This window comes from Bradyrhizobium sp. Ses1 (assembly GCF_059512365.1).
Genome location: NZ_JCAMOQ010000052.1, coordinates 1 through 57035 on the forward strand (window position 1 = coordinate 1; position 57035 = coordinate 57035).

The window sequence follows — 57035 nt, forward strand, 5'->3', positions numbered from 1 at the left end:
GACGCCCTGTTACGCTATCGTCTGGACACCGCTGCCAGCCGGTTCCCTACCGCGCGAGCGGTTTAGTCCTTTGGCCCTTCTGAGACATCCGGGTTTGGCCGAATGTCCGGTTTGCTCCGGAAGCTACCCTCTACGTGAGATGTCGTTTTCACCCGCCCCAGACATCAGGCGATTTTCCGTCTTGTGCCGCTATAGGAGGGGTATTGTTGTAAGAGTCGAAAATCGAATAACCCTCTCGCGATAGGTGATCTCTGGACTTCTCTGCTTCTGCGTAGCTTTTCATGGCCACTACGGACGTCCGTGATGAAACGTCCCTCGCGTCGCCCCGCGTAAAATGCATCAGCGATTTCTAAGACATCCGTTGAAAATTGCGCCGCGATCTAACTTCGGTGGTTCACTCGAAGGAAAACGACCGCGGGTGGAACTTTCGGTTTCGCTCCGAGTCATATTTGTGACGGGGTGCGGCCCGCCCGCGGAGGAGGGAAGCCAAGGGAGTGATCATGCCAACGTCCCGCCTTGGAATGGCTGCGGCTGGCCTTGCCCTGGTCGTTCTGGGAGCGCTGCCGAATGCGGCGGAGGCGGGCTTGCGCCTGCGCGTTGGCGGCCCCGTCGGTGTCGCGCGCTTCGCGATGGCCGGCATGCTGTCGGTCGCAGGTCTCCGTCATGCACGTATGGCGGCACGCCACAGCCGCATCCGAATGGCTGCCTTAAGACCGCAAGATCTTCGCCCCGCCACCGAGTCGACCCGCCCGAGCGAGCGCGCGCAGCTCACCGCCATCGCGGCGCTGGCCGGCTGGCAGGGCGGCCGAGCTGCGCAAGGCTGGTGGCAGCACGCCGACGGTTCATACGGCTGGGTCGGTCCGCTGTTCTGGCCGTTCGCCTATAGCGATCTCTATGACTACGCGCTTCTCAGTGATGGCAGCGGCTTCTGGGGCTATGGCTACGGCGATCTCTACGCCGCGATCTTCTCGCCTTACGCTGCGAGCGATCTTTCAGCGTTTGCGGCCGAGCGCCCCGCCGGGAGGCGGCATCGCAAAGCGCCCTCCGTGCAGGAGGAGCTCTGTGGCGGCGACACCGCCGAGACGACCGGCCTTCCCCTCGAACGGATCGGCCGGGTGCTCGCGGCGAACGAGGCGCAACGCACAGCCTTCGACGAGCTCGCAAGCGCCTGGACTTCCGCCGGCGACACCATCCGCGCCTCTTGTCCAGCACAGGCCGCAACTACCGCGCTGGAACGGCTCGCGGCCATGCAGAGCCGCGTCAACGCGATGCTGAGCGCAGTTGCGGTCGTTCAGCCGCCATTCCAAAAATTCTACGATCTCCTGAGCGATGAGCAGAAGGCGCGGCTCAACGCGCCCCAACGCGACCGCCGCGCTAACGCTGAGGTCGCGAAGCTGAAGGAGATGCAGGACGCCGCCTGCCAGGCGAGCCGCGAACCGCAGGACGAGCAACAGGCCGAAAAGCAATACCACCAGCTCGTCGCCCAGCAATGGCCCATCGACGACATCGCTACCACCTTAAAATTGAACGATACCGAGCGCGCCGCGCTCGAATTGGTGCAGGACACCACGATGTCCACGATGGAAGCCTTAAGCGCATGCCCGCCAAAGGACGCGCTCACCCCGCCGGCCCGTCTTAAGGCCGCAAAGGCGCGGTTGGAAGCGATGCGAGAGGCGATCGGAAGCGTGAACGACGCGGTCGACGATTTCTATTGGTACCTGAGTGACGAGCAGAAGACGCAATTCGAGGGGCTCGGGCCGAAGAAGCGGGGGATGTGATTCTTCCATCCCCAAGCGGCGCTGATCGGCTAAGGCAGCACTTCGCATCCCCTGTCGCACTTGCGAGCAATTCGCTGGCACTTTCTGCTGGTGAAGAAGCTTGGTGGGTTGGTCGCGGTTATCATCAGATGCCTGCTGACGGCAGTTGGCGTGACGTTCGAATCCACCAGCACGACGACTGTCGGCGTTCTGTTTCTTGTGCTTGGCGCCGTCCTGCTCACGCTCAAGATCATCAGACGAAATCAAGGAAGCTCGCTCGGATAGCTGGCTTGCGGTTGGCGTTGACAATGAGGATGTGCCCGCTGCGATAGCAGTGCACTTCGTTCGCCAATTCGAACAATGGGCGGTTGTTGACGATCAACAGTCCGCGTCACCAGGCGCTTGCCTCCGCACACGCGCCCGTGACCGCTGCGCAATCGCGTCGATGACCGCAATGCCTCCGTATGGAATGGAAGACACTCCGACGACTGTTCTCGCAGGGCGGGGCTGTACGAAGCGCTTTTCGAATTGCGCATTGGCAATGGAGCGCAGTCGCATGTCCGAAAGGAAATAGGTTACCTTGGTCACGGCAGCGAGGTCGAGCCCGATGGTCCCGAGGCGGCGCTCGACCTCGTTCAGCGCTGTGTCCAGGGCCGCCTCGTCACCCTCGACCGGCAGATGGGTAGCGTAATCGATGGTGGTAGCGCCTGAGACATAGGCGACACCATCCTTTTCGTAAACGAGACTGTAGGGATGCTCGGCGTCGGTCACTGATCTCTCCCGTCCTTCCAATCGGCGGCCGCGCCCCTGTGCGACACCCTGTCACCAAGGGACGGCCACCACACTACACCTTCGTGAACGAGCCGTCGAAGACGTCGGCGATGACGAATGGCGTGTTCAAGAACCCGTTCATCTTGAGCAATGCCTGTGTCGTGTCGAACTCGGCTGACGTGATCTTCCCGGTTTCAGACACGGCGGGATGGATCCGCTTCACGGAGTCCAGCAGTACGGCCTCGCCGAGACTTCCCAGCGCGGGCATCAAAGCCGCGACCACTGCTTCGGGAGCCGAGGTGCGAATGAAGTCCGAGGCCTTCTGGTAGGCGGTCACAGCTGCCTTTATCGTCGGGCGATTGGTCGCCAGATAATCCGGCGTCGTCCACAATCCTTCCATCATGAAGTTGGCGAGCTTTGGGTCTTCGCCGCGCGCATTGTTGATGAAGGAAATTGCTTTGCCTTCCTGGATCAGTTTTTCGCCGATCGGCATCGAGATGTAGATGACATCGACAGCGCCGTTCTCGAGCGCCGCTGCCAGTGCCGGCGGCCCGCCGACTGCAACGATCTGCGCATCCTTGTCCGGATTGAGCCCCACAGACACAAGGTTGAACCGGGCAAGCTGCCAGGTCAGCGCACCGGGCCGCGTCACGCCGATCTTCATGCCTTTCATCCGGCCAAGCTTGTCCGCCAGCGGCATGGCCTCCGTAACGCCATATTTGGCCGCTGCCGTCTTGCTGATCGTCGCATTGACGATCGAGCGATTGAGCAGGCTGAGCACACAGGTCAGCTTCTGTCCCTGCTGGAGCGCAGGAAGGATCTGAGCGCCGTCATTTACGGTCATCTCGGCGCGCCCGCCGAGCACGAGCTGAACGTCAGGGCCGCCGCCGCCGGTGTCGATGATCTGGGCAGTCAGCCCGGCCTGATTAAAGTAACCGTTCTGATTGGCGATGTAGCTTTGCATATAGGCCAGCGACGTCACGGCGTGGGTGATGCGCAGCGGCTTGCCGCCTGCTTGCGCAAGAACGATGGAGGGCTGGAGAGCCGCGGTGGCCATAGCGCCGCCAAAACCGGAAACGAAGGCACGACGAGAGATCATGGAAGTCTCCTATGCGTTGGATATCGTTCTTACTGTGTCTGGGTCGTTGTGAAGCGTGAGCTCGGCTGCCAGCGCAGCAGGCGGCGCTCCATGACGGCGAGCAGCGCGTTCATCGCCACAACGATGAACATCATGACGATGAGGCCAGCCATGGTCCCGGTGGTGTTGTAGAGACTGGTCTCCATCTGTATCTTCCAGCCGAGGCCCGCCGAGGATGCCACGAACTCGCCGATGATGGCGCCGATCAGCGCGTAGGGGATCGATAGCTTGATGCCGAGGAAGATGTGCGGGAGCGATGCCGGCAGGATCACTTTCCGGAACAGTTCGCTGGAATTGGCGCCCATGACAAAAGCGAGGTCAGTGAAGCGCCGATCGACACTCTTAATGCCCGCATAGGTGTTGTAGAAGATCACGAAGAATACCAGTGTGAAGACCAGAATGATCTTCGGCAGCATGTCGATGCCGAACCAGACGACGAACAGCGGCGCGAGCGCGACGCGCGGAATGCCGTTGATGGCGACGAGAAAGGGATCGAGGACGTCGGACAGAAATTGCGAGCGGCTCAGCACGACGCCTGCCAGCAGGCCGAGCACTGTACCGAGCGTGAAGCCCGCGATCATCGAGCCGAAGGTAAAGGAGAGCTGATAGAAGAAGTCGCCGTGAACGACCCATTTGAAGATGTAGCCGGCGATCAGCGAGGGCTTCGAGATCCAGAATGGCGAGAATAGTGTTCCCGACGCATATTCCCAGAACCCGAACACAAGGCCGACCAGGCCGAGCCGGGTCAGGTTGATCCTGGACCGATAGGACAGGGCGGGCTTCTGGACTTTGTTGGTCATGGGAAGGTCGATCGCTTCGATGGACATTCAATGCACTCCCGCCTGAACCTGGATTTCTTCCGCCAGCTCGTCGCCGACCTTGCTCAGAAGCTCGCGATAGGCTGCGTTTTCATGCAGGTGACGGATATTGCGCGGGCGCCGAATATCGATCGGATGCGATGACTTGATGCGGCCCGGCCGCGCCGTCAGCACGATCAGGCGGTCCCCGAGCGCGATGGCTTCGTGCAGATCGTGTGTGATGAAGATGACGGTCTTCTTTTCTTCGGCCCAGAGCTCAAGCAGCAGGTTCTGCAGCAACAGCCGGGTCTGGGCGTCGAGCGGGCCGAACGGCTCGTCCATCACCAGGATGCGCGGCGAGAAACACAGGGCGCGGACTATGTTGCCCCGCTGTCGCATGCCGCCCGACAACTCGTAGGGATACGCATTGGCGAAATCGGCGAGCTGAACCTTTTCCAGATAGCGCGTGCTGACTCGGCGCCGCTCCTCAGCAGGAATCTTGCGCAGTTCGAGCGGAAACTCGACATTTTCGCGCAGGGTGCGCCACGGATACAGATTGTCGTTCTGCATCACATAGCCCACGGTCTTGCGGTCTACGCCCCCGGCGCCATCGAGTGTAACGGCGCCGGCCGACGGCGTTTCCAGGCCGACCAGAATGTTCAGGAGGGTGGACTTGCCGCAGCCGCTTGGGCCGACGATGGTGAGAAATTCACCTTCCTTGACGTCGAGAGAGATTCCGTTGAGGGCAACGACCGAGCCGCGCTCACTGGAGTATTTTTTGATCACGTCCGTGAAGGTGAGAACCGAATGGCGATCGCGCCATTCACGCGTCGTCCGATCCAACTCGACGGACTGATTCATCGTCGGCATCCTCCTGAGCTCTCTGGTCGATCGGGGTTAGGATTGCAGTGCGATGGCTTCCATCTCTATGTCGAACTCCCACGGCCATGCGCCGACGGTGCAGAACGTACGCGCTGGCGGATCATTCGGGAAGTACTCGGCATAGATCTCGTTGATGTCTTTGAAATAGGCGCAGTTCACGGCGTAGATCGTGACCTTGAGCACCTGGTCCAGCGATGAGCCGGCGACTTCGAGAGCTGCTTTCACGTTTTCGAGGCACTGCCGGGTCTGGACGAGGATGTCGCCGCGCACGAGCTCGCCGGTGACATGGTCGACCGGCGGCAATCCGGAGACGAAGACGAAGCCGTTGCCGCTGGTGACAGCCGACAGCGGAATCTTGCGGTCGCCGGCAATAGCGCCCGAAAGCTTGCCCACGACGTATGTCTGCTTACCCTTCATCGAAGTCTCCTGTCTTGTTTTATGAACCAAATGTGAACCAATACGGGAAAACGTGGACCATATTGGTGTATGAGTCCGGCCAGCTGTCAAGGCATATTTTTGTAGCGAATGTTAGCATAAAATGCGCATTTTGTGACCAACAAAGTGATTGACGGCCGCACGATTGGTTCGCATTATCCCTCAGAATTGGGCTGGCCCTAGGCGTTATTGGTGCGCATAGCGCCCAAAAGAGAACCAATATGCAGACCACGACCGACGAGAATGTGCGCGAGCGTGCCCGAGAAGCGGCGCGTGAGATCCGCCGCTTCATCCAGGCGGGCATTGCGACGCAGACCTTGAAACCAGGCGACAAGCTGCCGACCGAGCGCGAGATTGCCGCGCGTTTCATGGCAGCACGCAATACGGTTCGAAAGACCTTGGATAGTCTCGAGCAGGAAGGCATCATCATCCGCGAGGTGGGGCGCGGGACCTTTGTCAGCGACAAGCTCGCGCTACATTTAGCGGCGAGCGCACCGCCGACCGCATCCGCCAACCTCGATCTGGACCTAGTGCGGAAGACGAGCCCGCGCGACCTGATGGAATTCCGGCTTTCGCTCGAGCCGGCGATCGCCGAGCTCGCGGTCGCACGCGCCGGCGGCGCCGATATCGAGCGGATGCAGGCCGCGATCGATCAATCCCGTGTGGCGAAGAGTCTGCAGCAGTTCGAAGATTGCGACGACGCGCTGCATTGCGCGATCGCAACCTCGACTCGTAACCCGCTGTTCTCCGCATTCGCAGTGATCGTGACCCAGATCCGCAATCAAGGCGATTGGGGAGCGCTGAAGAAGAAGACGCTTACTGACGAAATGCGCGACGTGCACACGGTTGAGCATGTGGAGATCGTCGATGCCATTCGCCGGAGAGATTCGGCTGCTGCGCGTGCGGCCATGACTATCCATCTGCAGAACGTGAAAACGATGATGTTCAGGGGAGAGTAAGCCTCCCGCCCCAACCCCGATTCCACGAACCTAATCACACGCCTACGGATATGCGATGAAACTGGTCAGCTTCAAAATCGACACTCAAGAGTGCAGGGTCGGAATCCTCGCCGGGGATTTGGTGATCGATGTTGTGGCCTCGGCGCGGCATCACGGCGTCTGCGGTGATATCGGGCGCGACATGCGTTCATTGATCCGCGCCTGCGTCGATGGCACGGTCGAGTTGGACCGGCTGGCGTCCTCGGCTCCCTCTGAAGCCTCTTATGAGCTTTCGACCGTCCGTCTTGATGCGCCGATCATGCCATCGACGATCCTCTGTGCTGGCAGCAACTATCGGGCCCACAACAGCGAGAAGGCTAATACGCCGCTGTCTGGGAAGGAGCCAGAATTCTTCGTGAAGACAGCTGACTCCGTGGTCGGACCTGATTCCGCGATCATTTTTGACGGCGCGCTAACCCAGAAACTGGACTGCGAAACCGAGCTGGCGGTTGTGATCGGTAAGCCAGGCCGGCACATCCCGGTCAAAGCCGCGCTCGATCATGTATTTGGCTACACTATCGTCAACGATGTCACGGCTAGGGATCGGCAGGTGCGGACGGCGCCGAACGGCACGGTCTGGTACGAATTGGGGCGTGGCAAGGCCTTCGACACCAGCGCTCCTCTCGGGCCCGTCATCGTTACTGCGGATGAGATCCTCGATCCGCAGAGTCTGCAGATCTCGACGCGCATCAACGGCGAATTGCGCCAGAATTGCGCGACCAGCGACATGATCTGGACCTGCGCGGAACTGATCCACTTTTTCTCGATCAACTTCACTCTCCGCCCCGGCATGGTGATTATTACCGGCTCTCCGGCGGGAACCGCATGGTCGGCCGATAGTGAACTCGGGGGCGTCTGGGCTGGCAAGGATGGATTAGTCCGCGCGACACGATACTGCCTACCCGGGGATATTATTGAGTGCCAGATTGATCGCATTGGCACGCTGAGAAACTCAGTGGTCTAGCGAACAAATACCTCATCACGAATCGAGTTTCTCTGTCCGCTTCTGTGAAGGGTTTCGGATGCCGGCCGCTTGAAGGACGGCGCCGCATGCTCGGCGCCATGGCTGCGGAAGATATCCGCAACCTCCAAAGCCGGGCGCGACACAGCCCGCGCGCCAGTTGGGCGGCCGGATCTCCTTGAGCTTGAGCGCGATGCGCTCCAGCGGGCTCATGACCTCGCTGATTGTCCGCGCGCGCGGCCGGCATCCAACCTCTCAATACCGATCAGCGTCTAGCAGGCGCCGTTTGGTATCCACGCACAGCACGGCCGCAACGTGTGCCGCTCGGTAAACCCACGAAGAATTTTATCGAATCCCTGCAGGGCGTGAAGGACTGTCCTGTCACCTGCACGAAGCGCACGCCCTCGATCGAGCCTGAGCGGCAGGTCAGCAACCCGCGCCGCTCAGGCGCCTTCTGCGTGAACGTTTAGTGACGTCCCAAAGGGGCCGAGTAGACAAGCGGCAGCGGGCGGTACGGCTGGGCCGAAATGCCGAAATTCTGCCCGTACTGCTGCCGAACCCCCGGTATGTTGATAACGCCAATACGGGTGTCCGGCGATCGCGCGTCGAGCGGCGGCTGATTCGTGATCGGAGGATTGACCTTGTTGACCTCGCCCATCAAGCGTTTGTTGAGATCGTCATAGCCGCCTTTGGCATTGCCGGCGTTTCCGGAATTGCCGCGGGCGGCGCTGTTGTTTCCTGAACCCTGCTGCGGCCCGAGGTCGAGAGCCGGCGGCAAATTATTCCGCTGCGGATCGACGCTTACGGGCGGAAGGGACATCGGCGGCTCCTCGGTCTGAGCCATAGCGACTCCCGCCACGGCAACAGCCGTCAAATTGATAAGCAATAGTAGGCGCATCCCAATCACCTGCTCGACAGTTACGATAGCGGCATCCATTGAATATAATGCGCAGATTGCAAAAGCGTATGTCTTGCGCAGGGACGTGATTCAAATTCTACGAGCTTCGGCCGTTCCCGGTAAACGGTTTGTTGAAACGATACCCAATCAGCATCTTCGGCAAGATCAACCCCAGGGTGATCGCAAGAGTGATCAGGAAGGCATTGATTCCATCCGCGAGCGTTGCCTGCAGCAAGCCTGAAACGTTACCTCCGCTCGCGACGAGTTCGAGGAGCCCATCCGCCATCCGGAATAGGAACACCCCCGGGATCAGCGAAACCACGGATGCAAAGGCAAGCCCCGCATAGGGCAACCTGAGACGTTCTGCCACAGGCGTGGTGATCGCTCCGACAATGAGGCAGGCGATGAAGGCGGCGCCCGACAGGCTGACGCCGGCCTTGGCCAAGAGGGCCCAACGCACGCCGTGGGCGAACATCCCGATCAGGATCGGGACTGGCAGCATCCGCCACGGCATGGAGAAAAAGGTACCATAGGCGGACACCGCCGCACCCGCAGCGATCACGTCATAGATCAACGGGACCGGCGGCGACGGCGCCGATGCCGGCAGGTTGGCCCCGCCGAACGACAGTCCGGCGAGCAGGCCGATGCAGATCGAAAAGATGATCAGGCTGGCATAGACCACCCGGCAAATCCCGAGCGCCAGGCGTCCACGCGCAAGGTCGATCGTGCCGTTGAGAATGTGCGGGCCCGGCACCAGCACCATGCAGGGACAGACGGCAACGAGCCGCTGCATGCTGGAGGACAACTGGAGATCGACGACCAGCGCACCGATCGCGCCGGCGAGCAGCGCGGCGGCGAGCGGCTGGGCGAACGGGTTATGGCTCCATACGGCAATCCAGCGGCGCAGGCAGGCGCCGAGGCCGGCGCTGACAGCGATGACGATCAGGCTTGCCACATGCGCGGCGCCGAAGATGATGCCGAGCGCAGCGGCGCCGATGGCAGCGAAGGATGCGAAGCGAATGAGCGAGACGGGCGGGCGGGCCTGCACCCTGGCAAGCGCGGAGCGCAGCAGCTCTGGCGTGGAGGGGTGATCGCAGAAGTCGTCAATCAACTTGGTTGCGACAGCGACCTTTCCCATCTCGATGCCGACCGGCCTCGCCTCGACGGTCGTGCTCGCCACTCCGCCGCCATTCTCGATCGCGATGGTCAGTCCGTCCCAGTGCAGAAAGACCCGCGCAGAAAAGCCGAGCGCTGTCGCCAGCCGCTCGACATACTCGGTCGTGCGCTCGCTCGTCTGGCCGTTCGTGAACAGCAATATCGCAGCCGTCACCAGCACGTCGAGCGCGCGCGCCGGATCGCAATCCGGGCTTCGGGCGGCGGCTGCCCTATCAAGCGGCTGGCTCATCGCATCAACAAAACCCAATCTCCGATCGAACGCGTATCAAAAGAGCGATACCGCCCGCCTCGCGGATGGTCTTTCCGATTTCCATAGCCGTTTTTCCGAATGGCCCGACGCCACGATTGTGGCGTTGATGGCACTGACTCCGCCCGACCTCGTCAAGGGACATCTCAACCTCGACGGCACCGCGATGAAGACGCTGAAGCGCGAGCGCTGCGCGGTCGTTCGCTGATCCCAGATCAGCTTTCGCCTGAGAGCGGGGCGTGACGTTCGCCGGCTGAATCGCGCCGGCCGGCCTCCACGGATCACACCTGAGCGAGGGCCTTTTCGCGGCTTGCAATCAGAGCCCGCAACGGCTCCGCGACGGCGACAGAGCTGTGGGTCCGCTGGTCCGTGCATACCCACACGATTTCGCCGGTGGAGCGCAGATCGTCGCTCCCCCTGGCGAAAATGGCGAGTGCCAGCGTGATCGAGGACCGGCCGATCTTCGCAACGCGCACGCACACATCGATCTCCTCGTCGAACCGGATCGGCGCCCTGTATTCGACGAACGACCTCACGAGGTGGAAATCGACAGAGGTTCTTGCGACCTCGCCGAGATAGTCATAGCCGAGCGCGCGAAAATACTCGGTGATCGCGGTATCGAAATAGGTCAGGTAGTGCGCGTTGAACACCACGGCCTGCGCATCGACCTCGGAATAGCGCACCCGAAACGGATGATGGAACCAGAAATCCTGCCGCATGCTTCTTCCTTCCACGAAGTATCGTCCATCCCCTGATATCACGATCGCGACGGATGCGAGCTGCCCGTGACCTTTTTCGCGATCACGGACAGGCAAGAGAGGCCGCAAGCCGTGCCACCGGGCAGCCGCGTGCCGGCGCTCCCCCTTTCTTGCTCCTGAGAATCTGCCATAGTAACGACAATGTACCTTGCCCTCACCATGATGACCCCGCCGCGGATTGCAACCGACGCGTTCACCGACGCCGCTGCAGCGGTCGCGCGGCTGGAAGAAATCTACGAGCGCAACACTGCCTTCCTGCGAGATCATTTCGAGGCCTATGCCAATGGCCGGCCGCTCACGGCCCGCGTGCGCGCCAACTATCCGTTCGTGCGCATTGCAACCTCGACCTATGTGCGGGTCGATTCGCGCCTCGCTTACGGCTTCGTCGCAAGGCCGGGGGTATATGAAACCACGGTGACGAGACCGGACCTGTTCCGCACCTACCTCACCGAGCAGATCGGGCGATTGATCGACAACCACGGCGTACCGGTGGAAATCGGCGAGTCGAACGAGCCGATCCCGATTCATTTCGCCTATCGTCGCGACATCAACATCGAAGCTGCACTCACGCCCGGCGACAAATCGAACGTAATGCGATCGCTGCGCGATCTCTTCGATGTGCCTGACCTGGCCACCATGGACGATGCCATCGCCAATGGCACGCTCGAGCTCGCGCCTGGCGCTCCCGAGCCGCTGGCCCTGTTCCGCGCGGCACGTGTCGATTATTCGTTGCGCCGGCTTTATCATTACACCGGCACGGATCCGGAGCACTTCCAGAACTTCGTGATCTTCACCAACTACCAGTTCTACATCGATGCGTTCGCCGAGTTGAGCCAGAAGCGTCTGGCTGCGGGCGCGATCGGCCCCGACGCCTTCGTCGGCCCGGGGAACGTGATCACGCGCAACGCGCGCCTTGGCGGCGGCACGACCGGGATCGCGCCGCAACGCATGCCGCAGATGCCGGCCTTTCACTCGGTCGAGGCCGGCTATCGGGGCATTACCCTGATCAACATCGGCACCGGTCCGTCCAATGCACGCAACATCACCGATCATGTCGCGGTGCTGCGGCCGCACGCCTGGTTGATGCTTGGACACTGCGCCGGTCTCAGGAATACACAGCGGCTCGGCGACTACGTGCTCGCGCATGGCTATGTGCGCGAGGATCATGTGCTCGACGATGAGCTGCCGCTCTGGGTGCCGATACCGGCGCTGGCCGAGATGCAGGTCGCGCTCGAGGAAGCCGTGGGTGAAGTGACCGGGCTCGAAGGCTTCGAGCTGAAACGGTTGATGCGCACGGGAACGGTCGCAAGCGTGGACAATCGCAACTGGGAGATCGGCGATCGCTCGGTCATTCGGCGTCTGTCGCAATCGCGCGCGATCGCCCTCGACATGGAATCGGCGGCGATCGCCGCCAACGGCTTTCGTTTCCGCGTTCCCTACGGCACGCTGCTGTGCGTCTCAGACAAGCCTCTCCATGGTGAGATCAAACTCGCGGGCATGGCGAGCGAGTTCTATCGGCAGCGCGTCGGCCAGCATCTCGAGATCGGCCTGAAGGCGCTCGAACGACTGCGGGAGCAACAATTGGAGCGCCTGCATTCGCGCAAGCTCCGGAGCTTCGCCGAAGTCGCATTCCAGTAACGCGTCAGATTTCGCGCCGCTTGTCCACGTCAGCAAGCTTCAACCCACCAGGAATGTCTCCAGCTTCTCGCAGAAGAAATCCGGAACCTCCTCGGCAACGAAATGACCGCTATCCTCCGCGACGACACTCGTGAGATCGGCGGCCTGATCACGCAAGGATTCGGCGAGCTTGTCGCCGGCGCTATGACGCCCGGTGATGGTCATCACAGGTGGCATCAGTTTGCGTCCGCGCAGCGTCTCGGCGAGCTTCGCATCCTGGCGCAGCGCTCGATAGTAGTTGAACCCGGCCGTCATTCCGCCAGGGCGGGCGTAATGATAGGCGAACTCTGAAATGGCATCCTCGGAAATGGCCATTTTGTTGTGCGACCAGGCCCGAATCTGCGCGCGGATGTAGTCGCGCTCTCGCCCCCTGGTCAGCATCTCCGGAAACTCCGACGCCACGTGAAATCCATAGTGCCACGCTCCGCCGCGCAAGGCGTCCAAATTCTCGGTTCCCGGAAGCAGGCAGTCGACGAGCACGAGCTTGGAAACGGCTTGCGGGTAAAGGTGGGCGAGGACATAGGCCGCCTTGCCGCCCATATCGTGGCCGACCACGTGGGCTGGACCGGGTCCCAGGTGGGCGATCAATGCGCGTATGTCCTCGGCAATCGTCTGCTTGTCGTATCCAGCCTCGGTGCGCTCCGATAGCCCGCACCCACGCAGGTCAGCCGCAACCACGGTGAACTTCCTGGCCAGTCGCGGCATGATGCCGCGCCAGGCAAACCACGTCTCGGGCCACCCGTGCAGCAGAACGACGACAGGGCCGGATCCCATGGCAACGTAGTGCATGCGGATGCCATTCACATCGACGAAACGACTAGACATCCCGGCCGGTATCTTAGTGGGCTCCGCGCTATCGGGCTTCTCTTGAGCAGAGACGGACTGAAGTCCGGCCGCTGTCGCAGCCGCGCCCGCGAGCAGTATCTGTGATCCTCCGAACAACAGTGATCGCCGGTCGAATTCCATCGTGCACCTCATGTTGGCCGAGTTCTTGCGCGGAATGTTCATCATGGACCGCACCGCGTCTATCCGCTATGAGCGAATGATCTGCATAACCAGGTGTTATGAATGGATCTGACCGCCGCCCTTCGTGCTTTCGTGCGCACTGTCGAGCGCGGCTCCATCACCGCCGCTGCCCGTGACCTGGGCGTCTCACAGCCCGCGGTGAGCAAGCTGTTGCGCAACCTCGAGCAGTATACCGGTGCGCGCCTGCTCGAGCGGACCGCGCGCGCGGTGCGCCCAACCCCGCAAGGCCTGATGCTCTACGAAGCAGGCGGGACCTCCCTGGCGGCCATCGATGCGACGGTAGAGATGGTGCGCCGTGATATGGGCGAAGTCGGTGGCAAGCTGCGCATTCACGGCCCCGTCTGCCTTGGTGAAAGCCATCTGCACCGCATCGTCATGGACTTCCAAAAGCAGCACCCGACCGTATCGGTCGACCTCACGCTGGAGAACAGGGCGGCGGACCTCGTGCATGAAGACATTGACCTGGCGGTTCGCATGGGACGCCCGACGGACCAAAGTACCGTCCTGCGCAAGGTCGGCATCATCAAGCGCATCCTGGTTGCGACACCTGAGTACCTGGCAGAGCATGGTCCGGTCCGGCGCTGGCAGGCACTGACCGACCACGCGCTCGTCGTCACTGACGCGGTGCTGTCTCGTCGAGGAACACTGACACTCTTGAGCGGCGCCAGAACCATCGAAGTGCCAGTCCAGCCTGTGCTGAAGACCAACAACGCGCGGGTCCTTATTGCGGCCTTGCTGGCGGGCCGCGGCCTGGGTCCGGTACAGCTTCCATTGGTGACGGAAGAACTGCGTGCGCGACGTCTGGTGCAGGTGCTGCCGCAGCACGAGATTCGAGCGAGCGAACTCTACGTGGCTTATCCGACGTCGCGCTTCCTGAGACCTGCAGTGCGCGCCTTCATCGACTTCGTGGTACCCGCGCTGCGCGCTGTCGAGGGTATCACGTGAGCGCGGCGGAGGAACATCCACCACCGGCCTGAGTTACAGTTTTAGAGGGAACCCAGCGCGGCCCTTTTTCCTGCCGAGGACTGATCATGACGGGCGGACGAGCGCAGATCAGCGACGTCAACATTGGTCTGCATCATCTCGCCGGCATACTGGGCGTACCCGAGGACGCGACTGCCATCGTGATCTTCGCGCATGGCAGCGGCAGCGGCCGCCACAGCCCGCGCAACAATCAGGTGGCGGCGGGCTTGCGCGAGGCGGGCTTTGCCACCCTGCTGCTCGATCTCCTCAGTGAGCAGGAAGAGCGCAACCGCGGCAACGTTTTCGATATCGGTCCGCTGGCGTCACGCCTCGCAGAAGCCGCGGACTGGGTCCATGCCAGGCCCGAATTTGCGGCACTCCCCGTCGGCTATTTCGGCGCAAGCACCGGGGCCGCGGCTGCACTGGTCGCCGCGGCCGAACGGCAGAATGTCGGCGCAGTGGTCTCGCGCGGCGGACGGCCCGATCTCGCCGGCGAGGCGCTGCGCGCCGTCACCGCGCCGACGCTGTTGATCGTGGGCGGCGCCGACCTGCCGGTCATTCCGCTCAACCGTGCGGCCTTCGCCGCGCTTTCCTGCGAGAAGGATTTGGTCATCGTGCCACGAGCCGGTCATTTGTTTGAAGAACCCGGCGCGCTTGAGGAGGTCATCGAGCATGCCAAACGCTGGTTCCGCCGTTTCCTGTCATCGCCGCTGACAGGAACCTGCGACGAGCGCATCTTCGCCGACCGTCGCGAGGCCGGACGCCGGCTCGTGCCGACGCTTCTGAAGTTCAAGAACGACAACCCGGTGGTGCTGGCACTGCCGCGCGGTGGCGTACCGGTCGCATTCGAGGTCGCGCAGGCGCTGAACGCGCCGCTCGATGTCGTGCTGGTGCGCAAGATCGGCGCGCCCGGACACGAAGAGCTCGGGCTGGGCGCGGTGGTCGATGGCGCGAAGCCGCAGGTGGTGATGAACGACGAGATCGTTCGCGCCATCGAGCCCGGCGCCGACTATCTCAAGGCGGAGACATCCCGCCAGCTCGCAGAGATCGAGCGGCGGCGCTGCCTCTATCGCGACAGCGAGCCGCCCGTCGACATCACAGGCCGCACCGTGATCGTGATCGACGACGGCATCGCGACCGGTGGAACGATGCGGGCCGTGCTCAAGGCACTCTCCAGGGCGGGTGCGCGCCGGCTCGTGCTCGCGGTGCCGGTCGCTCCGCCCGATACGCTCGAGGCCCTGAACGCCGAAGCAGACGAAGTCATTTGCCTGATGAATCCGGAGTCGTTCTTTGCAGTCGGCATGCACTACCGGGATTTCAACCAGATCTCGGATCGGCAAGTGGTGGAGCTGCTGCGCCGCGCCAAGGGAAATGGCGGCCGTGCGTGAGCGACATCTCCTTGTTCAATTTCGCAGCCAGCAATCACCAAGCTCGCGCGAACATGGAGCCGAAGTCGGTAGCCTCCTCCCATGCTTGACCATCTTGCACCAGCCGCCTATCTGGGCTTGCATCAGTCGCGGACAGGAGATGCAAATATGGCGATTGGCGATGTCGATGTGCTTGATTTGTGCAACAGCACAAAGCTGCGGCGCGCTGCTCGCCATGTTAACCGTTTCTACGATGCACATATCGCGGCGTCCGGGTTACGTGTCACGCAATACGCGATTCTGGGTCATCTGAAGCAACGCGGACCGAAGTCGATGCTTGAGCTGGCAGAGATGCTGACCATGGACCGCGCCACGATCGGTCATAACCTTCGCCCGCTTGAACGTGACGGCCTGATCAAGATCGAGATCGGTCCGAAGGATCGGCGGGTTCGCCTCATCTCCATAACTGAGGCTGGTTTGGAGCGGTTTAAATTGGCGCGGCCGGGATGGGAACGTGCGCAGGCTGAATTCAAGACTGAGTTCGGTGCTTCCAACGTCCTTGCCATGCACAAACTCATGGACCAGCTTCTCTCGTGCGGTTTGGGCGAGCGCGGCGAGAAAGAGACTTCGGTGAAGGTTCAATCGAGCAAAACGGTCCAGGCCAGATCGGGACGGAATAGGCCGAAAGCGGCATATGGCCGTTCAAACACATCCCCCTGACCGCGAGATGTTTGAATCGCTCGTCGCCCAATGAATCCAGCTTGACCGCATAGTCCGCCACCCGACGTGGCGAGGCGCGCTCCGTCTATTGCACTGCGCCGCTAAGGCGCCACGCGCAAAAGTTCGAGTTCGTCGAGATCGATCGAAATCATCACCGTATCCATTTTTGGCCTTCCCTCGGCATCCGGAAGGTAAACCCGGCGCTTATGGGAGAATGTGATGCCTTCTGTCGCTCTGTGATCATAGCGATAGTGAGTAGCCTTTCGGCCGCCAAAAATCTCCACTGCGTAGTCATGCCGGCGGATCAGCCCGTTGCTATCGAAGTAGAGAGTCTGCTCCGTCGAGTGGGTGACTAACGACTTGGGAAACTTCAGTTTCAACGCACGCCAGGTCTCTCCGTCTTCCGCCCATGAACCGATTTCCTCTGTTTCGACCCCGTCCCCTACGAGGGAGAACGGCATGGTGAGATACATCCACATCGCGTAACCGGCAAAATAAGCCAATTGGGTCGCGCTCCAGGGCGTTCCCATATCCCTGAATGACTCGCGCGGATTATTCAGCTCCTCCAGAATCGTGCCATCGGAAGCTGCAATGGCCGTGCGCTTCGGCTCAAAAATCGCGCTTTGCCCAGAACCGAGGAAAGGGACGTAGACTGCTCTTTGCTCACGGGTGTCCACAGTCACCCTCGTTCGCTCCCTGGTGAAAGCTTCTTGTCCCCTTTGCTTGAAACTGAGCCCCCCAGGAATGAAGCTCGCGGAAATCTGTCGGAGCTGATTCCAACGAGCGAGTCCGCCGTGCGCTTCGATCGAAAAGCCAATCAGGTCATGCATACGCGTATCCAAATCCCGAAAATGCCGTTCCTCAAATCGAGAAATGTTTATCGGTCGTTGAGCTGACGTGGACGGCCTACTGAAAGGCCGCCCGATTCTTCTCGACGAACTCACCGACGGTCATCGGCGGCCGACCGGCGATCTTCTTGACCAAGTCATTCGTCCCAGCGAAGATACCGTCGTTGTGGTCGATCGCTACCTCCTGCAGATGCTGTGCAAGGAACGGAATCTCCTGTCCGGTGACTTCGCGCGCCCACTGCTGCGCGGTGATCTTCTCGTAGCGGATTTCCTTGCCGAGGATTTTACCCACGGTCGCGGCGATTTCCGGAGCCGTAAGCTCGACGGGGCCAAAGAGGGGATAGATTTGCCCCTTGTGCGGCGCCGGATCGGCCAGGATCGCGGCGATGACAGCCCCCTGATCTTCCGCAGCAATGGGCGCATGGCGGCCCGTCGTGCCGAAAGGAACTGACATCCGGCCCGCGCGAATCATATTTCGCATGTAGAGGAGCCAATCAGCGAAATAAGTCGGGCGCAGGTGCGCGACGGGCGTCCCGGCCCAGTCGAACACGCGCTCCGACAGCCAGTGCTGAAGCGCAGCATCGCTTTTCGAATCCCGACGAGACGATTTCTGCGACATATTGACGATGAACTCGGCCTTGGCCTCAAGCGCAGCCTGCGCGAACTGCGCCGTCGCCTGGGTGATGCCGGGCCGGATCGGATAGACGAAGTATGCCCGCTGCGCCCCATCGAACGCACGGCGTACGGCTCGGAAGTCGAGGAGGTCGCCGACGACGATTTCGGCCCCCTCGGCTCGGAGCTTGCTGGAGCGCTCGTCATCGCGGTGAACGAGCGCCCGCACAGGAAAGTCCTGCTGCAGGAGAAGCTTGGTGGCAACGCGGCCGGTCGCACCTGTAGCGCCGGCGATCAAGATAGTCGGTTTCATCCTGGATACTCCCTCACTTGAGACGGCGATCCGTGGCCCGCTTTGATCGATAGGGGCATATTCCCCTAAAATACGGGCATATAAGACTTTTTGCAACAGGCGGATTCCTCCATGAACTTGCATTCGATAGCGGCAGGAGTTCCTGCGACAGCCTACCTGCTTTTGACCGATATCATGCCGCTCAAGCGCGCCATGGCCGATCCAGAACGGGCAAACTCCGCAGATGCATGATGGATTCGAGCGCGTGCTTGGCCATCGCCACGAAGGCGGCGTCGCTCCTGTCGTTACAGATGTAACTTCTCAGTCCGATCGCGTCATGATCCAGTAGCAGAGCTCGCCAACATTTGAAGACCGCACAGGCCGCGTCTGGCAGTGCCCTTGCTCACGCTTGCGAGGACGTCGAATGAAGATCGTTTCGCACAACGGAGACCGAAGGATTTGTCTGAAGCGTCATTTACACAACGGCATGATTAGCGTCGCGATCAAGATGATTGTCCTGAGCATCGCAGATCGCATTTCGTCAGCGATCGACGTCAGAGCGCCACTGGGTCGAGGGGCGTTGCAGGACCGCAGATCGCGGGCAGAAGGTAAGCAAACAAGTGACTCTTTTATCACGTCTATTCCTGCTGGTGGCTATCGCACTGATCCCAGCTATCGCGATTCAAGCCTACAATGAATTCCAATTCCGTTGCGCCCGCCAAGTCGAAGTGCAAAACCAGGCACTCAACCTGGCGGAGCTTGCCGCGGCAGAACAGCGGCAGATCGTCCAGGGAATGCATCAAGCCCTGATCGCACTATCGGAGCTTCCGGCGATAAAGGCGAAGAACACCGAAGGCTGCAACGCCTACCTCGCCAGGATCATGCGACGATATCCGGGGTTCATCAGCTTCATCGTGGTCGACACGAACGGCGACGCCTTCTGTGACACCAACATTGACTACAAGCGATCGACCGCGGCTGGAAGGCCCTACTTCGCCGACGTACTGAAAACCGGCAAATTCACAGTCGGAGAGTTCGCAATCGGTCGGCAGACTGGTCGGAAGGTCCTTCATTTTGCGCTGCCTTTCTATGGCGACGATGCCCGGCTTGGCGGCGTCGTCATAGCCGCCCTCAGCCTGGATTGGCTTGCCGGCTCCATCGCTCAGCAGGATGTGCCGCCGGGAGCTGCACTTGCGATCATGGACCGGAACGGCACGTACCTTGCCCGTTATCCCGATAACGACCGCTTTGCCAGCCGGAGGATAGCCGGGGATAACGACCGAAAGCCCGACCATCGGAGCACTGCCGATATCGTCGATCTCGATGGTGTGGAGCGGATCGTCGGCTATTCGGTCCTGCAGGATGGGGGAATCGTTATCGCCTTTGGCCTCGACAAAGCCCGGGCGTTCACCGAGATCCAGCACGGCACACAGCGTGGCGTTTTCCTGATCGTACTGAGCACCGCGCTGGTGTTGAGCCTGACGTCGCTGGGGGCTCGGCGGTTCATCCATCGTCCGCTCGAGCAACTGGTCGACGCCGCCAACCAATGGCGGCTAGGCGACCTTGCACGACGCGTCGACGTCCAGGGAACATCCGAAATCATCCGGGTCGCCGAAGCGTTCAACACCATGGCCGATGCGCTCGAACGCCGCGAGCACGAATTGTCCGAAGCAAAGGAGAGAGCCGAGGAAGCCGCCGCTCGGTTCACCATGATTTTTGAGAACACCACCGACAGCGTGCTTATCGTCGATCGGGATTGGCGGGTCAGCTATCTCAATGGACCGGCCTCGGCGAGTGTCGCCCACGGCCGGAACATCGTCGGCATGGCCCTTTCAGAAGCCTTCCCGGTCGCCGCCGATCTGGAAGCCTTAAAGAAAATTCGGGAGGCGACGTCAGAGCGACGACCGACCTATCTCGAAATGTTTTGCCCGCGCATGCAGGCCTGGTACGCACTCAATGCCTTTCCCTCGAGCCACGGCCTCGCGATCTTCCTCCGCGACATCACCGATCACAAGCAGGCCCTGGAGGCGCGCCGTCAGATGGAGGAGCAGCTCCATCAGAGCCAGAAGATGGAGGCCGTCGGCCAGCTCACCGGCGGCGTCGCGCACGACTTCAACAACCTGCTTACGGTGATCTCTGCGAATCTCGAACTCATCGAGGATGCCCCAGATATCGGCAAGATCCGGCAATACGCCGCAGCGGCGCGACGTTCCGTGCATCGCGGAACGAAGCTCACGACGCAGCTTCTCGCCTTTTCCCGTGGGCAGGCATTGAAGCCGGAATTCGTCAACCCCAATCGGCTCCTTTCGGAATTCCAGGGACTCATCCGTCAAGCCGTCGGGGATGGATGCGAAGTCCAACTGCGGCTAGATGAAGAATTATGGATGTGTCGCGTTGATCCGTCGCTTTTGGAGACTGCGCTCCTCAACCTGGCCTTGAATGCGCGCGATGCCATGCCCGATGGAGGTGTGCTGCAGATCGAAACCCGGAACGTGGTCCAAGACAGGAGCTCGGTGTCCGGCTGTCCGCCCGGATCGTATGTGAGGCTCTCCGTCGCAGACACCGGCTGCGGAATGCCCCCGGAAGTGCGGGACCGCGTGTTTGAGCCATTCTTCACGACCAAGGATGTCGGGAAGGGTACGGGACTCGGACTCAGCATGGTCTATGGCTTCGTTCGACAGTCTGGTGGCCATATTGTCATCAACAGCGCACCCGGCGCCGGAACTACGATCGATCTATACCTCCCCAGGGCTGCGCAAGCGCGTGAGGCTGATCCGGAGTGCTCTCAACCCCAGGCCATACCGACCGGCACGGAACGAATTCTACTCGTTGAAGACAACGAGGATCTGCTGGAGGCCACGTCAGCCATGCTGACCACGTGCGGCTATCAGGTTTCCTGTGCCCGCAACGGCATGGACGCGCTTCGGATCCTCCAGAGCGGTCAGAATTTTGAGCTCTTGCTGAGTGATATCGTGATGCCCAACGGAATGAGCGGAGTTGAGCTTGCTCGCGAAGCGAGGAAGTTCGGCAAGGATATCAGAATCCTGCTCGCTTCCGGCTATGCGGCAGATGTATTGGAACGACACAATGCGGTCGGGGAATTTCCAATTGTCGAAAAGCCGTTCCGCCTGGCAGAGCTTGCCCGGCGTCTGCACGCGATGCTGCACGAAGCATGAGCGCTGACCCGTTTACCACAATGCTGATTGCTGGTTGGCGGCCACCGCAAATCCCTCGGGCATGCTGCGGATCGTGGAGCAGCCTGCAACTAGCGTCCCCGACCGCGATTGGCGGCAATCGGTTCGCGCGGGATCGTCACCTGTGACAACGCTTCAACAAAGATGGGCTCCCAAGCCCTGATATGATGCCTGAGCAGATTGGTGAGAGCCTCCTCCTTGCCGGCCATCGCAAGCTCAATGATCTGATAGTGCTCCGCGGTTGACTCATTCTGGCGGGCGAGACCTGCACGCGACTTGATACCGTAAAGTCGCATTTGGTCACGCAATCCCATCACCAACTCGGTGAGGCGTGCATTGTCCGCCGCGGCCGTCAGCAACTGATGAAAGCTTCGATCGGATTCGAGATAGAGCCTCAGGTCTTCCGTTCTCACCGCGCGCGCGATGTCATCGGCAAAGCGATAAAGCCCTTCGAGATCCCTCTTTGGCTTGCGTGCAACGATCGCGGCCGCATGGAGCTCCAGGACTTCGCGGAGATCAAACAGGTTGCGCAGTTCGGTCAAGGTCGGTTCGACCACCTTGAAGCCCCGATTGCGCATGGGTTCGATCAGTCCGCTGCGCGTCAGCTCCAGCAGCGCTTCCCGCACGGGAGTCGTCGAGATGCCGAGGCTCGTGGCGAGGGTCGGCACGGAATACATCGTTCCCGGCGCGCTCTGACCGGAAATGATCTCGGCGCGCACCTGCTGCACCACCTGCTCCCGCAAATTCTGCTCCATCCCCATCTCCGCTTCGTCGGTTCCAGAGCCCTCCGGCTTAGCAAGTGCAGCACAATAAATGCGCTTGACGGAGGATATGCCCACAGATCATGCTATGTAAAGCGTTACAGTAACGCGCTACATTAACTTCCCTGTGACACGGTTTCATTGACGATGGCTGAGCGCATCCCGGGCTATTGCACGCTCTGCCGGTCACGGTGCGGCTCGACCATGGTGGTCGAGAATGGCCGGCTGATCGGCGTCGAGAGCCTGCAAGGGCATCCGACCGGCGGAGCGCTATGTGCAAAGGGCCGCGCCGCACCGGAGATGGTCCATAGTCCGCGGCGGCTGACCAAACCGCTTCGTCGAACTGCGCCGCGAGACGCTGCCGATCCGGGCTGGACCGAAATTTCCTGGGACGAGGCGCTGGACGGCATCGTCCGAGAGCTCGGCGGCATTCGCAAAACATCCGGCGCTGAAGCTGTGGCCTTTGCCGTCACCACGCCCAGCGGCACCCCGATGGTCGACAGCTTCGAATGGGTCGAGCGTTTCATCAGGTGCTTCGGCAGTCCAAATCTGATCTACGCCGTCGAAATCTGCGGCTGGCACAAGGACTATGCCCATGCCCTCACTTTCGGCCGCGGTATCGGCTTTCCGGATTATGAGCAGGCCGACGCCATCGTGTTGTGGGGACACAATCCCGCCCGCACATGGCTTGCCCAGGCGACCCGTATCGGCAATGCGCGACGGCGCGGAGCGCGGGTTGCAGTGGTCGATCCCAAGCCGAACGGATCGGGACAGGACGCTGACCTCTGGCTACGCATCCGTCCCGGCTCGGACGGAGCCCTCGCGTTGGGCGCAATCCGGCATCTCATCGCGACAGGATCGTTCGATGCGGGCTTCGTCACGCGCTGGACCAACGGGCCTTTCCTGGTCGACACCAATACAGGCCGCTTCGTTCGTGCCAACGAACTCTGGGACAATCAAGCGTCGGAAGCTTTCGTCGTGCTGGATCAGTCCGGGATGGCGCGGGCCTACGACGCCCGCGTTGCGGCTCTCGATCCTGCGCACTGCAGGCTGGATGGCCGGACGACGCTTGCCGCGCGCGATGACCGCATCATCGCTGCGGCGACCGCTTTTCGTCTGCTGGCCACGGAGGCTGCCCCCTACACGATCGCTCGCGTCGCCGAAGTGACTTGGCTCGAGGAGCGCAACATCGCTGCGTTCTACGGCCTGTTCGAGAACAGCCCAAGGCTCGCCTACCACTCGTGGACCGGCGTCGGCCAGCACACCAATGCGACGATGACCGAGCGGACGATCGCGACACTCTACGCGCTGACCGGCGCCTGCGACCGGCCGGGCGGCAATGTCTGGCCGGTGCCGCCGCCGACGCGGAGCGTCAACGACTATGACTTGTTGCCGCCGGAACAGAAGGCCAAAGCGCTCGGCATCGACGAATTGCCGCTCGGGCCGCCAAGCCGGGGATGGATCACCGCGCGCGATTTCAGCCGCGCCGTGCTCACGGGCGAGCCCTATCGCGTCAGAGCGCTGATGAGCTTCGGCACCAACTTCATGGTTTCGCAGGGCCACTCCTCACGTAATCGCGAGGCATTGCGTGCGCTCGACTTCCACGTTCACGTCGACATGTTCATGAATCCGACGGCCGAGAATGCGGACATCATCCTGCCGGCCAATATGCCGTGGGAGCGGGATGCCCTCAAAATCGGTTTCGAGATCACGCAGGATGCCGTCGAGACGATACAATTCCGTCCGCAGATGCTTCCGCGTCTCGGCGACTGCAAAGCAGACTATGAAATCGCAACCGAGCTCGCCGTCAGGCTGGGCTTGGCAAACCAATTCTTCGGTGGCGACATCCGCGCTGGCTGGAACCATCAGCTCGCGCCGCTCAGCGTGACGGTCGACGAACTTCGTCGGCATCCGGAGGGCCTGCGCTTTCCCCAGCCGTTCCGGCACGAAAAATACGCAGTGCAGCGGGAGGACGGCACGATTGCAGGCTTTGCCACGCCTACCCGCCGTGTCGAGATCTATTCGGAATTGATGCTCGATCATGGCTACGCGCCGCTGCCGGGCCATATCGAGCCCGCCGAAAGCCCGCTTGCAGACGGCGCCGACAGCCGTTTCCCGCTGGTGCTCACCACAGCCAAGAGCGGCTGGTTCGTGCATAGCTCGCACCGTCATATCGCCTCGCTCCGGAAGAAAACGCCTGATCCCGCGATCGAGATCAGCAGCACGCTCGCGGCGCGGCGCGGCCTTGAGGATGGCGACTGGGCGATCGTCGAGACGTCAACGGGAGAGGTACGGCTGCGCGTGCGGCTGAACGAATCTCTCGACGATCGCATCGCCATCGCCGAGTTCGGTTGGTGGGAGGATTGTCCGCCACTGGGCCGCGAAGCGACCAGCTCCTCTGGTTTTGCGACATCGAACATGAACGACGGCTTGAGCGACGCAACGCGCGATCCGGTCAGCGGCTCGGTGCCGTTGCGGGCGATACGCTGCGACATTCGCAAGGACGAGACCGCAAGCCGTGGCCGCTGGGTCGGCCGGCGCGCTTTCTCGGTCGCCGCCATTCGCAGCGAGTCCAACGATGTCGTCGCGCTCGACCTCCTCCCGCGCGATGGCGGCCCGCTTCCCGCGTTCCGGCCGGGACAACACATCATGCTGGGCCTGCCGGGAATCGATGTGACCCGCGCCTATTCGCTGACCGGCCATGGCGGCCAGGACGTCCTGTCGGTCGCAATAAAGAAACGGCGTTTCGACGATTTGGCCCACACCCGCGACACCGGTCATCTTTCCGCTCATATCCATCGCCTGACCGTCGGTGATCAAGTCCAGATCGAGGCGCCAAGAGGAATTTTCACCCCGCCGCTGGCGGGCCCCCGGCCTCTCATTTTTCTCGCGGCCGGTATCGGCATCACACCCTTTATGAGTCACCTCGAGGCGCTGGCGGAGCGCGAGCCGACGGAGCGCGTCGCCAAGGTGCTTCTGCTCTATGGTTGCCGCAACGGTGATGAGCATCCCTTTGCCCGGCGGTTGCGGGAGCTTGCAGACCTCTTGCCGGAGCTCGATCTCGTCACGGCGTTTTCAGCGCCACGCGCGCAGGATCGCTGTGCGCAGGACTACGATTATGCGGGCCGGCTCGACCTAGCGGCGATCGATCCGCTGCTGCCGCAACGGCCCCTCGCCTATCTTTGCGGCTCGCCGCACTTCACGACATCAATGACTGAGCGACTGGTAGAACGGGGCATGCCGCGCTTCGACGTATTCGCGGAGGCGTTCGCATCACCGCCGATCGTGCCGCGGACGTTGCAGCCACAGAAGGTTCACGTCGCCGGTACCGACAAAAGCTTTATCTGGTCGCCTGAACTCGGAACCCTTCTCGATGCCGCTCAGGCCGCGGGCCTGTCTCTTCCCAGCGGTTGCCGTGTCGGCCAGTGCGAGAGCTGCGCCATGCGCATCGTCAAGGGCGACGTCGCACAACTCGGCGGCGATGAGGGCGCGACGGACCAGTGCCTGACCTGCCAGACGGTTCCTCTCTCCGAACTCACGCTCGCGCTTTGACCGGCAATGACGCGACGAAACCAACACCGACATAATAATGGGGACAGCAATGACCGACGCTACGCATAGAAATTCCTTTCCGGACAAAGTGCCGATGCAGACCAACCTGCTTGCAAGGCTCTCGCAGCATATGGTCGCCTTCGCCGAGCGTTGGTTTCCGGATGCCTACGTGTTCGTTCTGATTGCCGTGGTCGTGATCGCGCTCGGCACCATCGTGCATGGCGGCTCACCGCTTGCGGTCAGCCGCGCCTTCGGCGACGGCTTCTGGAATCTGATTCCGTTCACGATGCAAATGGCGCTGGTCGCGATCGGAGGCTATGTGGTCGCAATGTCGCCGCCTGTCGCGGCGGTGCTGCGGCGGCTGGCGGCCGTACCCTCCACCGCGCGCGGCGCTGTGGTCTTCGTCGGTGTCCTCAGTATCGTCCTGTCGCTGTTGAACTGGGGTCTCAGTCTGATCTTTTCCGGCCTGCTGGTGCGCGAAATCGCGCGGCGCAAGGACATCAGGCTGGACTATCGCGCGGCCGGTGCGGCTGGCTATCTCGGCCTCGGCTGCGGTTTCACGCTCGGCATCACATCATCAGCCGCCCAGCTTCAGGCCAATGCGGCCAGCATCCCGAGTTCGCTGTTGCCGATCACCGGCGTCATCGGTTTCTCTGAGACGATCCTGACGTGGCAGAATCTGGTCACGACGGTGGTCGTCACCGCGCTATCCACGGCGATCTGCTACCTGACTGCTCCAGATCCGAGGTTGGTCAAGACCGCCGCGGATCTCGGCGTGTCGCTCGACGACGACCGAATCGAGCCGAAGAAGCCGGCGCGGCCCGGCGATTTTCTCGAGTTCAGTCCCATTCTGACGATCCTGATCGTCGTGCTGGCGCTGGGCTGGCTCTGGCAAACCTTCCAGTCCGGCAATCCGCTGATCACTTTGTCGGGCCTGAACACCTACAATTTCGTCTTTCTGGTGCTTGGCATCCTCTTGCATTGGCGTCCACGCAGCCTGCTCGAGGCTTTTTCCAAGGCGATGCCAAGCGTCTCGGGCGTGCTGTTGCAGTTTCCTTTCTACGCCGGAATCGCTCAGATGCTGACCAAGGTGCCGAACAGCAAGGGCGTAACGCTGTCCGACACCATCGCACACTGGTTCGTGGACGCCTCCGCCAACTCGACCGTCTTCTCGTTCCTGGTTGGAATCTATTCCGCGGTACTCGGTTTCTTCATCCCGTCGGCTGGCGGCAAGTGGATCATCGAGGCCCCGTACATCATGAAGGCGGCCAATGAGATCGGGGCTCATTTGGGCTGGACCGTGATGATCTATAACATCGCGGAGACGCTGCCGAACTTCATCAATCCATTCTGGATGCTTCCGCTGCTCGGCATACTCGGCTTGAAGTCAAAAGACCTGATCGGCTACACCTCGGTGCAGTTCTTCGTGCATTTCCCGATCGTCATGATCCTTGCGGCAATCCTGATGACGACTTTCACCTACCACCCCCCAATTCTTCCCTGATCGACCGCTGAGCCGCGCGAACTGACACGCCGGGAGGGACGATCGCACTGACGTCCCGGCCGTATCCTCGTCCGGCATGCCGGAGCACAACGTCGATTTGGTTCGGCAACCGCGACAGCATGCGGGCGTCGCGCGAGAGCCGCGACGCAAAGTCTTGCAATGAGAAGGCCATGACCGAGAAACAACCGCTGCAGACCATTGATGCAGAGGAGGCGACGCGCCTTCTCCCGATGGATGAGCTGATCCCGCATCTGCGCAGCTTCTTTGTCAGGGGCTGCACGGTTCCGCCGCGACATCATCATACGATTCCAGTTCCGGGCGAGCCGGACGCGACGCTGTTGCTGATGCCTTCATGGCAGCAGAAATCGGAAGGTGACGACCTGCTTGGAGTCAAGCTGGTCGCCGTATTCCCGGGCAACGCCGCGCGCAAGATGCCGGCGCTCACATCGGTCTATCTGCTGTTCGACAGCGGCACCGGTGTGCAACTTGCGACGGTCGCCGGTGACGTCCTTACCGCCAGGCGAACCGCTGCGACGTCAGCGCTCGCGGCGTCCTATCTGGCGCGCGAAGACGCGACCAACCTGCTCATTCTCGGCTCCGGCCGGATCGCAAGCCTTTTGCCGGAAGCCTATCGGGCCGTCCGCGACATTCGCCGGATCAGCGTGTGGAACGTCAACGCCGACAGCGCCATTCGGATGGTGGATCGTCTCCGTGACTCCGGACTGGATGCCGTGTTCGTGTCCGACCTTGAACATGCCGTCAGGACGGCGGATATCGTCACGTCGGCCACTCTGGCAACATCGCCACTGATCAAAGGTGAATGGCTGCAGGCCGGCGTCCATGTCGATCTCATCGGCGCCTTCACGCCGGCAATGCGGGAATCGGATGACGAAGTCGTCAAGCGTTCCGCCATATTCGTGGACACCTATGAGGCGGCACATGAGGCCGGTGATCTCGTCCACCCGATCGAGGGAGGAATTTTGTCACGTCAGGACTTGAAGGCGTCGCTAGCCGAACTGTGCAGCGGCGCCGTTCACGGGCGACGATCCCGCGACGACATCACCATGTTCAAGGCAGTCGGGACCGCTCTGGCGGATCTTGCCGCCGCAGGTCTTGCATACAATACCCGCATACGGCGCGTCGCCCACATCGCGTAACAACGCGACAGGTACGAAAATTGAACGAGCTCGGCGTGTCATGCGTCGAAAGCCGGTCGTGCGCCGCGTACTGTGCCGACCCTCCGCCGATCCATCAAGCGCCTGACCCAGTCACGCCCGGGCTCCTCGACAAGACGATACGTTGCAACCGACAGCAGGACGGTCAACAACAGCATCGCAATTTGCAGGAGATCACCAAGCCAGAGCGATCCATTCAGAGAGACAACTTTCGTCGGTTCATGGCCCGGGCTCAACGCGTAAGAGGCAAACAATTCCGTATGCGTAAGGCGCTCGACGACCATAAGGATGGCCCGCACCACTGCCCTGAGGAGCGGATGCAGCATGTAGATCGAATAGGTCAGCGTCCCGATCGTGAGCATGGACGGAACCGTCAGCCAACGGCTGACCGCGCCAGCTTCACGCGCGAACACCAGAACGACCAGCGTAAACACCAGCGGCGAGGCGACCTGCAGAGTGACGCTGCTTCCAGCGACCGATACATAGCCCACAACGAGCATGAGACTCGCCGCCTCGAGCAATGTCTCAACGGATGGCGCCAGGCGTGCGCGCAACACGGGGAAGCGCTCTCGCAAATCGAAAGCGAGAACGCCAAGCGCGAAACCATAAAGGCAGCGCACCAACCCATAGTCAAAAGTCGCATTCATCCCGTCCGGGCTGATGGTGGCGAGCACAACCGGCCCCGCAATGATCGGAAGCAGCCAAGGCCAGATTGTCGGCCCGATCCTGCTCACGACGGCGGCGAAGATCACATAAGCGGCGAACTCGGTGCTGATGCTCCAACTCGCGAAGTTCAACCAGTTCTGCGGATTAACGCCGAGCCCCTGCAGCAGCAGAATGTTGGTGACGATGGCCTGCAAGAGGTTTGGGCCAATACCGTCCTTCGCAGCGTCGATGGGAATGAACAGCAGCAAGGTCACGAGATGCAGCGGATAGATCCTCCCAAGCCGCAGGAGGAGGAAGCGGCCTGTGCCGAAGCCCTCAGCGAGACGCGAACGATAATTCGACGCGATGACAAAGCCGCTCAACACGAAGAAGAAATCGACGAAGAGGTAGGCATTTCTGGTGAGCGGCAGGAACGACAGATGGCTGATAACGTCGAAGTGAAACAGCGCGACCATGCAAGCGCAAATGCCACGCCAACTGTCGAGAGCATGATACCGGGTGATATTTTTGGCCGAGTCCATCGAAAACGGGTAGGCAAGACCTTCCACCGGCACAAGCAGCGGTTGACGCTATGCTTAATGTGGCGCCATCGCCGTCACGGATGTATCTCGCGCCATGGCAAGGACGACGACACCATCGACAGGGCACGCGAAAGCGGCACCAGCGGCAACATCAGCGACCCGTTTGACCTCGGCGGCGATCCGGAATTACCGGCGCATGGACATCGCTGGTATCGTCGAGCTCGCATCATGGCGCGGGGGCTCGCTCGGGCTCAGGCCGTATTTCCATGACGACACTCAGATCGTGCTGATTCTGTCGGGTTCTCGTGCCTTTCGTGGCGGCCATCAGAACGCAGCTGGAACCCCAAAGCACATGCCAAGAGAGCAGCCCGTGCAGCAGGCTCGGGTGCCACATCAGACCTCAAGCAAATTGTCGAGATTGTCGGACGGTTCGGCGCTCACTATAAGGCCGATCACTGCGTGCTACGCAGGGGGTACCCATAGTTGAGCGCGGCGCGCTCAACCGAAACCGTAAGCGATTGAAAACACATCGGAATATGGTCGGAGTGGCAGGATTCGAACCTGCGACCCCTGCGTCCCGAACGCAGTGCTCTACCGGGCTGAGCCACACTCCGACTGAGAACGCGGCTTATAGCGTCGGGTTTGGACGACCGCAAGCCGCGCATTTGAGGATTTGAGTCACAGTGGAAACCAGCCTGAAAACCCGGATCCTGCCGGCCGGACCAGCCACGACCGCGGCGGCGGCCGGCGTGCTCGCAAAAGGCGGCCTGGTGGCGTTCCCGACCGAGACCGTCTACGGGCTCGGCGCCGACGCCACCAATGCGACCGCGATTGCCCATCTCTACCAGGCCAAGGGGCGGCCGGCGTTCAATCCCCTGATCGCTCATGTCGGCGATCTCGCCGACGCGCGGCGGATCGCCCGGTTCGGTGCGGTGGCGACCGCGTTGGCCGAGGCGTTCTGGCCGGGGCCGCTGACGCTGGTGCTGCCGAAAACGGAAGGCTGCCCGGTGGCGGAGCTTGCGACCGCGGGGCTCGATACCGTCGCGGTGCGCGTGCCCGCCCACGCCGTCGCCCGCGACATCCTGCGCGCCCTCGGCCGGCCGGTGGTGGCGCCTTCCGCCAACCTCTCCGGCCACGTCTCGCCGACCACGGCGGAGCACGTCGCAAGCGATCTTTCGGGGCGCATCGACCTGATCGTCGATGGCGGCCCGGTCGAGGTCGGGGTCGAATCCACCATCGTCGGCTGCTTCGAGCGCGCGACGCTGCTCCGGCCGGGCGGCCTGCCGCGCGCGGCGATCGAGCGCGTGCTCGGCCACAGGCTCGACCAACTTCCAGCGGACGCCGAAAGCGACAACGGCCAGCCGCTCGCGCCGGGCGACGGCGGCAGGCCGCTCGCGCCGGGCATGCTTGCCTCCCACTACGCCCCGCGCACGCGGGTGCGACTCAACGCTGACAGAATCGAGCCCGGAGAGGCGCTTCTGGCGTTTGGACCCTTGAGCATATCGGGGGTTGATTCGGCGGCCGCCGTGATGAATCTGTCTGATAGTGGCGATCTTGCCGAGGCCGCCGCCAATCTGTTCGGCTATCTCCGCGCGCTCGACACCGAAGCCGCGCGTGCGATCGCGGTGATGCCCATTCCCCATCACGGTCTGGGCGAAGCCATCAACGACCGGCTGCGCCGCGCAGCCGTTGGCCGCGAATGAAGGCGGCCGGAGTGAAAGAGACCGGGATGAACATCGCAGATCCGCCAGCGCCGCAGCTTCCGCCGGAACTGATCGACAAGTTTCGCGCCATCGTCGGCGACAAATATGCGGTGACTGATGCCACCGACATCGCGCCCTACCTGGTCGAGGAGCGCAACCTGTTCCAGGGGCGCTCGCCGCTGGTGCTGCGCCCGGGCTCGACCGCGGAAGTCGCCGCGATCTGCAAGCTCGCCTCGGCGCATCGCATCGCGCTGGTGCCGCAGGGCGGCAATACCGGCCTGGTCGGCGGGCAGACGCCGCATCATGGCGAGGTCGTGATTTCGCTGAAGCGGATGGACAAGATCCGCGAGATCGATACCGCCTCCAACACCATGACTTGCGAGGCCGGCGTGGTGCTGCAGGTGGCTCAGCAGCGCGCCAGCGACGTCGACCGGCTGTTTCCGCTCTCGCTCGGCGCCGAGGGAAGCTGCACCATCGGCGGCAATCTCTCGACCAATGCCGGCGGCACGGCCGCATTGGCCTATGGCGTGGCGCGCGAGATGGCGCTCGGGCTCGAAGTGGTGCTGGCCGACGGGCGCGTGCTCAACGCGCTGTCGAAACTGAAAAAGGACAATACCGGCTACGACCTGCGCAATCTCTTCATCGGCGCCGAGGGAACGCTCGGCATCATCACGGCGGCGACGCTGAAGCTGTTTCCGAAGCCGCGCGCAATCGAGACCGCCTTTGTCGGATTGAAATCGCCGGCGGATGCGCTGCAGCTATTGTCGATCTCGCAAACCGAAGCCGCGGGCAGCCTCACCAGCTTCGAGCTGCTTGCCGACATCGCGGTGGATTTCTCGATCCGCCACGGCATCGACATTCGCGATCCGCTCCAGAGCAAGCACCCCTGGTATGTGCTGATGGAGCTTTCCTCGCCGCGCGACGATGCACGCGATACGCTGGAAGTCATCCTCGCCGAGGGCATGGAAGATGGCATCGTCGATGACGCCGTGATCGCCGCCAATTTGAGCCAGCGCCAGGCGTTCTGGAAATTGCGCGACGAGATGTCCGCGGCACAGAAGCCGGAAGGCGGCTCGATCAAGCATGACATCTCGGTGCCGGTCGCCGCCGTCCCGGCCTTTATCGAAGAGGCCAATGCGGCGGTGGTCAAGCTGATCCCCGGCGCGCGGCCGGTGCCGTTCGGCCATCTCGGCGACGGCAACATCCATTACAATGTCAGCCAGCCGATCGGCGCCGACAGCGCCGACTTCCTCGGCCGCTGGCATGAGGTCAACACTGTCGTGTTCGACATCGTGCTGCGGATGGGCGGCTCGATCTCGGCCGAGCACGGCATCGGCGTGCTCAAGCGCGATGAATTGCCCGATGTGAAGGACAAGGTCGCGATCGAACTGATGCGCAGCATCAAGGCGATGCTCGATCCGCTCGGTATCATGAATCCTGGAAAAGTACTGTGAACGTCGCACCGCCACCCCCTATCGCTGCGCTCGCCATCGCGCCGATGTCCGACAGCGACGTCGCTGACGTCGTCGCACTGTGGCAGCGCTGCGGGCTGACACGGCCGTGGAACGATCCGGTCGCCGATATCGCGCTGGCACGACGAGGGCCCAATTCGGACATCCTGGTCGGCCGCGACAATGGGGTGATCGTCGCATCCGCCATGGTCGGCCATGAGGGTCATCGCGGCTGGGTCTATTACGTCGCGGTCGATCCCGAGCGACAGGGCAAGGGATACGGCCGGGTGATCATGCGCGCGGCGGAGGACTGGCTCCAGGCGGCCGGCATTGCAAAACTGCAATTGCTGGTGCGGCGGGAAAACGCCAAGGTCGGCGCGTTCTACCAGTCGATCGGCTATGAGGAGCAGCAGCTTCTCGTGTTTTCCAGATGGATCGACGGGCGCACGCCGCCATGAGTATTTCCGACCGCGTTCGCATCAAGGACGAGCGCGTGCTCTCCGATGAGCACTACGTACTGAAGTCGGTGACCTTCGACTACCGCCGCGGCGACGGTGCGTGGCAGACGCTGAACCGCGAGGTGTTCGACCGCGGCAATGCCGCCACGCTGCTGCCCTACAATCTCGCCGCGCGCAGCGTGGTGCTGGTGCGGCAATTCCGCCTGCCGCCCTTCCTCAATGGCCATGACGATTTCATGATCGAGGCGGCCGCGGGCATGCTGGACAATGAGACCCCGGAGAACCGCATCCGCGCCGAGGCGGAAGAGGAGACCGGCTACCGGCTCCATCACGTCGAAAAAGTGTTCGAAGCCTTCATGAGCCCGGGCTCTGTGACGGAGAAGCTGCATTTCTTCGTTGCCGAATATGATTCCTCGATGCGGGTCGGCGACGGCGGCGGCCTTGCCCATGAGGGCGAAGACATCGAGGTGCTGGAGCTGCCACTCGATGAAGCGCTGGCGATGATCAGAGACGGCCGCATCGTCGACGCCAAGACCATCATGCTCGTGCAATACGCCGCGCTGAATATTTTCCGGTAGCTACTTGCGTCATGCCTTTCCCTTCTCCCCTTGCGGGAGAAGGTGGCGCGCATGAAATGCGCGACGGATGAGGGGTTCTCTCCACAACCGATGGTGCGCGTGGAGACAACCCCTCACCCTAGCGAGTCCGTGGCGACCGTCCGAGCAGCCCTCTCCCACAAGGGGAGAGGGCGCAACAAGCCACATCGCGCAAGGATGATGGGCACGTACGCTTTGCCCACCCGTCAGAACAAACTCCCCTGCCCGTCGTCTTCCACCGGCGACGATGGCTTGCGCGGTGTCGCCCGCTTCGGCTTCTGCGGCTCGGCGGCGCGCTCCTCGTCCGTGATCGGCAGCAGCAATTGCGCATCGTCATTGGCGGCGTGGTTGACCCGCGTCGAGACCTCATGCCAGACGAATTCGCCGACCGCCGGGCCCTTCAGGAGCGGCATCGCCAGCGAGACCTCGTCGTTGCGGCAATCGAGCCAGCGCTCGAAGGCGTCGGGCGAAATCGTCACGGGCACGCGGTGATGCAATCTCGCCAGATCCGCGCTGGCCGGCGCGGTGATGATCGCCACCGTATCGACCTCCTCGCCGTTCGGACCCATCCAGGTCTCCGCCAGCGCGGCGAAACCGACCGGCTGCTGGTCGCGGCGATAGATGAAATAGGGCCGCTTGCGGCCGCCCTCGTCGTGCCATTCATAATAGCCGTCAGCCGGGATCAGCGAGCGGCGGCGCCGGATCGCGTTCTTGAAGGCGGGCTTCTGCAGCACCGTCTCCGAGCGGGCGTTGAACAAGAGGCCGACCTGGCGGGGATCCTTGACCCAGGCGGGTACCAGCCCCCAGCGCATCAGCCGGAAATGCCGGCCGCCGTTCTCCAGGATCACCACGGGAACGGGTTGGGTCGGCGCAATATTGTGCCGCGGGGGGAAGTTGGGCTGCTCGGCATAGCCGAAGAGCAGCCTGATCGCCTCCGGCGGCGAGGTGATAACGAAGCGTCCGCACATAATCCGGGAAAAATAAGTACTCGTTCAGGACCTTTTAACCGCCCCTGTCAAACATTGGGCATGATGAACGCCACGGGCTCAACAGCAGCACAATCCGATCGCCAGACACCGCGACCGGCGGGCCCGGACGAGGCCCGGGCTGCGGCGTTGCGCGCCGCCAACATCAATCCGCGCACCGGGCTTGCCACCGATTACCTCAATCACTTCAACGAAGCCATCATGCTGCTCGAGATGATTCCGGACATGCCGGAATGTGCCGAGGATTTCCTGAGCTGGCACCCGCTGACCTATGCCGAGCATTTCACGGCCTCCAACTTCAGGGCGCGCGACCTCGCAATCGAAGCCTACGAATCGGCTGATCCCACGACCCGCGCCGAATTCGACAACATCACGAACACGATGACCTCGATATTGACGGCGGTAAGCGCCGCGATGGGCAAGGTGCGCCAGGACAAGACCCGTGCCAAGCTAGCCGAGCAGGCCACGATCTGGGTCAAGCCGCTGGTCGCCCTCGCCGGCGGCATCATCAACGGCGGCACTGAAGCCGACATCGAACGGATCATGGCGAGCGAGTAGCTGAACCGGGTACAAATATCACTCTCGCCGTCATGGCCGGGCTTGTCCCGGCCATCCACGTCCTTCCAGCCGCGAAGGAAGGCGTGGATGCCCGGGTCAAGCCCGGGCATGACGAACTCTACGGTTAGACCTCTCGTTCCCAATCGGGCATGATCAGCGCCGGTTGCCCCGGTTTTGGATCGCCTATTGACTTCCCCCGCCCAGCCTGCCCGTCCACAGCTTGCCGTTTCCGGCGCGATTTTTCGCGACGGCAAGGTGCTTCTGGTCCGCCGCGCCCGCACGCCGGGCAAGGGCTTCTATTCGCTGCCGGGCGGCCGGGTCGAATTCGGCGAATCCCTGCATACGGCGCTGCACCGGGAGGTCGACGAGGAGACAGGGCTCAAGATCGACATCGTGGCGTTGGCCGGCTGGCGCGAGGTGCTGCCCGGGGCGGCCGGCGGCGGGCACTATCTGATCATGTCGTTCGCGGCGCGATGGGTGGCGGGGGAACCCCACCTGAATGACGAACATGATGATTTCAAATGGCTCGAGCCCGATGCGATCGGCGATCTCAAGGTCACCGGCGGCCTGCAGGAGGTGATTCAGGCCGCCCGGCGGCTGATTTGAAGCCCTCTGGCGCGAGATCCCGCGCCTTGCCTGCAGCACAATCCACAGGCATATGACGCTGCCATGTCGAAAGTTCTCCTGGCCGCCCTCATCTTCGTCACGGCGTGCAATCTCTCGCCCGGCCGGGCAGAGGATGCCGCGGCGCCGTTTGACGGCGACCTGCAGCGGCTCGCCGAGATCCTCGGCACCCTGCATTATCTGCGCGGCATCTGCGGCAGCAACGAAGGGGCCAAATGGCGCAACGAGATGCAGGCGCTGATCGACGCCGAAACCCCCTCCGGCGACCGCCGCGCCCGCATGATCGCGGGCTTCAACCGCGGCTATAACGGTTTCCAGCAGACCTACCGAAGCTGCACGCCGGCAGCGGTCGTGGCGATCCGCCGCTATGTCGAGGAAGGTTCGAAGATCTCGCGCGACCTGACCGCGCGCTATGCTAACTGACTGAGCGAATAGACGTTCGATTGACCTTGGTTGCCGCCATTAACCCTTCCTAAAGAAGTGGCCTAGGCGTGCCCAATCTGCGTGCTACAGCTTTGTGCATGACGTGATTCGCCGTGAATCGCGCCGACATTGCCTGTGAGTTTCATGCGCATTCCAGCGTTCCAGATTGCCCGCGATCCCCTGCCTGACCACGAGCAGAAGCAGGCCGCGCTCTCCTACCTCAACGAGGCCTGGGCGGAAGCGCGCCATGACGGCATCGACGGCGATTGCCTGGCGCAGGCGAGCCTGTTCGCCGCGCTGGCCGAGCTGGTCGGCACCTATGGCGAAGAGGCGGTGGCGAAGTTCGTCGAGGGACTGCCGGCGCGCGTGCGCAATGGCGAATTCTCGCTGATACTGGCGCGGCAGTAAGTCTCCACGCGCTCAGTCGTCATCACCCGCTTGTTCTGCCGTCATTGCGAGCGAAGCGAAGCAATCCATTGTCACCCCGATTCGCGGCGGCAATGGATTGCTTCGATTCGCTCGCAATGACGGAGAACTACACCCTCAACGTCTCCAAAAACCGCACCGGCTCGCCCAGCGACGGCGTCACAACCTCGCCCTGCCACATCACCCGCTTGCCACGGATGAACGTGCCGACCGGCCAGCCGGTGACGCGCATCCCATCATAGGGCGTCCAGCCCGCGCGCGAGGCGATCCACTGGTTGGTGATGGTCTCGCTGCGCTTGAGATCGACGACGGTGAAATCGGCGTCATAGCCGGCCGCGATGCGGCCCTTGCAGGCGATGTTGAACAGCCGCGCCGGTCCCGCGCTGGTGAGGTCGACGAAACGCGCCAGCGACAGCCGGCCGGCGTTGATGTGATCGAGCATCAGGGGCACCAGCGTCTGCACGCCGGTCATGCCGGAGGGCGAGGCCGGATAGGTCTTCGCCTTCTCTTCCAGCGTATGCGGGGCGTGGTCGGAGCCGAGCACGTCGATGATGCCCTGCTCGATGCCGTACCAGATCCGCTCGCGATGGTCGGCCGAGCGCACCGGCGGATTCATCTGCGCGTGGGTGCCGAGCCGCTCGTAGCATTCGGGCGCAGCCATGGTGAGGTGATGCGGCGTCGCCTCGCAGGAGGCGACGTCCTTGTGGTCGCGCAGGAAATCGATCTCCTGCTTGGTCGAGATGTGCAGCACGTGGATGCGCTTGCCGGTCTCATGCGCGAGCTTGACCAGCCGCTGCGTTGCCATCAACGCCGCGACCTCGTCGCGCCAGAGCGGATGCGAACGCGGATCGCCCTCGATCCTGAGCGATTTGCGATCGTTGAGGCGATATTCGTCCTCGGCATGGAACGCAGCGCGGCGGCGGATCACCTTGAAGATGCGGCGCAGGCTCTCATCGTCCTCGACCAGCAGCGTGCCGGTGGAGGAGCCGATGAACACCTTGACGCCGGCGCAGCCCGGCGCACGTTCGAGTTCCGGCAAATCCTGCACATTCTCCCGGGTGCCGCCGATGAAGAAGGCGAAATCGCAGTGCATGCGGTGATGGGCGCGCTTCACCTTGTCGGTGAAGGCCGCTTCCGTCACCGTCAGCGGGTCGGTGTTCGGCATCTCGAACACGGCGGTGACGCCGCCCAGCACAGCGCTGCGCGATCCGGTCTCGAGATCTTCCTTGTGGGTCGGCCCGGGCTCGCGGAAATGCACCTGGGTGTCCATCACCCCGGGCAGGACGTGCAGGCCCTTGCAGTCGATCACCTCGTCGGCGGAATCGCAGTTGAGGCCGCCGATCTCGGCAATACGGCCATTCCTGATGCCGATGTCGCGGATGCCGTCGCCGTCCTGATTGACCACGGTGCCGGATTTTAGAATGGTGTCAAAACGCTGATTCATCGTTCCTCGCGCCCGTGTTCAAGCTGCCTGCCGGGCCTTGTTCGGCACAGTTTAGCGCCTTAACTTCGGTAGGAATATCCGCTAGCTCCGTTTCCCAAAGGAACCTTGGAAAAGGGCCGAACAAGCCGCATGAAAGCAGCATTTCTACCCGATCGGGGCGTGGTCAAGGTGACGGGCGAGGACGCCCGCAACTTCCTCAACGGCCTCGTCACATCAGACCTGACCGATCTTGCGCCGGGCATGGGCCGGTTTGGCGCGCTGCTGACCCCGCAGGGCAAGATCATCGTGGATTTCCTGATCACGGAGGCGCCGGCGGGCCATGGCAGCGGCTTCCTGATCGATGTGCCGCGCGCGCTTGCGCAGGCGCTGACCGACAAGCTGCGCTTCTACAAGCTGCGCGCAAAGGTCGCGGTCGAGAACCTCTCCGACGGGCTCGGCGTACTGGCCGCCTGGGACGGCGAGCCCGCGATGAAGCCCGACCTCTGCTTCGCCGATCCGCGCAGCGGCGCGCTGGGTTTCCGCATCGTGGTGCCCGAAGATTTGAAAGCCAAGGTCGCAGGTCTCATCGGCGCCGATCTCGTCGACAGCGCCGCCTATGAGGCGCATCGCATTGTGAGCGGCATCCCGCGCGGCGGGCTCGACTTCAGCTATGGCGACGCGTTCCCGCACGAGACCAACATGGACCGGCTGAGCGGCGTCGATTTCGACAAGGGCTGCTATGTCGGCCAGGAAGTCGTGTCGCGGATGCAGCATCGCGGCACCGCGCGCACGCGCACCGTCAAGATCATCCTGGACGATCTGGCGCCCGAACCGGGCGCCACCATCGTCGCCGGCGACAAGCAGGTCGGCACCATGGGCTCGGCCGCGGGACAGAACGGCCTGGCGCTGATCCGCACCGACCGCGTCGCTGATGCGCTCGATGCCGGACTTTCGCTCTCCGCCGGCGGCCTTGGTCTGAAGCTTGCCGAGCCTGATGTTGTGCGCGCCGCGCCGAAAAAGACCGTCGCATGAGCCGCACTGCGCAACTGCACCCCGACGGCAAGATTCGCTGTCCGTGGCCGGGCGAAGACCCGTTTTACGTCGCCTACCACGACGAGGAATGGGGCGTGCCGGAATATGACGACCGCGCGCTTTACGAAAAGCTGATTCTCGACGGCTTCCAGGCCGGCCTCTCCTGGATCACGATCCTGCGCAAGCGCGAGAATTTCCGTAAAGCCTTCGACGATTTCCAGCCCGAGAAGATCGCGCGCTACAACGACAAGAAGGTTCATGCGCTGATGAACGATGCCGGCATCGTGCGCAACCGCGCCAAGATCGAGGGCACGATCGCAAGCGCGAAGTCCTATCTGAAGATCATGGAGGAAGGGCCGGGCTTCTCGAAATTCCTATGGGATTTCGTCGACGGCCGTCCTAAGGTCAACGAGTTCAAGACCACGGCGAGCGTGCCGGCCTCGACACCGCTGTCGATCAAGGTCTCGAAAGAACTGGCCTCGCGCGGCTTCAAGTTCGTCGGCCCGACCATCGTCTACGCCTTCATGCAGGCGACCGGCATCGTCAACGATCATCTCGTGACCTGCTTCTGCCACGAGGCTTGCGGCGGCAAGCATCGCAGCCCGCGCTTCAAAGTGAAATGACCGGAAGATCACCGGCGCCGAAGCAGGACGCGCGGGCCTGGCAGCGCATGCTGTCCGGGCGGCGGCTCGACCTGCTCGACCCGTCGCCGCTCGACATCGAGATCGCCGACATCGCCCACGGGCTCGCCCGCGTCGCCCGCTGGAACGGGCAGACCAGCGGCGCGCACATCTTCTCGGTTGCCCAGCATACGCTCCTGGTCGAAGCGGTGATGCGCCAGCAGATGCCGCGCGTCGATGTCAGCGTGCGGCGCGCGGCGCTGCTGCATGATGCGCCGGAATATGTCATCGGCGACATGATCTCGCCGTTCAAGGCGGTGCTCGGCGGCGACTACAAGACGGTGGAGAAGCGCCTGCTCTCCGCGATCCACATCCGCTTCGGCCTGCCGCCGGCGCTGGCCGACGAGATCACGCAGCAGATCAAGGCTGCCGACCGCGGCGCCGCCTATCTCGAAGCAACGCGTCTGGCGGGATTTTCGGAAGCCGAAGCCAAGCGCCTGTTCGGCCGCGATCCCGCACTGCCCGCGGCGACCGAGCGCGACTATCTCACGCCCTGGACCGCAGCAAAGGCCGAGAAACGGTTCCTCGAACGCTTCCAGGCGGTGGCGGCGTGATCTTCTTCCCTTCTCCCCTTGTGGGAGAAGGTGGCGCGAGGCGCCGGATGAGGGGTTGCCTCCACGGGCGATCGTGCGCGTGGAGAGAACCCCTCACCCAAGCGAGTTCGTGGCCATGCCGGAGCTGCCCTCTCCCACAAGGGGCGAGGACGCAATAACTGGCATCGCGAAGGGCGGCTTTGCCCACCCTGCGGCAGCGGCTATAATTGAGGCCAGTCACGTTGCCGAAGGACCATGATGCTTCACGTCTGCTCGCTTGCCCTGCTTCCCGAAACCGTAAGACTGACCGGCGCCAGCCACATCCTCACCGTGATGGCCAATATCGCCCAGGTGCAGCGCCCGGCCTCCGTGCTCGAAATCAACCATCTGCGCGTGCAGGTCGACGACATCACCGAAGTGATGGACGGCTTCATCGCACCGTCGGAACGGCACATCGAGCAGGTCCTGAACTTCGTGCGGGGCTGGGATCGTAGCGCGCCGATGGTCGTACACTGCTACGCCGGCATCAGCCGCTCGACCGCGAGCGCGTTCGCTGCCGCCTGCGCGCTCAATCCGCATCGCGACGAGGCCGAGATCGCGCGCAAGATCCGCGCCGCCTCCCCGATTGCGTCGCCGAACCGGCTGATGGTGAGCCTCGCCGACAAGGCGCTCGGGCGGGAGGGCCGGATGGTTCGCGCACTCGACGAGATCGGCCCCGGCGCCATGAGCGTCGAAAACCAGCCTTTTCGGGTCGACCTCGAGTGAGCCGCGCGGAAATGCCACTTTGATGATTGAACTTTTTGCGGGGCAACCTCCACTCAATGGATTGCGACGACCGCGGACGTGATTGGTTACGCCCCTCGCGCGCCGGCCCGGAGGCCTGATGCTGGAGTTCATTGTTTTTGTCATTGCGATCGTCGCATTTGCTTTTGCGCTGAAATCAATGAACGAAGTGGCCGCATTGCGCATGCGGCTGGAGGCCCTCGAAGGTGCGAATGCTGCGGCAATACGGCCGGCATCGCCGCCGCCACTCGTCCCCGAGCACGAGCCTGAGCCGACGCGTGCGACCTCGCCGCCGGCTGCGGCCACGCCTCCACCATTGCCGCCCGAGGCCATCCAGGCCGCACCTGCCAAGACCGAGCAGGCTGCAGAACCGGACGCGCCAACCGGCGCGCCGCCTGCGCCTCCGCCGCTGCCGCCCGCACAGCCTGGCTTCGAAGAGACCATCGGCACCCGATGGGTGGTGTGGCTCGGCGGCCTGACGCTGGCGCTCGGCGGTTTCTTCATGGTGCGCTATTCGATCGAAGCCGGCCTGCTCGGGCCCGGCGTGCGCACCATGCTCGGCGGCCTGTTCGCGCTGGCGCTGCTCGGCGCCGGCGAATGGACGCGACGCAAGGAAAGCATCTCCACCATCGCGCCGCTGCTATCAGCCAATATCCCGGCGATCCTCACCGCCGCCGGAACAGCCGTGGCATTCGCAACCGTCTATGCGGCCTACGCGCTCTACGACTTCCTCGCGCCGGCCACCGCCTTCGTGCTGCTCGGACTGGTCGCGCTCGGCACGCTCGCCGCGGCGCTGCTGCACGGGCCGGCGCTGGCCGGGCTTGGCGTCGTCGGCGCCTTCGCCACGCCGATCCTCGTGTCATCCGAAAAGCCGGATTTCTGGGCGCTCTACATCTATCTGGCGATCGTCACCGCAGCATCGTTCGGCCTCGCCCGCATCCGGCTGTGGCGCTGGCTTGCCGTTACCACGGTGGTGTTCGCGCTGCTCTGGACCTTCCCCTGCCTGCAATGCGGGCCGTCGATGATCGGGCCGCATGCCTTCCATGTCGTCGCGGGATTCATCCTCGCCGCGCTCTTGGTCGTCTGCGGCTTCATGTTCGGTCCCGAGGCGGAAGGCGAACAGGTCGAGTCGATCTCATCAAGCTCGCTGATCGCCTATCTGTTCGGCGCGCTGCTGATCGTGCTGAACAGCTTTCACGCCGACCCCGCGATGATCACCTTCGGCCTCCTGGTCGCCGGCAGCCTCCTCGTTGCTTGGCGGACGCCGGCGGCCACTGCCGCGATCGGCGCCGCGGCGCTGTTTGTGTTCGTCGTGTTCGCCGAATGGGCGGTGCGCGGCAATCCGGACATGCTGGTGCTGCCCGGCGGCCCCCTGCCCGGCATCGGGCCGAACGCCACCGACGGCTCGGTCTCGCTGCACCTGACCACGGCGGCGATCTTCGCCGGCATGTTCGGCGTGAGCGGTTTCCTCGCGCAGCGCCGCTTCGCAACGACTGCAATCACCGTGCAGTGGGCGGCGGCCGCCACCTTCACACCGCTGGCGCTGTTGATCGCGCTCTACGCCCGGATCGCGCAGCTCGACCGCTCGATTCCGTTCGCAATTCTCGCCGTACTGCTCGCCGCGGCCTTCGCCGCCGCCACCGAATTCCTGACCAGGCGCGAGGACCGGCCCGGACACTCCGCCTCGATCGCGCTGTTTGCGACCGGCACGCTCGCCGCACTGGCGCTCGCGCTCACATTCGCGCTGGAAAAGGGTTGGCTCACGATTGCGCTGGCGCTGATGTCGCTCGGCACCGCCTGGATTTCCCTGCAGCGGCCGATCGCCTTCCTGCGCACGCTTGCTGCGATCCTCGCCGGCATCGTGGTGCTGCGCATCGGCTATGAACCGCGGATTGTCGGCGATGCCGTCGGCACCACGCCGATCTTCAACTGGCTGTTGTGGGGCTACGGCATTCCCGCCGCGTCATTCTGGGCAGCCAGCATCTTCCTGCGCCGCAACGGCGACGATGCGCCGCTCCGCGCGGTGGAGTCGGCCGCGATCCTGTTCACGGTCCTGCTGGTCTTCATGGAGATCCGTCACGCGGTCAATCAGGGCGACGTCTACCGCAACAGCGCCGGCCTCACCGAGGTCGCGCTGCAGGTCTGCACGGCGCTGGCGATGGCGATCGGGCTCGAGCGTCTGCGCATCCGCACGGCCAGCATCGTGCACAATATCGGTGCGGTGCTGCTGACCGTGTTCGCCGGTCTCGCCGCGGTCTTCGGTCTGATGCTGCTGGAGACGCCGATCCTGTGGCCGATCGATGTCGGCGGCAGCTTCATCAACCTGCTCCTGCTCGGCTATGCCCTGCCGGCGGTGCTGGCGCTACTGTTGTCCTATGCGGTGGCGGGACGGCGCCCGGCCGCCTATGGCAACACGCTCGCGGCCGGCGCGCTGATCCTCGCCCTCACCTATGTCAGCTTCGAAATCCGCCGGCTCTACCACGGCCCCGTGCTGTCGCACGGCCCGACCACGGGCGCCGAGCAATACAGCTACTCGATCGCGTGGCTGGCGTTCGGTGTCGTGCTGCTCGGGATCGGCATCGTCGTTGGCTCGCAGCGTGCGCGGATGGCCTCTGCCGCCGTCATCGCGCTGACCATCGTCAAGGCGTTCGTAGTCGACATGTCACAGCTCACGGGCGTCTACCGCGCGCTATCCTTCATGTGCCTCGGCGTGGTGCTGGTCGCGATCGGCTGGCTCTACCAGCGCATCCTGTTCCGGCGACAAACGGCACCACCCCCGGTCGCTGGCGTGGGATGAGCTTGGCGAAGCTCGTGCCAACGCGTAGATAGGCGGCATGGCAAGACCGCGCAGTTTCGATCCCGATGAAGTGCTGGACGTTGCGCGCGACGTGTTCTGGCAGAAGGGTTTTCAGGGCACGTCGCTCGACGACATCACTGCAGCGACGGGCCTCGCCAAGCCGAGCCTCTATGCCGCCTTCGGCGACAAGAACGCGCTGTTCCTGACCGTGCTCGATCGCTACCACACGCGTATCGTTGCGCATGCCGAGAAGGTGATCAACGAGGGATCATCGGCACGCGAGGCGATCGAGCGCTGGCTCGCAGCCTTTATTCCACGCTGTTCGGGCGCCAAGGGAAGCCGCGGCTGCCTGTCGATCAACGCGTCGGCCGACGGCATTGCCGAACAGAATGACGTGCGCACCAGGATCGAAGCTTTCAACCGGAAACTCGAGCATTTGCTGCGCGATAGGCTTCGCGCCGATCGCGCGCAGTTTGGCGCCGGTTTCGATCCCGATGCCGCCGCGCACACGATCATGGCGGTCTATATCGGGTTGATGGTTCTGGCCAAGGACAAGCCGAGCGCCGCCAGCGTTCGCGCCACACTCGATCAGATCATGCGCCTCCTTGTTTGACTTTGGTCGCTCATTATGTACTCATAAGTACATAACAGCGGAGACCATTGCCATGAAGGCGATCCAGATCGAAGCATTCGGCAATCCCGCCGATGTTATGAGGCTCGTCGACGTCCCCGATGTCGGCGCTCCCGGCGACGGCGAAGTCGTCATCGCGCTGGAGGCTTCGCCCATCAACATGAGCGACCTCCTGATGATCTCGGGCCGCTACGGCTACCGCCCGAAGCTGCCGAGCATCGTCGGAACGGAGGGTGTCGGCCGCGTCGTGGCGGTCGGTCGTGGCGTCAAGCATCTCAAGCAGGGCGACCGCACTCTCATCCCCTATCCCTCGCCGGCCTGGGCAGAGCGCATCAAGGCTGACGCCAGCAGGCTGCGGGCGCTTCCCGACGGCGATCCGCTGCAACTGGCGATGCTCGGCATCAATCCCGCAACGGCTTACCTGCTGCTCACCGAGTTCGCCACATTGGCTCCCGGCGCGTGGGTGATCCAGAACGCAGCCAATTCCGGCGTCGGCCGCGCGGTGATCGGGATCGCGAAATCGCTTGGATTGAAGACGGTCAATATCGTCAGACGCGAGGAAGTCGTGGCTGATCTCAAGGCGAGCGGCGGCGACGTCGTGCTGGTCGACGGACCCGACCTCAACAAGCGCGTCGCCGCCGAGACCGCCGGTGCGCCGATCGCGCTCGCCATCGATGGCGTCGCCGATACCGCGACGATGAATCTGATTACGTGCCTGGCGCCGAAGGGCGTGCTGGTGTTCTACAGCGCAATCAGCGGCAAGCCCTTCGTCGGTCCGGCACAGCCCTTCATCTTCCGCGACATCGCGATGCGCGGCTTCTGGCTCGCCAACTGGTTCAACAGCGCCACCGCCGCGCACGTCAGCGCGATGTACGAACACCTGGCGCCGCTGGTGGCCTCGGGCGTGATCAGCGCGCCGGTCGAAGGTACCTACCGTTTTTCGCAAATCCCCGAAGCCGTGTCGGCGGCGCAGAGGAATCGCGGCAAGGCGCTGTTCACGCCGGACTGACCGAGGGCAGACGGGATAAATCGGCAGGTTCTTTATCACGCCCGCGCGCCTGCCTCGGGGCGTGCCTGACATCACGCCCCTGTGACGCGACTTTGTGCATGACTTTGTGCATGACGAGTTGTCGCGTCGGCTCGCGCCATTGCACTGCACCCGGGCAGACATTTTCTAGACATAGTGTGCGCTTCAAAGAGCTATATTGCAGCGACTGACCATTTTAACGAGGGGAGCGTTTTGCACCGAGACATTGCGGGAGCGCTCGCGCGGCTGGCGAGCTTGGCGATCATCTGCGCAACACTTGCGATCCAGCCTGCGGCAGCGCAGACGATGGCCGCGACTTGTCCATCGCAGGCGGGCGCGCGAGGAACGCAGATCCTGGTCTGCCACGACGGCCTCATCATCGTCGCCGAGGACGGCGCGAGGTTTACGCTGCAAGGCCACGATGGCAGCGCCATGGCAGTCGATCTGCAGAGCAAGGCACTGCTGCTCGACGATGCCAAAATGCGCGGCAAGAATCGCTTTCGCGTCAACACGCCACAAGCGATTGCCGCCGTGCGCGGGACCAAATGGGCGGTCGATGTGCAGGAGGCGAGGACATCAGTGCTCGTGCTGCAGGGCCGGGTCGCGGTGCGCCGGCCACGGGGCGGAAACCAGGTGGTGCTTGGTCCGGGCGAAGGCGTCGACGTCGATCCGGGAAACGAGCCGCTGACGGTCAAGCGCTGGGGGCAGCCGCGCGTCGATGCGCTGCTCGCGCGCCTCGGGCAATGATCCTTGGTGAGCGGCCGGATCCCTCAAACATCGATCGCGCTTCTGCTCTCACTCGTCTGGGCGGCCGCGCTGGGAATAGGCTACTGGAACGGTGACGTTCAATTCCTCGATCGCGCCGAAGGCGCGCTGACCGACCTGCGCCTATCGGCACGCGGTGAGCGCGCGGCGCCCGATCTCGTCACGATCGTTGCCATCGACGATGAGACAGTCGCCAAGCGAGGCGGCTATCCGCTGCCGCGCGCCGACCTCGCCGCGATCATCGAGAAGGTTGGGAGCTACGCACCGCGCGCGATCGCAGTCGATCTCTTGCTCCTTGACCAGGGCAAGGACGGCGGCGATGCGGCGCTGGCGCAAGCGCTCGCAAAGCGCCCTTCCGCCATTGCCGCTGCCGCCGTGTTTCCCGATGCGATCCAGATGCTGGAGGCGGATGACAAGAGCCCGCTCGCGCGGCTGCCGCGGGCGGAGAGATTCCTGCGCCCACTGCCAGCGTTCGCGGAACATGCTGTTGTCGGCGTCGTCAACCTGACCACCGACAAATCGGGCACGCCGCGCGGCATTCCCTTGCTGGTCCGCACCAGCGACAAAGTCGAGCTGGCGTTTCCGCTGCGCGTCGCGGCACTGGCCGCAGGCCACGACCCGGTGATCGAAGCGGACAGCGTGCGCCTCGCAGGTCAGACCATCCCGACCGACATCGATCACGTGCTGCCGCTCGTCTATTACGGCCCGCGCGGCACGGTGCCGACGGCAAGTGCCGCTTCGGTGCTGGATGGCGACGTCGCGCAAGCGGCTATCCGCGACCGCATCGTCGTCATCGGTGCGACGGTGACCGGCGGCGGCGACGTATTTCCGACGCCGTTCGATCCGGTGATGCCGGGTGTCGAGATCGTCGCAACAGCGATCGAACATCTCATGACCGGCGGCGGCATCCTGCGCGATCGGTCGATACGCCTGACTGATGCGATCCTTTCAGTGGCGTTGGCGCTTGCAGTGGTCAGCCTATTGGCGTGGCGGCGCAGCGCGGCCGGCCTGCTCTCGATCGCAGCGCTGGTGACGATCTGGGCTGTGATGAACTACGTCGCATTTTCGCGCGGCATCTGGCTCAGCGCCGCATTGCCGATTGCCGCCGCCGCGCCGCCGGCAATCCTGTTCGGGTCGATCCAGCTTTGGCTCAATCGGCGGCAGGCGCACTATTTCGCGGTCAAGAGCGACCTGCTGCAGCAATTCCAGGCACCGGCGCTCAACAGATGGCTGACCGCCAATCCGGCGTTCCTGCTGGAGCCGCGGCACCAGGATGCGGCGGTGATCTTCATCGACCTCTCGGGCTTCACGGCATTGAGCGAGACGCTCGATATCGACGCGGGGCTTGCGCTGCTGAAAGATTTTCACACCCTCGTCGACGAGGAGGTCGAGTTGCACAGCGGGATCATCACGAGCTTCCTCGGCGACGGCGCCATGATCCTGTTCGGCCTGCCGGAAGCAACCGAAGACGATGCGCGCAAGGCCGCGCACTGCGCAGTCACGCTCTGCAACCGCGTCGCGCAATGGATCAATTCGTTGCCGGGAACGATGGCGCCGCGGATCGGCTTCAAGGTGGGCGCGCATTACGGACCGATCGTCGCCTCGCGGCTCGGCGGCAGCTATCAGCACATCACCGCGACCGGCGATACCGTGAACGTGGCGAGCCGTCTGATGGAGGTTGCGGCCAAGGAAGGCACGCCACTCGCGCTCAGCGACGACCTCTTGCAACGGACCGGCCCCGCCTCCGCCTTGTTCGAGAGCGGCACGCTCACCGGCCCACGCGAGACGCTCATCCGCGGACGCACCCGCCCGCTCTCAGTCTGGCTATGGCGCAACGATTCGCGCGGCCAAGCTAAAGTGCGATGAGATCAGATCGGAAGTACCTTACCTCTCCCCATCGGGGAGAGGTCGGATCGCATGCAGCGCAGCGGAATGCGATCCGGGTGAGGGGGATGAGCTCCGTCGAGAGACTATAACCCCTCACCCGGCGCTGCGCCGTAGCCGAAGCTACGCTTCGGCGTGTCTTAGTAACGGCCGCCGAAGGCGGCCTATGCCTCTCCCTATGGGAGAGGTGAACACCGCGGCCGCACCGAATCAAGCAAAAGTCAGTTCTAACCAATCGACTCCGCGATCAGGCGGATTCTGAACACGGGCTTCTTGCTCTCGTCGATCAGCTCCATCTGCCACTCGGCGTCCTGCTTGAGGCTGCGTGCGATGCTGCCGAGAAGATTGCCGCTGACCTTGGTCATCTCGGCCCATGCGGCCTCACGGCTTTCGAATTCCGACCCCTGATCGGACGCGCCCGCGAAGCGACCATGGCTGATCCTGAAGAAATATTGCGGCATGTGGAACTCGGTTGTTGCGCCCACCCCCCGGCCGTCCTGGTGGAGATTAGGAGATTAGACGCTACCAAGCCATGAATTCGCGAGCCCGTATCATTACGGGTCTTCGCCGCCACGTTGTCGCCTCGATCAAACCAAGTCGGCGGGACGGTGATTCCAGCTAATCGGTCGAACGGCGCAATTCCGCCGCGCCTTCCGGTTGCGCCGATTCTGGCTTCACCGGCTCGAGCCTGGTGCGCTCGACAGGCGGCGTCTCGACGCGCGCGGACACTTCGGCGCGGGAGGCGTCGGCCGAGCGGGTCGCACGCAGCGAGCGCGGGCGCGCCACTGCGCGCGCCAGCAGCATCTGCTTGCCGCCCTGGTGATGGAAGTCGCAATAGGCAAAGCCCATGCCCGACACCGAGCCGCGGAACGAGCGATCGTCGCGCTTGTCGAGGTTGAAGCAGGGCTCGAACGGAAGGCCTTTCAGCGAGGCACAGACGGCCTGACCGCGAACCTGCAGCGTGTTGCCCGGCAACCTGACATGGCGAATCGGGCCGGAGCCGGAGAACTGGATCGAGCCGGCGGCGCCCATGTCGTCGAGGATACGCCCCGCGCCGCGGGTGCCGTCAAAGCAGGTGAAGGCGAATACCTTGCCGGCGACAAATCGCCTGGCCTCTTCGGCGCTCATCGATCCCGCCAACGCAGGCCCGGCCATCGCGCCGGCCACGACCGTCCCCAATACCAGACGCGCAAGCATGAGCCACTCCACTTACCCAGCGCGGGCACACCGCCTTTACCCGCTGCTTACCATACCAACCAAGGCAACATTGGAGCAGCTTGGTTGGTAAATTCTGAACGCCGTCAGACTATTTTTACCACGATCCGGCCGCGGACCTCGCCCGCGAGGATTTTCGGGCCAAAGGAGATCGCTTCGTCCAGGCCGATTTCATGAGTTATATCAGCGAGTTTTGCCTTGTCCAAATCGCTGGCGAGGCGGCTCCAGGCACGCTTGCGCCGTTCGATCGGGCACATCACCGAATCGATGCCGATAAGGCACACTCCCCGCAAAATGAACGGAGCGACCGAGGAAGGCAGGTCCATGCCGGCCGCAAGCCCGCACGCGGCGACAGCGCCGCCGTACTTGGTCATCGAGAGCATGTTGGCGAGCGTGGTTGAACCGACGCTGTCGACGCCGCCGGCCCAGCGCTCTTTCGCCAGCGGCTTGACCGGGACGGTCAATTCGCTGCGGTCGATCACCTCGGCGGCGCCGAGGCCCTTGAGGTAGGCCGCCTCCGCTTGCCGCCCGGTGGAGGCGATCACGTGATAGCCGAGCTTGGACAGCACGGCTGTCGCAACCGAGCCGACCCCGCCGGCCGCCCCCGTCACCACGATCGGCCCGCTCTTGGGTGTCACCCCGTGGTCCTCCAGCGCCAGAACCGAGAGCATTGCGGTATAGCCTGCGGTGCCGATCGCCATGGCGTCGCGCGCCGAGATCCCGTCAGGCAGCCGCACCAGCCAGTCGCCCTTGACGCGCGCCTTTTCGGCATAGGCGCCGAGATGGGTCTCGCCCATGCCCCAGCCGTTGCAGACGACCTTGTCGCCGGCCTTCCAGTCGGGATGCGAGGACTGCTCGACAGTGCCGGCGAGATCGATGCCGGCGATCATCGGGAAGCGCCGCACCACCGGCGCCTTGCCGGTCAGCGCCAGGCCGTCCTTGTAGTTCAGCGTCGACCATTCGACGCGGACGGTGACGTCGCCATCCATCAATTCCGCGTCGTCGAATTGCGTGAGCGCGGCGGTCGTTCCCTTGTCCGCCTTGTCGATCCTGATCGCCTTGAACGTCGCCATGATGGACCCTCCCGTACTTGCGTTGATCATGTCTCCCGTCATGGCCGGGCTTGACCCGGCCATCCCCGCGCTTGGCTCTCGCTCGACCTTAAAGACGTGGATGCCCGGGACAAGCCCGGGCACGACGACGAATTTTTGCGGGATTCTGTTTATCGCATCAGGCCGGCTGCGCAACCGGGCGCGATACTGGGGCCTCCACGATCGGCAGGTTGATCAGCGCCGACAGCACACCGAACAGGATCGAGAGCCACCAGATCGGCGTGTAGGAACCATACTGCTCGAACACGATGCCGCCGAGCCAGACGCCCAGGAACCCGCCGACCTGATGGCTGACGAAGGCGAAGCCATAGAGCGTGGCGAACCAGCGCGTGCCGAACATCAGCGCTACCAGCGCCGAGGTCGGCGGCACCGTCGACAGCCAGGTCAGGCCAGAGACCGCGCCGAAGGCGACCGCGGAAAAGGTCGTGATCGGGAACGAGATGAAGGCAATCGTCGCCAGCGCCCGGGTGAAGTAGATCACTGAGAGGATGTAGCGCTTGGGAAAAAAGTTCTGCAGCCAGCCGACGCCGAGCGAGCCCATGATGTTGAACAGGCCGATCGCCGCGATCACCCAGCCGCCGGTCGAGGTCGGAATGCCGCGGTCGACGAGATAGGCCGGCAGGTGCACGGTGATGAAGGCGAGTTGGAAACCGCAGGTGAAGAAGCCGAGCACCAGCAGCACATAGGAGCGATGGCCGAATGCTTCCGCCAGCGCCGTCTTGAACGACTGCTGGTCTGCGGCCGGCGCGTTGGTCGTCTCCGCTGGCGGCGTTGCGATCGCAAGCGACAGCGGCAGGATCAAAAGCATCAGCGCGGCGAACACAGTCAGCGCAGTCTGCCAGCCGAAATTGTCGATCATCGCCACGCCGAAGGGCGCGAACAGGAACTGACCGAACGAGCCCGCCGCGGTGCCGGCGCCGAGCGCGAGGCCGCGCTTTTCCGGCGGCAGCAATTTGCTGAACGCCGACAGCACCAGGTTGAACGAGGAGCCGGACAGGCCGAAGCCGATCAGAACGCCGGCGCCGATGTCGAGCGACAGCGACGTTGTCGAATAACGCATCATGTAGAGCCCGGCTGCGTAGAGCAGCGCGCCCACGATCATCACGCGCATGATGCCGAAGCGATCCGCGATCGCGCCTGCGATCGGCTGGCCCAGTCCCCAGAGCAGGTTCTGCAGCGCCAGCGCGAGGCCGAAGACGTCGCGGCCCCAGGAGAATTCACGGCTCATCGGCTGCACGAAAAACCCGAGCGCCGAGCGCGGCCCAAAGCTGAGCAGCGCGATGGCGCAGCCGCAGATGATGATGATCAGCGGCGTGCGCCAACTATCGGCGCCGGAGGAAGGCCGAAGGTCGCCGGTGGTCACAGCCATCAATTCCCCCTGCATGCTGCGTTACTGGCGGCCCGACCCGCCGGACGAAAGGTTACGGGGAGTTAATGCATCTGCATGAAAAGCCCAAGGGGGGCCGGAGAAAAAAATTTCAACGCAGGGCAGCCCTGCAAAATGATGCGAACTCTCTCCCCCGTCATTGCGAGCGAAGCGAAGCAATCCATAGTGCCGCGCGGGAGGCATGGATTGCTTCGCTCCGCTCGCAATGACGACTTCGTCGTCTCGGCGCAGGACCTATCGCTCGGGAAGCTAGCGTTTCGCGCTGGCCTGCTCGGCGGAGCTTCGCGCGGCCTCGGCGAGTTCTGCCGAGATCTCCGCGGTCTCGGCCGGGTTTCCCCAGCTCGGCGCGTCGCTGCCATCGCCCCAGGCGCGCGGGCGATAGAAGGTGTGGACGCCGAACTTGTACGTCTTCTTCATCTCGCTGACCCAAGACGGGCGCACCCAATAGGCGTGATAGTGCGTCGACTTGTCGACCTCGGGCAGCCAGAGCCGACCATCGAGCATCGCCTTGGCGATCTTTTTCGCGCGATCCCACATGTCAGGCTCGCGGATCACGTCGCGGACGTTGTCGCAGGCGAAGGTGAACTGGCAGGCCAAGTGGCGATACTTGTTCTGGTAGACCACCCCGCAGACGGTGGTCGGATATTTGCCGGAGAAGGCGCGGTTCAACACCACCTGCGCCACCGCGATCTGGCCACGCACCGCCTCGCCTCTCGCTTCGAAATAGACGGCTTCGGCGAGACACTTTTCGGATTTGGCGCGCGATTTCTCGTCGAACAGGCCGAGCCGCTCGGCCGGCGTCTTGGCGTGCTGGTCATCGGCATTGACCTCGCCCTTCGGCGCGATGCTCTCGCCCATGTCGCCGGCGCGCACCGGGCCGTCGGCATCGACCGGAAGCGAGGCCATGGCCTTCATGTTCGGATCCAGCGCCGCATCGGGCACGACGATCGTTGGCTCCTCACCCGGCTGCCAGCGCTCCATTGTCTCGGGTGCTCCGAGCGACGAGCCGAAGAACAGGCTCGAAGTCTGGAGCGAGAACGCATCGCGCGCCGGAGGCACCGTCTCGGGAGCGGCCGTCGCTGCCGACGGCTGCGACGGCGCATATTGCGGCAATGGCGGCGCGTTCAGCGCGTCCTGCAATTCCGGATCGAGCTCGGCGGGCGCGCGCGCAGCGGTCTTCATGCCCCGGACGGAGAAGTTCGAGGTCGATGGATCTTCGCTTGCCGGCACGGACTCGCTGGGCGCAGCTTCAGCCGGGGGCGCGACGGCGAGGCGATCGCCCTTCAGCGTGCGATCGACCTTGGGGAAATCGGAGGCGACATAGCGCGGCGGCTGCGCGACGATCGGATTGCGGGTGATGGAACCGGTGAGATCGCCGCCCTGGCTGTCGAGCCGCGCCAGCCGATAGGTCGCAACTTGCGGCGAGGACGTTCCGATCGGCCGGCCGAAACTGTAGGCGGCGACCTGGATCGTGCCCATGGCGGAGAACATGCGCGTCTGCCAGCGCTCGGCGACCCCGGGCTGGCGGGCAAGCAGTGACGCGATGTCCTGATATCCGATCTCGGTCGGCATCAATGCGAAGATGCTAAGACCGAGTCCGAAGAGCGCGAACCGTGCGCCCTTCGGATGGTTACGCAACACTAACATCGATACGCTCACGCAACGCTTACAACGACCGAACGCAGTGCTTCCGTGCAATTCGACCAAATTTGTTGGTATCGAATTTAGGTTGCCGCCGAGTTAATCGACGTGGCTTGTCCGCTACACACAAGAGATCGCGGAGATTTTGCGCGACGCACGCATGCATTGGTAAATGCGTTGCGGACGAAAGTGGTAAATATACGGTCAACGAAGAAAGTGAATAAAGTCTTCGCGCGTGAAGATGCGCACCTTCCCGATTGCCCTCACCGCTTCTTCAACCGACTACGTTGAGGCGACCGGCAACATTCGCACGTGCAGCGACGAGCCTATGCGACGCGTTGAGACCCAGACCAATAACGCGGCCGCGCTGAAAGCCGCTCCCAATATCGAGACGCCGATCCATCCCGCATGGGCGTTGGCGGTCGTCGCGGCGATGGCACCGATAGCGCTGCCGATCGAATAGAACACCATATAGCCGCCGACCAGGCGGCTGGGCGCCTCCGGGTGAAGGGAGAAGATGATGCTTTGATTGGTCACGTGGATCGCCTGAACGGCAAGGTCGAGCAGCAGCACGCCGACGACGAGCGCGAGAATCGAAACCGGCAACAGTGCGATCAGTCCCCATGATGCAATCAGCAGCATCAGCGACAGGCCTGTTGTCCATTGACCGAGACCGCGATCGGCCAGCTTGCCCGCACTGCCAGCTGCGGCGGCGCCAGCCACGCCGACGAGACCGAAAAGACCGATCTGGGCATGGGAGAGCGAGAACGGAGGAGCACTGAGCGGCAGCACCAGCGCCGTCCAGAACGTACTGAACGCCGCGAATATGAAGAGTGCGAGGATGCCGCGAACGAGCAGGATTGGCTCGCGCAGGAAAAGCATCGGAATGGAACGCAGCGTGACGAAATAGCTGTCGGAACTTTGCGGCGGAAGATGTTTCGGCAGGATGCGGAAAAGGATGACGGCCATAGCCAATGTCAGCGCCGCCGAGGTCAGATAGACCGTGCGCCAGCCGCCCAGATCGGCGAGGATTCCGGCAACGAAGCGCGCAGCCAGGATGCCGATCACGACGCCGCTGGTCACCATTCCGACCGCCTTGCCACGTTTGGAAGGCAAGGCCAGCGTGGCGGCAAAAGCGACGAGCACTTGGACCACGACCGCCACGAGGCCGACCACCGCCATGCCGGCGAATAACACACCTTCGGTCCTTGCTGTCGCGACAGCCACAAGAGCGGCCGCCGATAGGATGCCCTGGACCACAACCAGACGGCGACGATCGAGGAGATCGCCAAGCGGCACGATGAAGATCAACCCCATCGCGTAGCCGATCTGCGTGAGCGTCACGACGAGGCCGATCGCTGCCGGCGGAATCCCGAAATCATCTGCCATCGCATCAAGCAGCGGCTGGGCATAGTAGATGTTCGCGACGCTGAGACCTGCCGCGATGGCGAAGAGCAGCGTCGTGGTTCTCGACAGCCCGTCATGTGGTTGGTCCGAAGTTTCATTGCGCCCCATGTCTCGGCTCCTCTTGGCAGATAATTGGTCTTATCTTAAGACTACTTGCGATACACAAATCTAGTTCTATTTTAGAACCAGATTCGGATGCGTGCGGGCGCAAGGGAGAGCGGTGGCCATGGTAAAACGTGTCAGCCTGTCGGGAGCCGATTGCCCGGTGGCGCGGTCGCTCGATGTGATCGGCGACTGGTGGTCGCTGCTGATTATCCGGGATGCGTTCGAGGGCGTGCGGCGTTTCAGCGAGTTTCAGACGGGACTCGGTATCGCCAAGGGGATGCTGGCGACGCGTCTGCGCGATCTCACTGAGAGGGGCGTGCTCGAGACCGCGCCGGCCTCCGACGGGAGCGCCTACAAGGAATACATCCTGACCGAGAGGGGACGCGGACTTTTCCTCGCGATCGTCGCGCTCCGCCAATGGGGCGAGGACCATCTCTACCGTGCCGGCGAACGGCATTCGGTGTTGGTTGATCAGGTAAAGGGCGAACCGGTCGCCCGTCTTAAACTGCGGGCGTCGGACGGACGCGCGCTCGCCTGGGATGAGACGCAGGTTAGGAAGGCGCAATGAAGCTTAGTCGAAATGGCTCCGCGATAGATGCTGCGTACAGCAATCTAACGAAATCACATGGCGCCACTAGTCTTCATGCAGCAGCGTCTGCAGGCGCCGCGCCAGGTCCGCGACATGGAAGGGTTTCTCGATGATCGGAAACTCGTCCACGGCGTGATGCCGTTCCAATGCATCGCCGGCATAACCGGAGGTGAGCAGGATCTTGATGTCCTTGCACAGCCGCTTCGCTTCGCGCGCCAGCTCGATGCCATTCATGCCGCTCGGCATCACGATGTCGCTGAACAGGAGCGCGAAGTGCCCGTCGCTCCTCAACGTCTTCAGGGCCTCAAGCCCGTTGCGGGCGCAGACAACTTCGTAGCCGAACGAGTTCAACATCGCCGAGGTGACCTCGAGCAGATCCTCATTGTCGTCGACGACGAGGATCCGCTCCGAACCTCCCGGTATGGCTCGCGGCTTCCGTTCCTGCACCGGCGCCTCCGGCGCCTTGTCGGCCTTAGGCAGGTACAGCGCGACCGTAGTCCCTGCTCCCGGCGTGCTTTCGACAGTGACGTGCCCGCCGGACTGTCGAACGAAGCCGTAGACCATGCTGAGGCCGAGCCCGGTCCCCTTGCCGACTTCCTTGGTCGTGAAGAAAGGCTCGAAGATCCTTTCGCGCACTTCGGGCGGCATCCCGCAGCCGGAATCCGTGACCGCCAGCCTGACATACTGTCCGGCCCGACACTCGTCCACGGCCCCCTGCTCCAGTTCGACATTCCGCGTCTCGATCTCGAGCACGCCGCCGTCCGGCATCGCGTCGCGCCCATTCAGTGCAAGATTGAGGAGAGCGGTTTCCAGCGATGAAGGATCGACATGGCACAGCCACAATTGCTCGTCGGTCCGCAGCCTGACCTCGCATCCTCCTCCGACCGCTTGCTGGATCAGCCCCTGGAATTCGGCGATGAGCTGATTCGCGTTGACCAGTTTTGGATTCAGTATCTGGCGCCGCGAGAAGGCGAGAAGCTGCGACGTCAGCTTCTCGCCTCGCTGGGTGGCGCGACGCGCCGCCGCGGCATACTGCCGGACCTTGCCGATGTCGGCGGCATCCTCGATGAGGTCGAGGCTGTTCGCGACCACCGTGAGCAGAT

Annotated in this window: 51 protein-coding genes and 1 tRNA gene (1 of these 52 running past the window's edge); 29 read left to right on the forward strand and 23 right to left on the reverse strand. The window is 63.1% G+C overall.

Annotated elements, in window-relative coordinates; translation table 11 throughout:
• The first annotated feature begins 521 nt into the window (after window positions 1-521).
• Window positions 522-1778 (forward strand): Spy/CpxP family protein refolding chaperone, encoded by a 1257-nt coding sequence (locus tag AC5ZG5_RS37075; protein ID WP_456645836.1) that lies wholly within the window; start codon window positions 522-524, stop codon window positions 1776-1778.
• Window positions 1779-2135: 357 nt separating this feature from the next.
• On the opposite strand, the gene AC5ZG5_RS37080 is transcribed toward AC5ZG5_RS37075, so the two are convergent.
• From AC5ZG5_RS37080 to AC5ZG5_RS37100, 5 genes are all read right to left on the reverse strand, one after another.
• Window positions 2136-2528, reverse strand: coding sequence for a RidA family protein (locus AC5ZG5_RS37080; RefSeq protein ID WP_207231074.1), 393 nt, complete (start codon window positions 2526-2528; stop codon window positions 2136-2138).
• Window positions 2529-2601: 73 nt separating this feature from the next.
• Window positions 2602-3627 (reverse strand): ABC transporter substrate-binding protein, encoded by a 1026-nt coding sequence (locus AC5ZG5_RS37085; protein WP_456645831.1) that lies wholly within the window; start codon window positions 3625-3627, stop codon window positions 2602-2604.
• 29 nt (window positions 3628-3656) lie between these two features.
• Entirely contained in the window at window positions 3657-4493 is an 837-nt protein-coding gene (locus AC5ZG5_RS37090; RefSeq protein ID WP_456645830.1) for an ABC transporter permease, read from the reverse strand.
• Window positions 4494-5324 carry an ABC transporter ATP-binding protein gene (locus AC5ZG5_RS37095; protein ID WP_456645829.1) on the reverse strand — a complete coding sequence of 277 codons (831 nt, stop codon included), beginning with the start codon at window positions 5322-5324 and terminating at the stop codon, window positions 4494-4496.
• A gap of 36 nt (window positions 5325-5360) precedes the next feature.
• Window positions 5361-5762: a RidA family protein gene (locus tag AC5ZG5_RS37100; RefSeq protein ID WP_130227694.1), complete on the reverse strand. Its 402-nt coding sequence runs from the start codon at window positions 5760-5762 to the stop codon at window positions 5361-5363.
• A 239-nt stretch (window positions 5763-6001) separates the two neighbouring features.
• On the opposite strand from AC5ZG5_RS37100, the gene AC5ZG5_RS37105 reads away from it, so the two are divergent.
• Together AC5ZG5_RS37105 and AC5ZG5_RS37110 are read left to right on the forward strand one after the other, a co-directional pair.
• The gene (locus AC5ZG5_RS37105; RefSeq protein ID WP_456645828.1) at window positions 6002-6739 is read left to right on the forward strand and encodes a FadR/GntR family transcriptional regulator; all 738 of its coding nucleotides are present in this window, start codon (window positions 6002-6004) and stop codon (window positions 6737-6739) included.
• Between the two features lie 55 nt (window positions 6740-6794).
• A complete protein-coding gene (locus tag AC5ZG5_RS37110; protein ID WP_130227696.1) occupies window positions 6795-7742 on the forward strand; it encodes a fumarylacetoacetate hydrolase family protein in 948 nt (315 codons plus the stop codon).
• Window positions 7743-8205: 463 nt separating this feature from the next.
• On the opposite strand, the gene AC5ZG5_RS37115 is transcribed toward AC5ZG5_RS37110, so the two are convergent.
• From AC5ZG5_RS37115 to AC5ZG5_RS37125, 3 genes are all read right to left on the reverse strand, one after another.
• Window positions 8206-8583 carry a hypothetical protein gene (locus AC5ZG5_RS37115; RefSeq protein WP_456645827.1) on the reverse strand — a complete coding sequence of 126 codons (378 nt, stop codon included), beginning with the start codon at window positions 8581-8583 and terminating at the stop codon, window positions 8206-8208.
• 151 nt (window positions 8584-8734) lie between these two features.
• Complete coding sequence (locus AC5ZG5_RS37120) at window positions 8735-10042, reverse strand: threonine/serine exporter family protein (protein ID WP_456645826.1); 1308 nt, start codon at window positions 10040-10042, stop codon at window positions 8735-8737.
• Window positions 10043-10341: 299 nt separating this feature from the next.
• Complete coding sequence (locus AC5ZG5_RS37125; protein WP_456645825.1) at window positions 10342-10779, reverse strand: acyl-CoA thioesterase; 438 nt, start codon at window positions 10777-10779, stop codon at window positions 10342-10344.
• A gap of 198 nt (window positions 10780-10977) precedes the next feature.
• On the opposite strand from AC5ZG5_RS37125, the gene AC5ZG5_RS37130 reads away from it, so the two are divergent.
• Entirely contained in the window at window positions 10978-12456 is a 1479-nt protein-coding gene (locus tag AC5ZG5_RS37130) for an AMP nucleosidase (RefSeq protein ID WP_456645835.1), read from the forward strand.
• Between the two features lie 39 nt (window positions 12457-12495).
• Here AC5ZG5_RS37130 and AC5ZG5_RS37135 read toward each other — a convergent pair whose 3' ends face one another.
• On the reverse strand, window positions 12496-13320 hold the full coding sequence (locus AC5ZG5_RS37135) for an alpha/beta fold hydrolase (RefSeq protein WP_456645824.1): 825 nt from the start codon (window positions 13318-13320) through the stop codon (window positions 12496-12498).
• 243 nt (window positions 13321-13563) lie between these two features.
• Here AC5ZG5_RS37135 and AC5ZG5_RS37140 point away from each other — a divergent pair, with 243 nt between their 5' ends.
• From AC5ZG5_RS37140 to AC5ZG5_RS37150, 3 genes are all read left to right on the forward strand, one after another.
• Window positions 13564-14466: a LysR family transcriptional regulator gene (locus AC5ZG5_RS37140; protein ID WP_130227699.1), complete on the forward strand. Its 903-nt coding sequence runs from the start codon at window positions 13564-13566 to the stop codon at window positions 14464-14466.
• A gap of 86 nt (window positions 14467-14552) precedes the next feature.
• Window positions 14553-15872: a phosphoribosyltransferase family protein gene (locus AC5ZG5_RS37145; protein ID WP_456645823.1), complete on the forward strand. Its 1320-nt coding sequence runs from the start codon at window positions 14553-14555 to the stop codon at window positions 15870-15872.
• A 147-nt stretch (window positions 15873-16019) separates the two neighbouring features.
• Window positions 16020-16571, forward strand: a complete 552-nt coding sequence (locus tag AC5ZG5_RS37150) for a MarR family winged helix-turn-helix transcriptional regulator (protein ID WP_456645822.1) — start codon at window positions 16020-16022, stop codon at window positions 16569-16571.
• A 101-nt stretch (window positions 16572-16672) separates the two neighbouring features.
• Here the strand turns inward: AC5ZG5_RS37150 and AC5ZG5_RS37155 are convergent, their stop codons facing one another.
• Both AC5ZG5_RS37155 and AC5ZG5_RS37160 read right to left on the reverse strand, forming a co-directional pair.
• The gene (locus tag AC5ZG5_RS37155) at window positions 16673-17401 is read right to left on the reverse strand and encodes a hypothetical protein (protein WP_456645821.1); all 729 of its coding nucleotides are present in this window, start codon (window positions 17399-17401) and stop codon (window positions 16673-16675) included.
• Between the two features lie 76 nt (window positions 17402-17477).
• A complete protein-coding gene (locus AC5ZG5_RS37160) occupies window positions 17478-18344 on the reverse strand; it encodes an NmrA family NAD(P)-binding protein (RefSeq protein ID WP_496165508.1) in 867 nt (288 codons plus the stop codon).
• A gap of 629 nt (window positions 18345-18973) precedes the next feature.
• Between AC5ZG5_RS37160 and AC5ZG5_RS37165 the strand changes: the two genes are divergently transcribed.
• On the forward strand, window positions 18974-21499 hold the full coding sequence (locus tag AC5ZG5_RS37165; protein ID WP_456645819.1) for an ATP-binding protein: 2526 nt from the start codon (window positions 18974-18976) through the stop codon (window positions 21497-21499).
• Between the two features lie 89 nt (window positions 21500-21588).
• Here AC5ZG5_RS37165 and AC5ZG5_RS37170 read toward each other — a convergent pair whose 3' ends face one another.
• Window positions 21589-22272, reverse strand: a complete 684-nt coding sequence (locus AC5ZG5_RS37170; protein WP_456645818.1) for a GntR family transcriptional regulator — start codon at window positions 22270-22272, stop codon at window positions 21589-21591.
• A gap of 153 nt (window positions 22273-22425) precedes the next feature.
• Here AC5ZG5_RS37170 and AC5ZG5_RS37175 point away from each other — a divergent pair, with 153 nt between their 5' ends.
• The 3 genes from AC5ZG5_RS37175 to lhpI all read left to right on the forward strand — a co-directional run bounded on the left by AC5ZG5_RS37175 (window position 22426) and on the right by lhpI (window position 28491).
• Window positions 22426-25830 carry a molybdopterin-dependent oxidoreductase gene (locus AC5ZG5_RS37175; RefSeq protein ID WP_456645817.1) on the forward strand — a complete coding sequence of 1135 codons (3405 nt, stop codon included), beginning with the start codon at window positions 22426-22428 and terminating at the stop codon, window positions 25828-25830.
• 49 nt (window positions 25831-25879) lie between these two features.
• Entirely contained in the window at window positions 25880-27334 is a 1455-nt protein-coding gene (locus AC5ZG5_RS37180) for a short-chain fatty acid transporter (RefSeq protein ID WP_456645816.1), read from the forward strand.
• Window positions 27335-27504: 170 nt separating this feature from the next.
• The gene (gene lhpI / locus AC5ZG5_RS37185) at window positions 27505-28491 is read left to right on the forward strand and encodes a bifunctional Delta(1)-pyrroline-2-carboxylate/Delta(1)-piperideine-2-carboxylate reductase (RefSeq protein ID WP_456645815.1); all 987 of its coding nucleotides are present in this window, start codon (window positions 27505-27507) and stop codon (window positions 28489-28491) included.
• A gap of 38 nt (window positions 28492-28529) precedes the next feature.
• Here lhpI and AC5ZG5_RS37190 read toward each other — a convergent pair whose 3' ends face one another.
• Both AC5ZG5_RS37190 and AC5ZG5_RS37195 read right to left on the reverse strand, forming a co-directional pair.
• Window positions 28530-29723, reverse strand: coding sequence for an acyltransferase family protein (locus tag AC5ZG5_RS37190; RefSeq protein WP_456671256.1), 1194 nt, complete (start codon window positions 29721-29723; stop codon window positions 28530-28532).
• Between the two features lie 510 nt (window positions 29724-30233).
• A tRNA-Pro gene (locus AC5ZG5_RS37195) sits at window positions 30234-30310 on the reverse strand.
• Between the two features lie 69 nt (window positions 30311-30379).
• Here AC5ZG5_RS37195 and AC5ZG5_RS37200 point away from each other — a divergent pair.
• The 4 genes from AC5ZG5_RS37200 to AC5ZG5_RS37215 are packed head-to-tail and all read left to right on the forward strand — an operon-like array spanning window position 30380 to window position 33886.
• Entirely contained in the window at window positions 30380-31399 is a 1020-nt protein-coding gene (locus tag AC5ZG5_RS37200; RefSeq protein WP_456645812.1) for an L-threonylcarbamoyladenylate synthase, read from the forward strand.
• A 26-nt stretch (window positions 31400-31425) separates the two neighbouring features.
• Complete coding sequence (locus AC5ZG5_RS37205) at window positions 31426-32853, forward strand: FAD-binding oxidoreductase (RefSeq protein WP_456645811.1); 1428 nt, start codon at window positions 31426-31428, stop codon at window positions 32851-32853.
• 20 nt (window positions 32854-32873) lie between these two features.
• Window positions 32874-33308 carry a GNAT family acetyltransferase gene (locus AC5ZG5_RS37210; protein WP_456645834.1) on the forward strand — a complete coding sequence of 145 codons (435 nt, stop codon included), beginning with the start codon at window positions 32874-32876 and terminating at the stop codon, window positions 33306-33308.
• Window positions 33305-33886 (forward strand): NUDIX domain-containing protein, encoded by a 582-nt coding sequence (locus AC5ZG5_RS37215; protein ID WP_130225577.1) that lies wholly within the window; start codon window positions 33305-33307, stop codon window positions 33884-33886. The genes AC5ZG5_RS37210 and AC5ZG5_RS37215 overlap by 4 nt, the downstream gene beginning before the upstream one ends.
• Window positions 33887-34110: 224 nt before the next feature.
• Here AC5ZG5_RS37215 and AC5ZG5_RS37220 read toward each other — a convergent pair whose 3' ends face one another.
• Window positions 34111-34872, reverse strand: a complete 762-nt coding sequence (locus AC5ZG5_RS37220; RefSeq protein ID WP_456645810.1) for an SOS response-associated peptidase — start codon at window positions 34870-34872, stop codon at window positions 34111-34113.
• Window positions 34873-34935: 63 nt separating this feature from the next.
• Between AC5ZG5_RS37220 and AC5ZG5_RS37225 the strand changes: the two genes are divergently transcribed.
• The 4 genes from AC5ZG5_RS37225 (at window position 34936) to AC5ZG5_RS37240 (ending at window position 36903) form a co-directional block, all read left to right on the forward strand.
• Window positions 34936-35448: a hypothetical protein gene (locus AC5ZG5_RS37225; protein WP_456645833.1), complete on the forward strand. Its 513-nt coding sequence runs from the start codon at window positions 34936-34938 to the stop codon at window positions 35446-35448.
• A 186-nt stretch (window positions 35449-35634) separates the two neighbouring features.
• Window positions 35635-36054, forward strand: a complete 420-nt coding sequence (locus tag AC5ZG5_RS37230; protein ID WP_456645809.1) for an NUDIX hydrolase — start codon at window positions 35635-35637, stop codon at window positions 36052-36054.
• Window positions 36055-36117: 63 nt separating this feature from the next.
• Window positions 36118-36495 carry a TIGR02301 family protein gene (locus tag AC5ZG5_RS37235; protein WP_456645808.1) on the forward strand — a complete coding sequence of 126 codons (378 nt, stop codon included), beginning with the start codon at window positions 36118-36120 and terminating at the stop codon, window positions 36493-36495.
• A gap of 144 nt (window positions 36496-36639) precedes the next feature.
• Window positions 36640-36903 (forward strand): hypothetical protein, encoded by a 264-nt coding sequence (locus AC5ZG5_RS37240; RefSeq protein ID WP_028166925.1) that lies wholly within the window; start codon window positions 36640-36642, stop codon window positions 36901-36903.
• A 127-nt stretch (window positions 36904-37030) separates the two neighbouring features.
• Here AC5ZG5_RS37240 and AC5ZG5_RS37245 read toward each other — a convergent pair whose 3' ends face one another.
• Window positions 37031-38365, reverse strand: a complete 1335-nt coding sequence (locus tag AC5ZG5_RS37245) for a dihydroorotase (RefSeq protein WP_456645807.1) — start codon at window positions 38363-38365, stop codon at window positions 37031-37033.
• 129 nt (window positions 38366-38494) lie between these two features.
• Here AC5ZG5_RS37245 and ygfZ point away from each other — a divergent pair, with 129 nt between their 5' ends.
• The 9 genes from ygfZ to AC5ZG5_RS37290 all read left to right on the forward strand — a co-directional run bounded on the left by ygfZ (window position 38495) and on the right by AC5ZG5_RS37290 (window position 48458).
• Complete coding sequence (ygfZ, locus tag AC5ZG5_RS37250; RefSeq protein WP_456645806.1) at window positions 38495-39376, forward strand: CAF17-like 4Fe-4S cluster assembly/insertion protein YgfZ; 882 nt, start codon at window positions 38495-38497, stop codon at window positions 39374-39376.
• The gene (locus AC5ZG5_RS37255; protein WP_130225585.1) at window positions 39373-39999 is read left to right on the forward strand and encodes a DNA-3-methyladenine glycosylase I; all 627 of its coding nucleotides are present in this window, start codon (window positions 39373-39375) and stop codon (window positions 39997-39999) included. Before ygfZ ends, AC5ZG5_RS37255 begins: the two co-directional genes overlap by 4 nt.
• On the forward strand, window positions 39996-40610 hold the full coding sequence (locus AC5ZG5_RS37260; protein ID WP_456645805.1) for a YfbR-like 5'-deoxynucleotidase: 615 nt from the start codon (window positions 39996-39998) through the stop codon (window positions 40608-40610). The genes AC5ZG5_RS37255 and AC5ZG5_RS37260 overlap by 4 nt, the downstream gene beginning before the upstream one ends.
• Before the next feature lie 237 nt (window positions 40611-40847).
• The gene (locus AC5ZG5_RS37265; RefSeq protein WP_456645832.1) at window positions 40848-41354 is read left to right on the forward strand and encodes a tyrosine phosphatase family protein; all 507 of its coding nucleotides are present in this window, start codon (window positions 40848-40850) and stop codon (window positions 41352-41354) included.
• Window positions 41355-41472: 118 nt separating this feature from the next.
• The gene (locus AC5ZG5_RS37270) at window positions 41473-44169 is read left to right on the forward strand and encodes a DUF2339 domain-containing protein (RefSeq protein ID WP_456645804.1); all 2697 of its coding nucleotides are present in this window, start codon (window positions 41473-41475) and stop codon (window positions 44167-44169) included.
• Window positions 44170-44206: 37 nt separating this feature from the next.
• The gene (locus tag AC5ZG5_RS37275; RefSeq protein WP_456645803.1) at window positions 44207-44782 is read left to right on the forward strand and encodes a TetR/AcrR family transcriptional regulator; all 576 of its coding nucleotides are present in this window, start codon (window positions 44207-44209) and stop codon (window positions 44780-44782) included.
• Between the two features lie 52 nt (window positions 44783-44834).
• Window positions 44835-45809, forward strand: coding sequence for a zinc-dependent alcohol dehydrogenase family protein (locus tag AC5ZG5_RS37280; RefSeq protein ID WP_456645802.1), 975 nt, complete (start codon window positions 44835-44837; stop codon window positions 45807-45809).
• Between the two features lie 231 nt (window positions 45810-46040).
• Window positions 46041-46574, forward strand: a complete 534-nt coding sequence (locus tag AC5ZG5_RS37285) for a FecR domain-containing protein (protein WP_456645801.1) — start codon at window positions 46041-46043, stop codon at window positions 46572-46574.
• Between the two features lie 6 nt (window positions 46575-46580).
• On the forward strand, window positions 46581-48458 hold the full coding sequence (locus AC5ZG5_RS37290; RefSeq protein WP_456645800.1) for a CHASE2 domain-containing protein: 1878 nt from the start codon (window positions 46581-46583) through the stop codon (window positions 48456-48458).
• Window positions 48459-48703: 245 nt separating this feature from the next.
• On the opposite strand, the gene AC5ZG5_RS37295 is transcribed toward AC5ZG5_RS37290, so the two are convergent.
• The 6 genes from AC5ZG5_RS37295 to AC5ZG5_RS37320 form a co-directional block, all read right to left on the reverse strand.
• The gene (locus AC5ZG5_RS37295) at window positions 48704-48937 is read right to left on the reverse strand and encodes a DUF6894 family protein (RefSeq protein WP_028166914.1); all 234 of its coding nucleotides are present in this window, start codon (window positions 48935-48937) and stop codon (window positions 48704-48706) included.
• A 157-nt stretch (window positions 48938-49094) separates the two neighbouring features.
• Window positions 49095-49673: a hypothetical protein gene (locus AC5ZG5_RS37300; protein WP_456645799.1), complete on the reverse strand. Its 579-nt coding sequence runs from the start codon at window positions 49671-49673 to the stop codon at window positions 49095-49097.
• A 104-nt stretch (window positions 49674-49777) separates the two neighbouring features.
• Entirely contained in the window at window positions 49778-50764 is a 987-nt protein-coding gene (acuI, locus tag AC5ZG5_RS37305; RefSeq protein WP_456645798.1) for an acrylyl-CoA reductase (NADPH), read from the reverse strand.
• Window positions 50765-50921: 157 nt separating this feature from the next.
• A complete protein-coding gene (locus AC5ZG5_RS37310; protein WP_130225590.1) occupies window positions 50922-52172 on the reverse strand; it encodes an MFS transporter in 1251 nt (416 codons plus the stop codon).
• A gap of 267 nt (window positions 52173-52439) precedes the next feature.
• Window positions 52440-53837, reverse strand: a complete 1398-nt coding sequence (locus AC5ZG5_RS37315; protein ID WP_456645797.1) for a cell wall hydrolase — start codon at window positions 53835-53837, stop codon at window positions 52440-52442.
• 276 nt (window positions 53838-54113) lie between these two features.
• The gene (locus tag AC5ZG5_RS37320; protein WP_456645796.1) at window positions 54114-55346 is read right to left on the reverse strand and encodes an MFS transporter; all 1233 of its coding nucleotides are present in this window, start codon (window positions 55344-55346) and stop codon (window positions 54114-54116) included.
• Between the two features lie 118 nt (window positions 55347-55464).
• On the opposite strand from AC5ZG5_RS37320, the gene AC5ZG5_RS37325 reads away from it, so the two are divergent.
• The gene (locus AC5ZG5_RS37325; protein ID WP_456645795.1) at window positions 55465-55911 is read left to right on the forward strand and encodes a winged helix-turn-helix transcriptional regulator; all 447 of its coding nucleotides are present in this window, start codon (window positions 55465-55467) and stop codon (window positions 55909-55911) included.
• Between the two features lie 66 nt (window positions 55912-55977).
• Here AC5ZG5_RS37325 and AC5ZG5_RS37330 read toward each other — a convergent pair whose 3' ends face one another.
• On the reverse strand, window positions 55978-57035 hold the 3' portion of the coding sequence (locus AC5ZG5_RS37330; RefSeq protein ID WP_456645794.1) for an ATP-binding protein. The gene runs 1504 nt beyond the window's last position; 1058 of the gene's 2562 nt are visible here — the last part of the coding sequence; its start codon lies beyond the right edge, outside the window — the gene reads right to left on this strand; its stop codon occupies window positions 55978-55980.

Excerpts from the sequence above, each read along its gene's own strand:
- AC5ZG5_RS37075 (WP_456645836.1), top strand. The coding sequence starts at position 522 with ATGGCTGCGGCTGGCCTTGCCCTGGTCGTTCTGGGAGCGCTGCCGAAT.
- AC5ZG5_RS37085 (WP_456645831.1), bottom strand. The coding sequence starts at position 3,627 with ATGATCTCTCGTCGTGCCTTCGTTTCCGGTTTTGGCGGCGCTATGGCC.
- AC5ZG5_RS37090 (WP_456645830.1), bottom strand. The coding sequence starts at position 4,493 with ATGTCCATCGAAGCGATCGACCTTCCCATGACCAACAAAGTCCAGAAG.
- AC5ZG5_RS37095 (WP_456645829.1), bottom strand. The coding sequence starts at position 5,324 with ATGAATCAGTCCGTCGAGTTGGATCGGACGACGCGTGAATGGCGCGAT.
- AC5ZG5_RS37100 (WP_130227694.1), bottom strand. The coding sequence starts at position 5,762 with ATGAAGGGTAAGCAGACATACGTCGTGGGCAAGCTTTCGGGCGCTATT.
- AC5ZG5_RS37105 (WP_456645828.1), top strand. The coding sequence starts at position 6,002 with ATGCAGACCACGACCGACGAGAATGTGCGCGAGCGTGCCCGAGAAGCG.
- AC5ZG5_RS37110 (WP_130227696.1), top strand. The coding sequence starts at position 6,795 with ATGAAACTGGTCAGCTTCAAAATCGACACTCAAGAGTGCAGGGTCGGA.
- AC5ZG5_RS37115 (WP_456645827.1), bottom strand. The coding sequence starts at position 8,583 with ATGGCTCAGACCGAGGAGCCGCCGATGTCCCTTCCGCCCGTAAGCGTC.
- AC5ZG5_RS37120 (WP_456645826.1), bottom strand. The coding sequence starts at position 10,042 with ATGAGCCAGCCGCTTGATAGGGCAGCCGCCGCCCGAAGCCCGGATTGC.
- AC5ZG5_RS37125 (WP_456645825.1), bottom strand. The coding sequence starts at position 10,779 with ATGCGGCAGGATTTCTGGTTCCATCATCCGTTTCGGGTGCGCTATTCC.
- AC5ZG5_RS37130 (WP_456645835.1), top strand. The coding sequence starts at position 10,978 with ATGATGACCCCGCCGCGGATTGCAACCGACGCGTTCACCGACGCCGCT.
- AC5ZG5_RS37135 (WP_456645824.1), bottom strand. The coding sequence starts at position 13,320 with ATGTCTAGTCGTTTCGTCGATGTGAATGGCATCCGCATGCACTACGTT.
- AC5ZG5_RS37140 (WP_130227699.1), top strand. The coding sequence starts at position 13,564 with ATGGATCTGACCGCCGCCCTTCGTGCTTTCGTGCGCACTGTCGAGCGC.
- AC5ZG5_RS37145 (WP_456645823.1), top strand. The coding sequence starts at position 14,553 with ATGACGGGCGGACGAGCGCAGATCAGCGACGTCAACATTGGTCTGCAT.
- AC5ZG5_RS37150 (WP_456645822.1), top strand. The coding sequence starts at position 16,020 with ATGGCGATTGGCGATGTCGATGTGCTTGATTTGTGCAACAGCACAAAG.
- AC5ZG5_RS37155 (WP_456645821.1), bottom strand. The coding sequence starts at position 17,401 with ATGCATGACCTGATTGGCTTTTCGATCGAAGCGCACGGCGGACTCGCT.
- AC5ZG5_RS37160 (WP_496165508.1), bottom strand. The coding sequence starts at position 18,344 with ATGAAACCGACTATCTTGATCGCCGGCGCTACAGGTGCGACCGGCCGC.
- AC5ZG5_RS37170 (WP_456645818.1), bottom strand. The coding sequence starts at position 22,272 with ATGGAGCAGAATTTGCGGGAGCAGGTGGTGCAGCAGGTGCGCGCCGAG.
- AC5ZG5_RS37175 (WP_456645817.1), top strand. The coding sequence starts at position 22,426 with ATGGCTGAGCGCATCCCGGGCTATTGCACGCTCTGCCGGTCACGGTGC.
- AC5ZG5_RS37180 (WP_456645816.1), top strand. The coding sequence starts at position 25,880 with ATGACCGACGCTACGCATAGAAATTCCTTTCCGGACAAAGTGCCGATG.
- lhpI (WP_456645815.1), top strand. The coding sequence starts at position 27,505 with ATGACCGAGAAACAACCGCTGCAGACCATTGATGCAGAGGAGGCGACG.
- AC5ZG5_RS37205 (WP_456645811.1), top strand. The coding sequence starts at position 31,426 with ATGAACATCGCAGATCCGCCAGCGCCGCAGCTTCCGCCGGAACTGATC.
- AC5ZG5_RS37215 (WP_130225577.1), top strand. The coding sequence starts at position 33,305 with ATGAGTATTTCCGACCGCGTTCGCATCAAGGACGAGCGCGTGCTCTCC.
- AC5ZG5_RS37220 (WP_456645810.1), bottom strand. The coding sequence starts at position 34,872 with ATGTGCGGACGCTTCGTTATCACCTCGCCGCCGGAGGCGATCAGGCTG.
- AC5ZG5_RS37225 (WP_456645833.1), top strand. The coding sequence starts at position 34,936 with ATGAACGCCACGGGCTCAACAGCAGCACAATCCGATCGCCAGACACCG.
- AC5ZG5_RS37235 (WP_456645808.1), top strand. The coding sequence starts at position 36,118 with ATGTCGAAAGTTCTCCTGGCCGCCCTCATCTTCGTCACGGCGTGCAAT.
- AC5ZG5_RS37240 (WP_028166925.1), top strand. The coding sequence starts at position 36,640 with ATGCGCATTCCAGCGTTCCAGATTGCCCGCGATCCCCTGCCTGACCAC.
- AC5ZG5_RS37245 (WP_456645807.1), bottom strand. The coding sequence starts at position 38,365 with ATGAATCAGCGTTTTGACACCATTCTAAAATCCGGCACCGTGGTCAAT.
- ygfZ (WP_456645806.1), top strand. The coding sequence starts at position 38,495 with ATGAAAGCAGCATTTCTACCCGATCGGGGCGTGGTCAAGGTGACGGGC.
- AC5ZG5_RS37255 (WP_130225585.1), top strand. The coding sequence starts at position 39,373 with ATGAGCCGCACTGCGCAACTGCACCCCGACGGCAAGATTCGCTGTCCG.
- AC5ZG5_RS37260 (WP_456645805.1), top strand. The coding sequence starts at position 39,996 with ATGACCGGAAGATCACCGGCGCCGAAGCAGGACGCGCGGGCCTGGCAG.
- AC5ZG5_RS37265 (WP_456645832.1), top strand. The coding sequence starts at position 40,848 with ATGCTTCACGTCTGCTCGCTTGCCCTGCTTCCCGAAACCGTAAGACTG.
- AC5ZG5_RS37270 (WP_456645804.1), top strand. The coding sequence starts at position 41,473 with ATGCTGGAGTTCATTGTTTTTGTCATTGCGATCGTCGCATTTGCTTTT.
- AC5ZG5_RS37275 (WP_456645803.1), top strand. The coding sequence starts at position 44,207 with ATGGCAAGACCGCGCAGTTTCGATCCCGATGAAGTGCTGGACGTTGCG.
- AC5ZG5_RS37280 (WP_456645802.1), top strand. The coding sequence starts at position 44,835 with ATGAAGGCGATCCAGATCGAAGCATTCGGCAATCCCGCCGATGTTATG.
- AC5ZG5_RS37295 (WP_028166914.1), bottom strand. The coding sequence starts at position 48,937 with ATGCCGCAATATTTCTTCAGGATCAGCCATGGTCGCTTCGCGGGCGCG.
- AC5ZG5_RS37300 (WP_456645799.1), bottom strand. The coding sequence starts at position 49,673 with ATGCTTGCGCGTCTGGTATTGGGGACGGTCGTGGCCGGCGCGATGGCC.
- acuI (WP_456645798.1), bottom strand. The coding sequence starts at position 50,764 with ATGGCGACGTTCAAGGCGATCAGGATCGACAAGGCGGACAAGGGAACG.
- AC5ZG5_RS37310 (WP_130225590.1), bottom strand. The coding sequence starts at position 52,172 with ATGGCTGTGACCACCGGCGACCTTCGGCCTTCCTCCGGCGCCGATAGT.
- AC5ZG5_RS37315 (WP_456645797.1), bottom strand. The coding sequence starts at position 53,837 with ATGTTAGTGTTGCGTAACCATCCGAAGGGCGCACGGTTCGCGCTCTTC.
- AC5ZG5_RS37320 (WP_456645796.1), bottom strand. The coding sequence starts at position 55,346 with ATGGGGCGCAATGAAACTTCGGACCAACCACATGACGGGCTGTCGAGA.
- AC5ZG5_RS37325 (WP_456645795.1), top strand. The coding sequence starts at position 55,465 with ATGGTAAAACGTGTCAGCCTGTCGGGAGCCGATTGCCCGGTGGCGCGG.